Source organism: Bacillus sp. NPDC093026, from assembly GCF_044754665.1.
In the GTDB taxonomy this organism is placed as follows: Bacteria; Bacillota; Bacilli; order Bacillales; family Bacillaceae; genus Bacillus; species Bacillus maqinnsis.
On record NZ_JBIVPN010000003.1, the window covers coordinates 1 to 57,671 of the forward strand.

Below are 57,671 nucleotides of genomic sequence, written 5' to 3' on the forward strand. Positions count from 1 at the left end.
TACTCTTTGACCTTTTCAAGCTCCATATTTAGTTGAATGGTGTCAATCACGTCTTCACTTTCTGATTTTAAAATGTCAATCAATGAAATTTCGTTTCCTTCCTTATCTTGACCGATGGGGTCGTGAAGTGAAACATCTTTTTTTGTTTTTTTGAGCGCACGCAAATGCATGAGAATCTCATTCTCTATACATCTTGCAGCATAGGTTGCAAGTTTTGTCCCTTTACCCGATGAATAGCTTTCGATAGCTTTTATCAGCCCGATTGTTCCGATGGAGATGAGATCTTCTGCGTCTTCCCCAGTATTTTCGAATTTCTTCACGATATGGGCGACAAGCCGAAGGTTATGTTCAATGAGCATGTTTCTTGCATGTTCATCCCCCTGTGCCATGAGGGCTAAGTATTTTTTTTCATCATCTCCTGAAAGGGGTTGTGGAAAGGCATTGTTTTTGACATAGGACACTAAAAACACCAATTCTTTGACCATCAATCCCATCGCTGTAAATACTCCTGCCACGATTTTCACCTCCACCATGTTTAGGCCTTTGCCTATATCCTCAAATGTATGTGAGGGAGGGGATGTCTGTGTCTGTACGATGAAAAAATCATCTTTTTCAAAAGAAACGTTTATTCGTTTGCCTGTTTTCGTCACTTCTTAACATGTTTGCGGTGAAGAAGCGTGCTAAAAGATGTAATGATTAGACCGAAAAGGGAAGGGGTTTTTTCGGAACATGGGGAAAATTCTTTCTGTAGAGGTACTTCCAACGCTACCGCACACATTATATACGCTTGCGAAACTTCTCTTTAGACAAAATAAACAGGAGCATGCACTGAGCATATTAGAAGCTGGGAAATTAGCCGCCAAAAAGCGTGAGGATCAAGCTCTTCTGTCCTATGTTTCAATATCTGGATGCTTTATATGTTGAGGGGATAAATGAAGGGCAACTACAAAAAACCAATGATTATTTGGAAAAAATTAGCCTATACTCTTCTATAGAAGTTATTATGGGCTCAAAATCAAATCCAAGAAGGAGAGTGTCTTGGATTCTAAGCAACGTTCGACAGTTGAAGAGAGAAACCAAACGTGAAACAAAAAGCGGTCCACTGTATGTTCGGTTTTTTAATTGAACAAAGAAGAAGCCAGAAAGAAGCAGACCAAGTCCTGCATGAATTCATCACAAAGGGGCATTTTAATTCTTAATGATGTTCTCTGGGAGGCGGTCTGATGAAAGGTTTGCATATCCTTGTGTGTATACTGTTACTATGCGCTTTTGTACCCAATGAGACAGAGGCAGGAACATTAAAAAGAGCGGATCTTGAAAAAAATGGGAGAGTCTTTTGGGACATGAGAGCAGAAAGGAAAAAGATTGCGTTGACCTTTGATGATGGACCGCATCCGGTATATACGAATCAAATATTGGATGTACTGAAGGAGCATCAAGTAAATGCTAGTTTTTTTGTAATCGGGAGCCGGATTCATGCATATCCAGAGATCGCACAGCGGATTGTCAAGGAAGGAAATGAACTTGGCAATCACACAATGAATCATACGTATTTTGATCTTCTTTCATCAAAGGAAATCAAGCAGGAATTAAAAGAATCTGCGGCCCACATTGCATCCCTTCAGCCGAGTGGCCCATTATTATTTAGACCGCCTGGTGGCAGACTCAATATGAAGTCATTTCGTATCCTCACAAAACAAGGATACGATGTGGTGATGTGGTCGTTTACACAAGACCCGAAAGACTGGTCAAGACCGGGGGCACATAAAATTGCAAGCCGTATTATTGAGCACATTCAAGGCGGCGATATCATCCTTTTGCATGATGGCGGAGGCAATCGCAAGCAAACAGTAGAAGCACTCAAACAGGTTGTCCCCGTGTTAAAGAAAGAGGGCTATCAATTTGTGAAAGTAAGCGAACTGCTACATCATGACCGAGCCCTTCAGCCCATCCTTCTTCAATAGAACGCTTCCGTTACAAATAGTCATTCATTGAAACCAAAAGTCTTGTCGTTTACTATATGAAGAGGGCTTTTGGAGGTGAATGTTTTGAAGAAATGCATTTTACTTTTCATGCTAATATGTGTTGTCAATGGATGTTCAAAGCCAGTTCACGAAAGTATCATTGCATTTGGCGACAGCAACACAAGGGGCTCCAATTGGGATTTTCGTGATTACCCAACATCTGAGAAGTGGGTGAATCTCATCAAGAATGGCGAGCGCGGCGAAATTCAAGTAATGAATGCAGGAATCGGCGGCCAGACAACTGAAGATGCGAAGCTTCGTTTTGAACAGGATATTTTGAATCAAAAACCAACGTACGTCTTCATCATGTTCGGTACAAATGATGCGGCGATATTAGACGGGAAACATCCCCGTGTGACAAAAAAGCGTTTTAAAGAAAATTTATCGTATTTCATTTCTGAAAGTAGAAAAGAGGGCATTATCCCGATTTTGATGACATGTGTACCTATTGTAGAAGGAGGGAAAAAGGGCTTATATTATTACTCGCGATATAAGCCGTCTTATTTTACAAAAAGAGGCGGAGCGAGAGCATGGCAAAACTCTTATAATGACATCACGAGAGAAGTAGCTAAGGAACAGAATGTACCACTCGTGGATAATTGGAAAGCATTCATTCAAAAAGCTGGTGAAAATAGTGACAGAGCCCTCATTCAGTCGGGTCTCATTGACCCCTCCGGCAATCATATGACACCTAAAGGAGCTAGGATTATTTATAACGAAATCAAAGAGCGTGATGTCATGAAACATTTTTAAAAAGTGGCTATTTGCCTAAACAAGACAATAAATTTAGCATAGGCTAACAGTGTATCTTCTTATAAGGAGGCAACTGATATGTGGGGATGTCCTTATCCTTACCCAGCGTGTTCGTGTTACCCAGCTCAAGGGACTGGAATAGGCTACGCTTTTCTTGTCGTCTTCCTTGTCGTCATTCTTGTTGTAGGCGGAGGATTATGGTTTTGGAATGAACAGTCTTGCAAATAAGACACCTCTTCTTTCATAAGAAGGGGTGTTTTTTACGGAAAATAGTAGTAAGCCCATAGCGCAAATGATATAATATCAGTCACCTGAGTTTAAAAAAGGAAGTGCTCGGGAGGCATGGTTCCTGGTGATAAGGAATTAAGAGGAAACAGAGAGCATATGCCCGAGCGAACGTCTCTTCATTTCTGTCTCAATTAATTCAATGAAGTCGCGATTTAAATTCATTTCATTTGCTTTATAATATGATTCTATAAGTAAATCATCTGACAGCTTTTTCATACTAGAAACCCATATGATGGGAAAAACACCTCCCCTGAAAAAGTTGGCATAAAACTTGAGAAAAAGACATATCATCATAGGTTGATCGAATGTCTTTGAAGTACCTTTAATCTACCATGAATGGGAAACAAGAACAATCGTTCTGTTATCCACATGGTTAAGTGGATAACTTGTGGGTAGAGTGTTTATAATTGAATGAAAGCGTGATGAAATATAGGTGGATAATGTGTGTAAAATTATCCACACCTGTTGAAGGTCCTCGTCATATGTCGAAAACTTTTTCGTTGTATTCGATAGACAGACAAATTGTGATTTGATTCGACACAAGTCTTTGAAAACCAATGAAAGAAAGGGTGCAAATTGTGCTAAAGAAGTATTTCTTACCGGATGAATTTGTGAAAAGTATTTTCCACATTTCGCCGCAAAAGCTAAAAGAACGAAATGTAAAAGGAATTATTACCGACTTAGATAACACACTAGTAGAGTGGGATCGTCCAAGTGCGACGCCACGTCTAATTGAATGGTTTCAAGAAATGAAAGATCACGGGATACAAGTAACGATCGTATCGAACAATAATGAAAAGAGAGTGAAGCTTTTTTCTGAGCCGGTCCATATCCCGTTTATTTATAAAGCGAGAAAGCCAATGGGCAGAGCATTTAATAAAGCAGTGGCTGATATGCAATTAAAAAAAGAAGATGTGGTTGTCATTGGTGACCAGCTTATGACAGATGTTTTGGGCGGAAATAGACATGGCTTCCATACCATTTTAGTCGTTCCTGTTGCTGCATCGGACGGATTTTTCACGAAGTTTAACAGACAGATTGAACGCAGAATATTAGATGCCTTAAAACGTAAGGGTCACATTCAGTGGGAGGAAGAGTAATAATGGAAAAGGTTGTTTGTATTGGCTGCGGTGTAGCCATTCAGACGGAAAATAAAGATCAATTAGGATATGCGCCGGCAGCATCTCTAATGAAAGAAGATGTGATTTGCCAGCGCTGTTTTAGGTTAAAGAACTACAATGAAATGCAGGATGTTTCTTTAACAGAAGACGATTTTTTAAATATATTACACAGTATTGGCGAAACAGATTCTCTCATTGTAAAGGTCGTTGATATTTTTGATTTTAACGGCAGTTGGATCAATGGACTAAGCCGTATTGTTGGTGGTAATCCGATTTTACTTGTCGGCAACAAAGTAGATATTTTACCGAAATCGGTGAAACGAGATCGTCTTGTTCAATGGATGAAGCGTGAAGCAAAAGAAAACGGACTGAACCCCATTGATGTCTTCCTGATCAGTGCAAGCAGAGGACAAGGAGTGCCTGAGGTCATGGGAGCGATTGACCATTATCGTGCGGGTAGAGATGTATATGTGGTCGGCTGTACGAATGTAGGGAAATCGACGTTTATCAATCGAATCATCAAAGAAGTTTCTGGGGAAGAGAATGTGATTACCACGTCGCATTACCCTGGAACAACACTTGATGCGATTGAGATTCCGCTTGATGATGGCTCTGCTCTATACGATACTCCAGGAATCATCAACCGTCATCAAATGGCGCATTATGTGAGCAAAAAAGACTTGAAGATCTTAACACCTAAAAAAGAATTAAAACCGAGAACGTTTCAGTTAAATGAAGCTCAAACACTTTATTTTGGCGGGCTCGCAAGATTTGATTATGTCAAAGGCGGCAGAACTTCATTTGTCTGCTATATGCCAAATGAATTAAACATTCATCGGACAAAGTTAGAAAATGCAAATGAATTATATGAAAAACATGCAGGCGAGCTACTTTCACCGCCGACAAAAGAGGGAATGGCAGATTTTCCTCCGCTCGTTCCCCATACATTTACAATTAATCAGCCAAAAATGGATATCGTATTTTCAGGATTAGGCTGGGTGACGGCAAATGAAGCAGATAAACAAATAAAAGTCTATGCGCCAAAAGGTGTTCACGTCTTTGTTAGACGTTCGTTAATTTAAAAGTTCAAAGGGGGAGAGACCTTGAAACCTTTATACGGATTAATCGCAAACCCTGTTGGTCATTCTATGTCTCCAGATATTCATAACGCTGCATTAAAGGATGCTGGGATCGATGGGCATTATCATGGCTTTCAAGTAGAAAAAAACCAGCTTGAATATGCAATTAAAGGAATGAAAGCCTTAGGGATTAGCGGCTTCAACGTCACTGTCCCGCATAAAGTTGAGATTATGCAATATCTTGACAAAATAGATGTAACAGCCGAACGTTTAAAAGCAGTGAATACTGTTCGACTCGAAGATGGTCATTTTGTTGGATACAATACAGACGGAGAGGGCTTTCTTCATTCATTGCTCGATGCTTTAGATCAACCGTTATCACAGTTGTCTTTTCTGATGATCGGTGCAGGCGGAGCGGCAAGTGCCATTTATACAACAATTGCAGAGTATGCACCAAAACGATTTGATATCACCAATCGTACGATAGAAAAAGCAGAAGCCTTAATCGAAAATGCAGATGGAAAAATCACATCAAGTGCATTTGCATTAAAAACAGCGGAAGAACGTCTTTGGGATTATGATGTGATTATTCATACTACCTCTATTGGCATGTATCCGAACGTAAATGAAACCCCGCTTTCTTTAGCAAACGCAAAAAAGACAGCGGTCATTTGTGATATTGTGTATAATCCACTAGAAACAAAGCTGTTAAGTGAAGCAAAACAATTAGGGTTAAAAACAGTGGATGGCGTCGGGATGTTTGTTGGTCAAGCGGCAAGAGCGTTTGAGCTATGGACAGGCATCACCCCTGATGTGAAAAAAATGAAGTCAATTGTCATAGAGAAATTAGGAGGAACACCATGTTAACAGGTAAGCAAAAACGTTTTTTACGTGCACAAGCACATCATTTATCACCTATTTTTCAAGTCGGAAAAGGCGGGGTAAATGACAATATGGTCAAGCAAATGTCCGAAGCGCTTGAAGTAAGAGAACTTTTAAAGGTCAGCGTATTGCAAAATTGCGATGAAGATAAAAGTGAGGTCGCTAAAGCTCTTGTAAAGGGTACAAAGGCAGAGCTCGTTCAAACGATCGGAAATGTGATTGTCCTTTATAGAGAGTCTAAGGAAAAGAAACAAATTAAGCTGCCGTAAAGGTGGATATCATATGAAAAAAATAGGATTGTTCGGCGGTACATTTGATCCTCCGCATAATGGGCATTTGCTGATGGCCAATGAGGTGCGTTTTCAGGTGGGGCTTGATGAAATTTGGTTTATCCCAAATCACAAGCCTCCTCATAAAACGGGGCGAAAACGAGCAGACAGTCATCACCGGGTGAAAATGGTGGAAACGGCAATTCAGTCCAATCCGTATTTTCATCTGGAACTCATTGAAATGGAGCGAGAGGGTCCTTCTTATACAGTAGATACGGTGGAAATATTAAAAAAGCGTCATCCTGAAGATGAGTTCTTTTTTATGGTTGGAGCGGACATGGTTGATTATTTGCCTAAATGGCATCGAATTGATGATTTGCTTCAAATGATTACCTTTATCGGTATGAAAAGATCTGGTTTTCAAGGGGAAACGACCTATCCTCTTTTATTTGCGAATGTCCCTGTTTTTGATGTATCATCGACATTGATTAGGCAGCGAATGCAATTAGGAGAACCAGTTGATTATTTGATTCCGAAAGCTGTCGAGCGTTATATAAAGGAGCATCATCTATATGAATCGTGAAAAGGCATTGAACTGTGTCAAAGAACAGTTAACAGAGCATAGATATACACATACAATTGGGGTCATGAAGACAGCCATTTCATTAGCGGAACGGTTTGGTGCAGATGTAAAAAAAGCAGAGATCGCAGCGATTTTTCATGACTATGCCAAATTTAGACCAAAGGAAGAAATGAAGGGAATCATACAAAATGAAGGAATGAACCCTCTGTTGCTTAACTATTCCCCTGAGCTCTGGCATGCTCCGGTTGGTGCATACTTAGTCAAAAAAGAAGCTGGTATAGAGGATCAAGAGGTTTTATCGGCGATTGAATTCCATACGTCTGGCAGACCAGGAATGACATTACTGGAAAAAGTGATATATGTGGCTGACTATATTGAACCAGGACGTCATTTTCCTGGCGTAGAAGAAGTGAGGGAGCTTGCAGAGAGTGATTTGGACAGTGCGCTTATTCAATCATTAAAAAACACAATCAATTTTTTAATGAAAAAGAATCAGCCGGTGTTTCCCGATACACTTGCAACCTACAACTCGCTTGTGCAAAAGAATAAATAAGGAGGAATAATTGAATGGATGCATCTACAATTTTAAACATCGCAGCAGGAGCGTGTGATGATAAGCGGGCTGAGGATATTATTGCCCTGAATATGCAAGGCATTTCACTTGTTGCAGACTACTTTCTCATTTGTCATGGGAACTCTGATAAACAAGTGCAGGCCATTGCAAGAGAAGTGAAAGATCTTGCTGAAGAAAACGGAATTGAAGTCAAGAAGATGGAGGGCTTTGATGAGGCAAGATGGGTATTGATTGATCTAGGAGATATCATTGCTCATGTGTTCCATAGAGAAGAAAGAGGCTATTATAACTTAGAAAAGCTATGGGGAGATGCGCCGAGAGAAACGCTTTCACTTGGCATTAACTCATGATTTATCAAGGGTTTGCAGGTGTTTATGATGAGCTTATGACACATGCACCTTATGATAAATGGGTTCATTGGATACAGCAGCATGTCGAGCGGAATGCGAAAATTATTGATGTAGGCTGTGGTACGGGAGAGATTGCCCTTCGTTTAGCAAAAAATGGTCACACTGTGACTGGTGTTGATTTGAGTGAAGAAATGCTTGCATGTGCACAGCAAAAAGCACAGGCTCACAAACAGTCGATTCAATTCCTGCATCAAGATATGAGAGAGCTTACAGGATTTGATCAAGCGTTCAAAGTAGCTGTTATTTGCTGTGATTCCCTGAACTACTTAAAAAACGAAAATGACGTCAAAAAAACCTTTAAAAACATGTTTCAGCTTTTAGAAGAAGATGGGGTTTTACTCTTTGACGTTCATACTCCTTATAAAATGGAAAAGGTATTCCCTGGTTCAACTTATGCAGATCAAGATGAAGAAATCAGCTATATTTGGCAGAGCCACCAAGGGGATGAACTGTATTCGGTCATTCATGAGTTAAGCTTTTTCGTAAAGGACGGAGATGTGTATCAACGCTATGATGAAACACATGAACAGCGCACTTTTACATGTGAGGCATATGTAGCATACCTTGAGTCTACTGGCTTTGAATGTATAGAGGTGACGGCTGATTTTACGAATGAAGCGCCTCAGGAAAGTGCCGAAAGATATTTTATATCAGCAAAGAAACCAAAAACCATCGTTTAATGGAACGATGGTTTTTTAAAACCCTTTTTTCGCTTGTTGCACATGTCATTAATTTCTGCGATCATCAGTAAACACACTTGGTGCATATTGATGACCAACTGCTTCTAGGTCTTCGTCGAATTTCTCATGTGTGTTCTGAAAAAGGCGGTGAAACATATCTTGAACACCTGCTTCAAGCGCTTTAATGCCTTCCCCAGTGACGCCACCTTTCACACACACTTTGTCTTGCAGGGTAGGAAGGGTATAGACTTTTTTTTCAATCAAGCGGCCAAGTCCTACAAGCATATTTTCTGATAAGATGGTTGCTTCTTCAACTGTAATGTCCGTTTCTTGAGCGGATGCTTCAATCATTTTCTGGACAAGAAAGCTGATAAAGGCAGGTCCGCAACTGACAATATCAGAGGCAGCTCTTGTGATAGAATGGTGGATTTCGATTGGAGTCGAAATGTGAGAAGCCAGCTGTCTTAATGTTGTTTTTGTCGCCGTACTGCAAGATGAACCGAAAGTTAAGAGTGAAGCACCGGATAAGGCGCGGTTTGTGATGCTTGGAATAAGCCTTGCTGTTTGGCAGGGAACGATGTCTTGTATCTGTTCAGGGTGAACTGGACTTGTGATGATGACAATGGTTTGTCGCTCTGTCAGCATGTGGCTCATCTCTTTCAAGAGTGGATAAATATCAAGTGGTTTGACACAAACAAAGATAAAATCTTTATCTGTCACAACCTCTGCCAGTTGTTTTGTTACTTCAAGCTCTGGATAGTTCTTTTTTATATTGAACGCTTTTTCAATGGTCCGGTTTGTAATTGTGAAGGATGAGGGATTGACAGCCTTTGATTCAATAAATGCCTCAATGAGTATAGTACCCATGTTTCCTGTACCGATCAAACCTATATTCAAACGTTCTCCCCTCCTTAGACGCATAGGATCTGTTATCTTCTAAACAGTATGATATGTAGTGGCAAAATATGATTGAAAGAAGCGTGAGAAAGTGATGCGACTCATTCAGTTTAAAAAGTATAGTCTTTATATCATTGCATGTTTCATCATCACGATATGCATTGGTTTATTTTTATTACTTAGACAGGGGGAAAACAAGACCGAACCTAGTATAGTGAAGGAAAATAAAGAATTACAAGTACAAGCAGAAACGAAACAGGAAGAAACAGTAAATGAATCAACAACAATAGTGGTAGAGGTCAAGGGAGCCGTTCAAAAACCTGGAGTATATACTTTTCAATCTGAGGATCGTATTGAGGAAGCCATAAGGAGAGCAGGTGGTTTTACCCGCAAAGCAGACACGATTGAGATCAACCAAGCAGCAAAATTAGAAGACAGTATGATGATCTATGTTCCTAAGCAAGGGGAGTCAGTCGGGCAGCCACCTGTGGCAACTGCTGTCACCCCATCAGGTGATCAAAAGAGTCAAAGTGTAAATGTGAATCAAGCGGATGCAACTGAACTGCAGACAGTAAACGGAATAGGACCGGCCAAAGCTGAAGCAATCATCGCCTATAGAGAAGAACATGGGGAGTTTCAGCAAATTGACGACTTGCGAAAAATTTCAGGGTTTGGAGAGAAGACAGTTGAACGGCTAAAAGATCAGTTAACTGTAAAGTGAAATTGACGGTATAGAAAGAAGGCATGTACACTTAGTAACATACATCACTATGGAGGGATCAGCTCGTGGAAAGAATTTCATGGAATCAATATTTTATGGCACAAAGCCATTTGCTTGCTTTACGAAGTACCTGTGAGCGTTTAGCGGTTGGGGCAACCATCGTACGAGACAAGCGAATTATCGCAGGGGGATACAATGGTTCAATTGCCGGTGACGTACACTGTGCAGATGTAGGATGCTATGTCATTGATCACCATTGTGTACGCACAATCCATGCGGAAATGAACGCAATTTTGCAATGTGCAAAGTTTGGTGCACCAACAGCTGATGCGGAGATTTATGTGACACATTTCCCGTGTTTACAGTGCTGTAAGGCCATCATTCAAGCTGGGATTCGAACAGTTTATTATGCGAAGGACTATAAAAACCATCCTTACGCTGTCGATTTATTTCAGCAGGCCGGTGTTCTAACAGAGCAGGTTGAGCTGGATGAAATGATCATTGATTTAAAAAATCAAGAAAAGTTGGCCTTTGTTGCAGATTTAATTGGGAAGCTGAGCGAATCTGGATTTAGCGAAACAGATATTCGACAAATGCATGAAAAGGCGAACCAATTATTTACTTCTTATGTTTAAATATTTGCCGTTTGGGGCGATTTCAGCAGCTGTCGGAATTGCCCTGACCGCATATGGACTTCATATTTATTTTCTACTCTTTCTTCTGATTTTCTTAATTCTCAGTCTATTGAAACAAATGCCTCAACTTTTCCTGACGGTCAGTCTATGTGGAACTGTCTATATACTCATTTATCTGTTTCATCAGTCACTCGAACCGGATTACACCGCACAGGAAACATTGTTTTCTGGTTCAGTGGTAATTGAAAGCATTCCGAAAATAGATGGCAATCGTTTTACAGCGGTTGTTTCAGCAGAGCCGCATGATCAGCTAATGACCTTCTATACCATTCAAACCGAACATGAAAAAGAGGTGCTGAACAGTGTGGAGCCAGGCATGCATTGTCAAATGACAGGAGATATTCGCTTGCCAAAACGATCAACAATTCCTAATGGATTTGCATACGATCAATTTTTAAAAACAAAAGGGATTGCTGCTATTTTTCTGCCTCAGTCTATTAAAAATTGTTTAAAGGAAGACAATCATTCGTACATCCTCTCAGCTATAAGACAAAAGGGGCTTCGTTTTTTAGAAGAACATATTCCAAACAACTCTGTCGGGATTGTTCAGGCATTGATTTTTGGAGAGCGTGAGTTGATTGATCCGGACACATTAAGAGATTATCAGACACTAGGCATTATTCATTTACTAGCGATTTCAGGGCTTCATGTTCAAACTCTACTAGCTTGTCTATTTTGGTGTATGCTCCGCATTGGAATGACAAGAGAGACAGCGCGCATTCTTTTACTATTTTTTCTTCCGATTTATGCTTGTTTAACAGGTGCAGCACCATCCGTTTTACGTGCTTGTCTTATGGCTGGGCTATATTTAATCATCACCAGCCTCCCAAAGGAAATGAAGCAGCCTTCTGTGTTTGTTTTAAGTGTGACGTTTTTACTGTTGTTAGCGATTCATCCGACTTATTTATTTGATATTGGCTTTCAGCTTTCCTACATTGTCACTTGTTTCATTTTGTTATCCGTGCGTATCTTATCAAAAGCGAAAAGTACCATAATGCAGTTATTTCTCGTCTCCTTTATTGCGCAGCTTGCCTCACTGCCTGTTCTTTTATACCACTTCCAACAGTTTTCTTTGCTGAGCATCCCTCTCAATATGATATTTGTACCTTTTTATACAGTGATCGTGATGCCTGCGTCCTTATTCTTTTTTGTTATTTCTTTTATTTATCTTCCGCTCGGTCAAGGGTTGTTTCAGCTTCTTGATTGGGTCATCCAATTAAGTCATCAATTGTCAGCTCATATGGCGGTTTATGATGCATTCAACCTTATATTGATGAAATCCACATGGTGGCATATCTTGTTTGAAGTCGTAGCCATTGTATTCCTGTTAGTTGTGTTAGAGTGCAAAAATTCTTTGAAGTCTTATGTTTTGCCTATTCTTTGTTTGATATTTGTCATCTGTGTACACTATTTCTCCCCGAACTGGAACAATAAAGCGGAGGTCACGATGCTGGATGTAGGACAAGGAGATAGTTTGTTTATCCAGCTACCCTATCGAAAGGGTCATATATTAGTGGATACCGGAGGAAGACTATCCTTTGAGCAAGAACCTTGGAAACAAAGGCGAAAAGTGTCTACAATCGGTGATCAAACGCTCATTCCATTTCTTACTGCTAAAGGAATAGCAAAACTTGATTTGTTATTCCTGACACATGCTGATCAAGACCATATGGGAGAAGCGGTACGCTTAATTAAACGAAACAAGGTGAAGCGGGTGGCGGTGCCAAAAGGCTTTGTGAGAAGTCCGGAGGATGGGCAAGTTCTAAAAGAAGCAGCTACAAGAGGGATACGTATTGATGAATTGGAAAGAGGAGATAAGCTTAACATTGGCGGATTGGCATTTGATGTCCTTCATCCGAAATCAGGGCGGTCCACGAGTAAAAACAATGATTCACTTGTTCTTGCTTTTACAATTGGCGGAAAGCGTTTTATCTTAACAGGAGATCTTGAAAAAGAAGGGGAACGAGATATTATTGAGGCATATCCTCATTTGCGTGCAGATGTGTTGAAGGTTGGGCATCATGGAAGCAGGGGATCTACGAGTGATGAATGGCTTCGTCATATCATGCCGTCCTATGCGCTGATTTCGGCAGGCGAAGGAAATCGCTATCAACATCCTCATCGAGAAGTAATGAAAAAATTAACTGAGAATCAAATTCGAATTTTTCGAACAGATGTAGATGGAAGTGTGACGTATGAATTTATCCAACAGAAAGGAACGTTTTATCGCCATCCTCCATATGATATCCTACAAAATCATTAAAAAAACTGCCAAAACGGCAGTCATAAGAGTTCACGAAATGTTAAGATCCTACTAGGTGTATGATTGTTGCCAAAATAAACATTGAGGCGAAAAATCCGAATGAGACGATAAAACCAACTGCTGAGTCGACTGCATCATTTCGTTTACTTTGAACATTTTTTTCAAATTCATTCATTTTCATCCCTCCTGGCTAATTTTAGTATACTTGAACTCGTTTGGAATTGCTAGAAGGTAAAGTCACCGTTTTCCATTTTCTTTATCATTTGATGAATATCGTCTGACTGCAAGCTGACCCGGGAGCTTGCGTTGGACGTTTACTATAAATGAGGAGGCGGCACTTTCAGCTTCCTCTTTACTAATTTCTCGACACACTTTAGGATAGAGGAGGAAGTGAAAGAGAGGGATTACTGATGGTGTTTGATATATGGAACAATTTGAAAAAAGGGGATATTCATCCCGTTTATTGCTTATATGGAAAAGAAACTTACTTGCTTCAAGAGACAGCGGTTAAACTGAGACAAGCTGTTGTCGACGAGGAAACGAAGGATTTCAATTATTCCGTTTTTGATATGGAGGAAGTCTCTCTTGAACAAGCAGTAACTGATGCGGAAACATTTCCATTTATGGGAGAACGACGCCTAGTCGTGATAAAGAATCCTTATTTCTTAACAGCCGAAAAGAAAAAAGAGAAGATAGAGCATCCACTATCTGTTTTAGAATCCTATTTAGAGGAGCCTGCGCCCTATACAATTCTTGTATTATTAGCACCCTATGAAAAGCTGGATGAACGAAAGAAGATCACCAAACTGTTAAAAAAGAAAGCCATTATTGTGGAGGCGAAAGAGCTCAATCCTAAAGAAACGACCGATTTTACGATCACACTGGCAAAGACAGAAGGAAAGATGATTACTAGTGAAGCGGCTGAACAGCTTGTTATATTATGTGGCGGTCGTCTGTCATCAATCTTTCAAGAAGTTCGGAAGCTCAGTACATATATCGGTGAACGAGAGGAAATTGAGCTCTCTGATGTAAATCAGCTCGTCGCTCGGAGTTTAGAACAGAACATCTTTGAACTCATTAACCAAATTGTGAACCGTCACCGTACTCAGGCGATGCAAATGTTTTATGACCTGTTAAAACAAAACGAGGAACCAATCAAAATATTGGCGCTCATTTCAAACCAATTTCGCTTAATCCTGCAGACAAAATATTTCGCGCAACAAGGCTATGGACAAAAACAAATTGCATCTAATCTCAAGGTTCATCCATTTCGCGTAAAATTGGCATTGGACCAAGCAAGACTGTTTTCCGAAGAAGAACTAAAACAGATTGTTATAGAGCTCTCGACCATTGATTATGAAATGAAAACAGGTAAAAAGGACAAACAGTTGCTATTAGAGCTGTTCCTTCTCCGGTTATTAGGGGCATAAACATAAAAAACGACCTTCTGTAAAGAGGGTCGCTTTGTTTACATGTATCATTGCCAGTCTGTCCTCGGATGAGCCGGTCAGGACGGACGTACAGTTAAACAGGTGCCTCATAGCTGAGGCGTTGCAATCATTATGCAGAAAGTCCATTCACTTTTTTAGCAAGTCTTGATTTGTAACGCGCAGCAGCGTTTTTGTGTACAAGACCAGTTTTAACGGCTTTGTCAATGCGTTTTGCAGCAGAAGAAAGAGCAGCTTTTGCTTGCTCAGCATCGTTGTTAGCTACAGAAACTTCAACTTGTTTAATCGCAGTACGCATAGCAGACTTAATTGTTGCATTGTGTGCACGGCGTTCGTTATTCGTTTTTGTACGTTTGATCGCTGATTTAATATTTGGCATGTGTTTCACCTCCTAAGATACAACCTAAACACAATTGTCTTAAGGTTAAATCTTCACAATAGAACAAATTGTATTCTATCAAACACACCTTTAGAATGCAATATAAATGTAAAGTATTTTTCATTGATGAAGGGCTCGAATGTTTCTGTTATGAGATGGAAAGACTACTGTTAATTACGTTGTGGAAGGAGCCTTTTCATGAAGAAACAGGAACTCGATTTAAGTGTGTATCAAATCCGAACAGACTTGGCCGTTGAAACAAAAGAGATACTAGAACAGGAGAACGACCCCAATGTTGTGAAAAAGGGCGGTATTCAAGGGATTATCGAAAAGGATCAAGAAGAGTATGGCATTTGCATACGCACAGTGGAGATAACAAAAGAAGGGGAAGAGCTGACAGGAAAGAAAGAAGGTACATATCTTACACTTGAAGCGCAAGGAATTCGAGAGAAAGATTCCGAGATGCAAGAAAAAGTCGTTGAAGTATTTGCGCATACATTTGCTCAGTTTATAAAAGACCGTGGGATTTCTGAGGATGCCAGTTGTCTCGTTGTTGGTCTTGGAAACTGGAATGTGACGCCAGATGCCTTAGGTCCTCTCACAGTCGAAAGCCTGCTTGTCACGCGTCATTTATTCGAGTTGCAGCCAGAAAACGTGCAGGAAGGTTATCGTCCAGTTTCTTCTCTATCACCTGGTGTGATGGGTCTTACGGGCATTGAAACAAGTGACATTATACAAGGTGTGATTGAACGGTCTAAACCCGATTTTGTCATTGCGATAGATGCACTTGCCGCCCGTGCGGTTGAGCGAGTGAATACAACGATTCAAATCTCTGATACGGGTATCCACCCTGGATCGGGCGTAGGGAATAAGCGTAAAGAATTAAGCAAAGAAACATTGGGCATTCCAGTGATTGCAATTGGTGTACCGACCGTTGTTGATGCAGTAACGATTGCAAGTGACACGATTGATTATGTGTTAAAGCATTTTGGCAGAGAGCTGAAAGACGACCGTCCGTCACGATCTCTTGTTCCAGCTGGGATGTCGTTTGGAAAGAAAAAGGTGTTAAAAGATGAGGATTTGCCAGATGAAAAGACACGTCAATCTTTTCTAGGGATTGTAGGAACGCTTCCTGAAGAAGAAAAAAGACAGTTGATACATGAAGTACTTGCGCCGCTAGGGCAAAACTTAATGGTCACACCTAAGGAAGTGGACACTTTTATAGATGATATGGCCAACGTATTAGCCAATGGGTTAAATACAGCACTTCATCAAAAAATCTCACAGGATAACATGGGCTCCTATAATCATTAATCTGTTCTACTTTCTCTAGCTCGCTCATAGTGTAATTACTAGAAAGCGCGCTGGAGGGAGTAAATGATGAAAAAAAGACCCCGTCGTCCTCGTCAGTTGGTCGTTGCGATTAATGGGACCAAAGTAGTGAAAAGTATTTTCTTATTTATTGCCGCTCTTGTTGTTGTGTTTGTCATGACAGGGGCTTTGACATCTTTAAAGCCTGAACTGAGGCCTCAGGCATCACTATATGGTGTAGCAGATGAGCTGTCAGGTGCTTTTTTTGCAACACTTATGGGAATGGAAAATCAATATTTCGCCTCAACGGTACCTAAAGATCAGAAGAGGATGAATTTTTCTGGGCTGTCACTTAAACTTGCAACGAGTATCAATTTAGAGGACCCGCGTAGTTTTCTTGGCAGAGAGCTGCCGGGCTTTGAACATTTTGATACGAAAATCATATTAGCCGGTGAAGGGACAGACTATACCAACATGCCAATGGAATCACCTCCGCCGAGTGAAGTCATCAAAGACGAAAGAGAAGCCAATCTAGCAGAACTGGACAAGCTCAATGAGGACGAGCCGAAGAAACCTGCTAAAGAGCCTGATCGATCAACAGGAAAACGGAAAGCTGTTTACATTTATCACACACATAACACGGAATCCTATTTGCCATTTTTAAAAGGTGAAACAAATCCAAACAATGCGCGGCACTCAAAAGTGAACGTGACGCTTGTTGGTGAAATGTTTGGGAAGGCGCTTGATCAGCAAGGGATCGGTAATACAGTAGACAAAACAGAAATTGAAAAAAGACTCCTGCAAAAAGGATTAAAATACCCGCAGTCTTATAACGAATCAAGATTAGTCGTGAAAGAAGCGATCGCTAAAAATGATGATCTCGATTACTTAATTGACATTCATCGAGATTCAAGAAGGAAAAAACATACAACAGTTGACATTAACGGGAAGAAATATGCGAGAATTGCATTTGTTGTTGGGAAAAAGAATCAAAGCTATGAGAAAAATTTAAAACTGGCGACTGAATTTCATCATTTAATGGAGAAAAAATATAAAGGTCTCAGTGTTGGGGTATTTGCTAAAGGGGAAATTGGCGATAATGGGATTTATAATCAAGATTTATCTGACAAAGCCCTTCTCTTAGAATTTGGCGGTGTAGATAACAATATGGAAGAATTGAAAAACGCATCCAATGCAGCAGCGGATGTGTTCAGTGAATTATTCTGGGATGCAGAAAAAGTAAACGGCGGAGCAAAGGGTGAGAAAAAACGTTCTTGAGGTGGTGACGGGCATGGGCTCATTTATCGGGAAAAGCTTTATTTTAGGAATCGTCTTACTATTTGGCGTGTTTTTAGGGATGCAGCAAGCCAATAATGGAATGCTTCAAATGAAAGGCTATCACGATCCTGAGTTAAAAGGTGCTTTCTCCATTCAAGTAAATGACAATCAAGAGAAAGAAGCGTCGATCTTAGGAACAAACGTCTCAGAAAAGGACTTAGCGGAAAAGCAAAAGCAACTAGAAGAGATGGAAAGCTTTAATGCATTCTCCAAGGCGGGGAAAGCACTGTCTGATGGCATCACTAATGCAGCCCGCTCCCTTTATGATTGGGTGAAAGGAAATTAAACCTAACTGATGGACAATTCTCATTCATTTCATCACAGCATTTTCGATGAGACATCTCCCATATGATGAAAGCCGCTGATCAAGGAGCGGCTTTTCTTGATTTCAATTGAATCTTTACAGCCCTATTGATATAATCTAACCTAGCGCAACCCGCGTTTTATAGTAGGAGTGATAGATTGTGACAGATAAAGAAAAACGATTAGAACGGCAATCAAGGATTCGAAATTTCTCCATTATCGCCCATATTGACCATGGGAAATCTACATTAGCGGACCGTATTTTAGAAAAGACAGCGGCGATTACACAACGAGAAATGAAAGAACAATTGCTTGATTCCATGGACTTAGAGCGTGAACGCGGTATCACGATTAAATTAAACTCTGTCCAGTTGAAATATAAGGCGAAGGATGGAGAAGAATATATTATGCACCTGATTGATACACCAGGGCATGTCGACTTCACCTATGAAGTATCTCGAAGCCTTGCTGCTTGTGAAGGTGCGATTTTAGTAGTAGATGCAGCACAAGGAATTGAAGCGCAGACACTTGCAAACGTATATTTAGCTCTTGATAACAACTTAGAAATTCTTCCGGTTATTAATAAAATCGATCTGCCGAGTGCAGAGCCTGAGCGTGTAAGAAAAGAAATTGAAGATGTCATTGGTTTGGATGCGTCTGAAGCTGTTCTGACCTCTGCTAAGGCGGGGATTGGAATCGAGGATATCTTAGAACAAATCGTTGAAAAAATTCCAGCACCTGCTGGAGATCCTGATGCACCGCTTCAAGCTCTCATATTCGATTCCCTATATGATGCATATCGTGGCGTCATTGCATACATACGTATTGTAGAAGGAACTGTGAAGCCAGGGCAGAAAATCAAAATGATGGCAACAGGCAAAGAATTCGAAGTGCTTGAAGTCGGCGTGTTCACACCAAAAGCAAAGCCGACAGATGAACTGACAGTTGGGGATGTCGGCTATTTAACAGCTGCAATTAAAAATGTCGGTGATACACGTGTAGGCGATACCATTACAAGTGCTGTCAACCCTGCTAAAGAAGCTTTGCCAGGTTACAGAAAGCTGAACCCTATGGTTTACTGCGGACTTTATCCAATTGATACAGCGAGATATAACGATTTACGTGAGGCGTTAGAGAAGCTTGAATTAAATGACTCTTCCCTTCAATATGAAGCAGAGACATCCCAAGCACTTGGATTTGGTTTCAGATGTGGATTTTTAGGAATGCTTCACATGGAAATTATCCAAGAACGAATTGAACGTGAATTTAAAATTGATTTAATCACAACAGCACCAAGTGTTATTTACGAAGTGTATATGACAGACGGTGAAAAAGTCGTCGTAGATAACCCGTCCAATTTGCCAGACCCGCAAAAGATTGAGCGAATTGAAGAGCCTTATGTCAAAGCAACGATGATGGTACCGAATGACTATGTTGGTTCTGTCATGGAACTTTGCCAAGGAAAGCGCGGCCATTTCGTTGATATGCAATACCTTGATGCTAACCGAGTCAGCATTGTATACGAAATTCCTTTGGCGGAGATTGTCTATGAATTCTTTGACCAATTGAAATCCAACACAAAAGGATACGCCTCCTTTGATTACGAGCTAATTGGCTATCGCCCATCGACCCTTGTCAAAATGGACATCATGCTAAATGGGGAAAAAATTGACGCTCTTTCCTTTATTGTTCACCGTGATTATGCATATGAACGAGGAAAGGTTATCGTAGAAAAGCTAAAAGAACTGATTCCACGTCAGCACTTTGAAGTACCTGTCCAAGCAGCCATTGGTCAAAAAATCGTGGCTCGTTCCACCATTAAAGCGATGCGTAAAAACGTTCTTGCCAAATGTTATGGTGGAGACATTTCCCGGAAAAGAAAGCTTCTTGAGAAACAAAAAGAAGGAAAAAAGCGCATGAAGCAAGTAGGCTCCGTTGAAGTGCCGCAAGAAGCCTTCATGGCCGTTTTGAAAATGGACGACAGCTCTCCGAAGAAATAACTACCTCAAGGCAACCTGCTTTACAATGCATCCCTTGAAGTTTATAGTCAAAAACAAATGAAAGTGCCGCAGCGACAAACTGCGGCTCTTTACCTGTAAAGAAGGTGTCATCAAATGAAAGCAGCATATATTCACATCCCATTTTGTGAGCACATTTGCCACTATTGTGATTTTAATAAATTTTTGATCAAAACGCAGCCTGTTGATGAATACTTAGCCGCTCTGGAAAAAGAAATGCAGCATACGATCGAGCAAAAAGGCAAGCAAGAACTAAAGACGATTTTTATTGGCGGGGGAACCCCGACATCACTGACAGTCAGTCAGCTAGATCAACTGATGGACAGTATTCATCGTGTATTAAAACCGACAAGTCGCTTGGTGGAATTTGCAGTTGAAGCGAACCCAGACGAACTATCGCTTGATAAACTGCATCTCCTCAAATCTGCTGGAGTGAACCGGCTAAGCTTTGGCGTACAAACATTTGAAGATGACTTGCTTAAAAAAATTGGTCGCGTTCATCAAAAGAAAGATGTCCTCACATCTTTCGAACGAGCAAGAGCGGTTGGGTTTGACAACATTAGTCTTGATCTCATGTTTGGATTGCCTCATCAAGAAACGCATCATGTGATGAATTCTCTTGAGACGGCTTTCTCTTTAGGCGCAGAACATTACTCTGTCTATTCGCTCATTGTCGAGCCAAAAACCGTGTTTTACAACTTGATGCAAAAAGGGAAGCTTCATCTGCCTCCGCAAGAACGTGAGGCTGAAATGTATGAGCTTGTCATGGATGAAATGGAGCGTCATGGTTTAAAGCAGTATGAAATTAGCAATTATGCCAAACCTGGTTTTGAAAGCAAACATAACCTCACGTATTGGAGCAATGAAGATTACTTCGGCTTTGGTGCGGGAGCGCATGGTTACGTAGATGGCGTCCGAAATGTCAATGCAGGGCCTGTGAAACACTATTTGGAGCTGATGGAACAAACGGGATTTCCTTATAAGGAAACACATCAAGTCACAAAGACAGAACAGATTGAAGAAGAAATGTTTTTAGGTCTTCGAAAAATTGAAGGCATCAACAAAGCCCATTTCCAAAACAAATATGGGACCACACCAGAAGCCCTTTTTCCCTTTATTATTGAAGAATTAGAAAAAAAAGGTCTCGTGATACAAGATGAAATGGGGATTCGTTTAACAAGAAAAGGAAAATTATTAGGAAATGAAGTATTTCAAGCGTTTCTCGGTGAGTTATAATTGACATTTTAATTTTAGTTTGGTAATTTTGTTTATACAATTAGCACTCGTTTAAAGAGAGTGCTAACAGGGGTGATGATGATGTTAACAAATCGTCAGCTTTTGATTCTGCAAGTCATCATTAATGACTTTATTCGCTCAGCGCAGCCAGTTGGATCAAGGACTCTTTCTAAGAAAGAAGACATTACGTTCAGCTCGGCAACGATTAGAAATGAAATGGCTGATTTGGAGGAACTCGGTTTTATTGAGAAAACCCATTCTTCATCAGGAAGAATTCCTTCAGAAAAAGGATATCGTTATTATGTAGATCATTTGCTCTCTCCACGAAAACTGTCGTCAAAAGAGCTTTTGCTCATCCAGTCAGCTTTTCAGGAGAAGATATTTGAGCTGGAAAAAACAGTTCAAAAATCGGCGGAAATTTTATCAGATCTCACAAACTATACTTCGATTGTGCTTGGTCCAAAGCTCAGTGAAAATCGGCTAAAACAAATTCAGCTTGTACCTGTACAACCTAACAAAGCAGTGGCCATCATGATTACAGACAGTGGTCATGTTGAAAACAAAACCATTACTTTCTCTGAGCATCTGGATGTCTCTGATATTGAGAAGCTGATGAATATTTTAAACAGCCGTCTCGTTGGGGTACCAATGGACCAGTTGAAGGATCGGATGTACAAAGAAGTCGTGAAGCTGCTTCGAGCGCATTTAAAAAATTACGATCATATTTTAGAGGCACTCGGCAACACATTTACATCGACTCATAATGAATCAAAACTTTTCTTTGGCGGGAAAATGAATATGTTGAATCAGCCAGAATTTCATGACATTGATCGCATTCGTTCATTGATGATGCTAATAGAACAAAAGAATGACGTCATGCAGCTGTTTCATCCAAATCAGAAAGGAATCACGATTAAAATCGGCTCAGAAAACAACTTGGAAGCAATGGAGAATTGTAGCTTAATTACGGCCACTTACTCGATAGATCAAAAATCTCTCGGTTCCATTGCAGTCATAGGTCCAACCCGCATGGATTATGAGCGAGTGGTCAGTCTTTTACATCATGTATCAAAAGACTTGTCAAACGCACTTTCCAATTTGTATGATGAGTAGGGTGATCATGATTGGGGGCGCTGCCCCTTCGGATGCTTGAATCTATTAAGGGAGGTGAACACAATGTCAGAAGAAAAACAGACACATGAGCAAGAAGCAGAGGTTGAAGCACAAGAAGAAGCAATTCAAGCAGAAGCAGAAACTGAGGAAGAAAAGCAAGATGAACAGCTTGCCTTCCAAGAGAAAATTGATGAATTGCAGCAACTTCTAGATGAAAAGGAAGATAAAATTCTGCGTGTTCAAGCAGATTTTGAAAACTATAAACGTCGTGCTCGAACTGAAGTGGAAACAGCACAAAAATATCGTTCTCAACATGTTGTTAGCGATCTTCTCCCAGCTCTTGATAATTTCGAAAGAGCGCTTGGAATTGATCCAGACAACGAGCAGACGAAAAGTTTATTAGAAGGAATGCAAATGGTTTACCGCCAGTTGTTAGAAGCGTTGAAAAAAGAAGGCGTTGAACCAATTGAAGCTGTCGGCAAAGAGTTCGATCCGAACCTTCATCAAGCCGTGATGCAAGTTGAAGATGAAAACTATGGTGCAAATATCGTTGTAGAAGAATTGCAAAAGGGCTACAAACTTAAAGACCGAGTCATTCGTCCATCAATGGTAAAAGTAAATCAATAACTACATAATGGGAGGTCATCGAATATGAGTAAAATCATTGGTATTGACTTAGGAACAACAAACTCATGTGTTGCAGTACTTGAAGGCGGAGAGCCGAAGGTCATTGCGAACGCTGAAGGAGCACGTACAACACCATCTGTTGTTGCTTTCAAAAATGGAGAGCGCCAAGTAGGTGAAGTAGCAAAACGTCAATCTATTACCAACCCAAACACAATCATGTCTATCAAAAGACATATGGGTACAGATTATAAAGTAGAGGTTGAAGGAAAGAAATATACACCGCAGGAAATCTCTGCGATCATTCTTCAACACCTCAAATCTTACGCTGAAAGCTATCTTGGCGAAGAAGTCACAAAAGCAGTCATCACAGTTCCTGCATACTTCAACGATGCAGAACGCCAAGCAACGAAAGATGCTGGTAAAATCGCTGGTCTTGAAGTAGAGCGCATCATCAACGAACCAACAGCAGCCGCACTTGCTTATGGTCTGGATAAAACAGAAGAAGATCAAACGATTCTAGTATATGACCTTGGCGGCGGTACATTTGACGTCTCAATCCTTGAACTTGGAGATGGCGTCTTTGAAGTACGCTCAACTGCTGGGGACAACCGTCTAGGTGGAGATGATTTTGACCAAGTCATTATTGACTATCTAGTAGCTGAATTCAAAAAAGAGAATGGTATCGACCTTTCTAAAGATAAAATGGCACTTCAACGTTTAAAAGATGCTGCTGAAAAAGCGAAAAAAGATCTTTCAGGTGTATCATCTACACAAATTTCGCTTCCATTTATCACAGCTGGAGAAGCAGGTCCTCTTCACCTTGAGTTAACACTTACTCGTGCTAAGTTTGAAGAGCTTTCTTCTAAGCTTGTTGAACGTACGATGACACCTGTACGTCAAGCATTGAAAGATGCTGGTCTGTCTGCTAGCGATATTGATAAAGTAATCCTTGTTGGTGGATCAACTCGTATTCCTGCAGTTCAAGAAGCTATTAAAAAAGAAACAGGGAAAGAGCCTCATAAAGGTGTAAACCCTGATGAAGTGGTTGCATTAGGTGCTGCCATCCAAGGTGGAGTCATCACAGGAGATGTCAAAGACGTTGTCCTTCTTGATGTGACACCACTTTCTTTAGGAATTGAAACAATGGGCGGCGTATTCACGAAGCTGATTGAACGTAATACAACAATTCCAACAAGTAAATCTCAAATATTCTCTACTGCTGCTGACAACCAAACAGCTGTAGATATCCATGTATTACAAGGTGAGCGTCCAATGGCGGCGGATAACAAAACATTAGGCCGTTTCCAATTGACTGATATCCCGCCAGCACCGCGCGGCGTGCCTCAAATCGAAGTTTCGTTTGACATCGATAAAAACGGTATTGTAAACGTTCGTGCGAAAGATATGGGTACTGGCAAAGAACAAAACATTACCATCAAATCTTCTTCTGGTCTTTCTGAAGAAGAGATCGAAAAAATGGTGAAAGAAGCGGAAGAAAACGCTGAAGCAGATGCGAAGAAAAAAGAAGAAATCGAAGTGCGCAACGAAGCCGATCAATTAGTGTTCACAACAGAAAAAACACTAAAAGATTTAGAAGGCAAAATCGATGAAGAGCAAGTGAAAAAAGCAAATGATGCGAAAGATGCATTAAAAGCTGCGATTGAAAAAGGCGAATTCGAAGATATCAAAGCGAAGAAAGATGAGCTTCAAACAATCGTTCAAGAATTAACAACAAAGCTCTATGAAGAAGCTGCAAAACAAGCACAAGCTCAGCAAGAAGGTGCTCAAAAAGCAGATGACAACGTAGTGGATGCAGAATATGAAGAAGTAAATGACGATCAAGAGAAAAAATAATCACCTTTACTTTTGAAAAAGACTGCTGAAACGTACTCGTCAGAAAGTCAAAGTCAGGATCTCTTGGCTTTGACTTTTTTCTTTTCGACGGTGAAAAGCAATTGAAAAAAGTTAAATCAAAATGATACAATCGTATTTATGTGAGAAAATCGGGAGTGTGAAGAGATGAGTAAGCGTGATTACTATGAAGTGCTTGGCGTTGGTAAGAGCGCCTCAAAGGACGAAATCAAAAAGGCATACCGCAAGCTTTCAAAAAAGTATCACCCTGATATTAATAAAGAAGCTGGCTCAGATGAGAAATTTAAAGAAATAAAAGAAGCGTATGAAACCCTTTCTGACGATCAAAAACGTGCCCAATATGATCAATTTGGTCATACCGATCCAAATCAAGGTTTCGGTGGTGGTGGCGGCTTTAGCGGCGGAGATTTTGGTGGCTTTGGCGGCTTTGATGATATTTTCTCAAGTATTTTTGGCGGTGGTACTAGAAGGAGAGATCCAAATGCACCGCGTCAAGGAGCAGACCTTCAATATACAATGACGCTCTCTTTTGAAGAAGCGGCATTTGGAAAAGAAACCACAATTGAAATTCCTCGTGAAGAAACATGTGAGACGTGTAAAGGCTCCGGTGCAAAACCTGGCACGCAAGCAAAGACGTGTTCACATTGCGGCGGATCTGGTCAATTAAGCGTTGAACAATCAACACCGTTTGGAAAAGTTGTGAACCGCAGAGTATGTAACTACTGCAGTGGAACTGGAAAACAAATTGATCATAAATGCTCAACATGTGGTGGCTCTGGCAAAGTGAGAAAGCGTAAAAAAATCAACGTCACCATTCCAGCAGGAGTAGATGACGGTCAGCAGCTGAGAGTATCTGGCCAAGGTGAGCCGGGTGTAAATGGGGGACCTCCAGGTGATTTATTCGTCGTATTCCATGTGCGTGAGCATGAATTTTTCGAACGTGATGGAGATGACATTTACTGCGAAATGCCGCTAACCTTTGCACAAGCCGCATTAGGGGATGAAATCGAAGTACCAACATTACACGGCAAAGTGAAATTAAAAATTCCAGCAGGCACTCAGACAGGAACAAAATTTAGATTAAAAGGCAAGGGTGTAAAAAATGTGCGCGGTTATGGTCAGGGCGATCAGCATATCGTCGTGCGTGTTGTCACACCGACTAATTTAACAGAAGATCAAAAGGAGATTTTAAGAAAATTCGCTGAAGTGAGCGGAAATAAACCGGACGAACAAGAAATGAGCTTTTTCGATAAGGTAAAGCGCGCATTTAAAGGTGAATAAGAACGGATAAGGAGTTGGTAGTATTGAAGTGGTCAGAGATTAGCGTTCATACAACAAATGAAGCGGTGGAGCCGATCACCAATATTTTGCATGAAGCAGGTGCAAGTGGCGTCGTGATCGAGGACCCGCTTGATTTAATCAAGGAACGTGAAAATGTATACGGTGAGATCTACCAGCTCGATCCGAATGATTATCCGGATGAAGGCGTCATTGTGAAAGCCTATCTCCCTGTGAATAGCTTTTTAATGGAAACGGTAGATGAGATCAAAGAAGCCATCAACAATCTTCTTTTATATGATATTGACCTTGGGAATAACACTTTGTCCCTTTGTGAAGTGAATGAAGAAGAATGGGCAACTGCATGGAAAAAATATTATCATCCTGTGAAAATCTCTGAAAAATTCACCATCGTTCCGACTTGGGAAGAATACACACCTGTACAGTCTGATGAACTCATCATTGAAATGGACCCTGGGATGGCATTTGGAACAGGTACGCATCCAACAACGGTACTATGTATTCAAGCACTTGAACGATACGTCAAGGAAAACGATACAGTCATTGATGTTGGTACAGGTTCTGGAATTTTAAGTGTTGCGGCAGCAATGCTTGGTGCAAGAGAAATTCATGCCTTTGATCTCGACACTGTTGCAGTTGAAAGTGCGAAACAAAACATTGAATTAAATGGTGTTAGTGATTTAGTGACTGTGAAACAAAATAATTTACTTGACGGCATGACAGGAGAACATGATGTGATCGTTGCCAACATTCTAGCCGAGGTTATTCTGCGATTTACAGATCAGGCGTATGACCTATTGAAGAAGGGTGGCTACTTTATTACATCAGGAATCATCGGACAAAAGAAATGGCAAGTCAAAACCGCTTTAGAAGAAGCTGGCTTTGAAATTGTGGAAGTGCTGTCAATGGAAGATTGGGTCAGCATGATAGCAAAAAAATAAAGCAAGTAGGTGTCAGAACACGTATGCAACGATATTTTATCGACCTCACAAAAGAAGAAGTCAAAGCAAGGGGAACCATCGTCATCACTGGTGAGGATGTGCATCATCTTTCGAACGTGATGCGAATGAAATCAGGGCAGGAGATTCTTTGCTTAACAACAGACGGTTTTGAAGCAATCAGTACAATTGATACAATCACAAAGGAAGAAGTCATTTGTCTCCTTCATGGTTGGACGAACCAAAATAGAGAACTCCCGATTCAAGTCACTGTTGCAAGTGGTTTACCGAAAGGAGATAAGCTAGAGCTGATCATCCAAAAAGGCACTGAGCTTGGCGCAAATTCATTTGTTCCATTTCAAGCGGCTCGATCAATTACAAAGCTTGATCAAAAGAAATTACAAAAAAAACGAGCGCGTTGGGAGAAAATTGCGAAAGAAGCAGCGGAACAATCATATCGCAATGTCGTTCCGGTTGTTCATCCTGTGTTCACTTTTAAAGAGCTGATTCAAATGGTCGGTGAATTCGATAAATGTGTCGTTGCATACGAAGAATCATCGAAAGAAGGAGAGCAAAGCCGATTTAGTTCTTTGCTTCAAGAGATGAAAAGCGGACAAACCCTATTATTGATTTTTGGCCCGGAAGGCGGATTGGCGGAAAAGGAGATTGAAGAACTTGAAACAATTGGAGCTGTTATTTGCGGACTCGGACCACGCATTTTAAGAACAGAAACAGCTCCACTTTACGCCCTTTCTGCTATTTCTTATCAAACAGAGTTATTAAGAGGTGAAATATTATGGGAACAGTAGCGTTCCATACACTTGGCTGTAAGGTCAATCACTATGAAACAGAAGCCATCTGGCAGTTATTTAAAGAAGCTGGCTATGAAAGAAGAGATTATGATTCAAAAGCAGACGTCTATGTCATTAACACATGCACGGTTACCAATACAGGTGATAAAAAAAGTCGTCAAGTCATTAGAAGAGCCATTCGTCATAATCCAGACGGCGTCATTTGTGTCACAGGCTGTTATGCACAAACGTCTCCTGCAGAAATCATGGCGATTCCTGGAGTAGATATTGTTGTTGGAACACAAGACAGACATAAATTACTTGGTTACATTGAAGAATATCGTAGAGAAAGACAGCCGATTAATGGTGTTGGCAACATCATGAAAGCACGGGTGTTTGAAGAACTTGACGTTCCTGCCTTTACAGACCGCACACGCGCTTCATTAAAAATCCAAGAAGGCTGTAACAACTTCTGTACGTTTTGCATCATTCCATGGGCACGTGGACTTCTGCGCTCTCGTGACCCTGAAGAGGTCATCAATCAAGCACAACAGCTTGTTGATGCCGGCTATAAAGAAATTGTGTTAACAGGCATTCACACAGGCGGATACGGAGAAGACTTAAAGGATTATCATTTTGCTAAGCTTCTGAAAGAATTAGATGAACGTGTCATCGGTTTAAAACGAATTCGCATCTCTTCAATTGAAGCTAGTCAAATAACAGATGAAGTGATTGAAGTGCTGGATCAGTCTGATAAAATCGTTAGACATCTGCACATTCCGCTGCAATCTGGCTCTAATACCGTTCTCAAAAGAATGCGCCGCAAATATACGATGGAATTCTTTGCAGAGCGTTTAACAAAGCTGAAAAAGGCTCTTCCAGGTCTTGCTGTGACATCTGATGTGATTGTTGGATTCCCTGGAGAAACAGAAGATGAGTTTATGGAAACCTACAATTTTGTCAAAGATCATCAATTCTCTGAACTCCACGTATTCCCTTACAGCAAACGTACGGGCACTCCAGCTGCAAGAATGGAAGACCAAGTAGACGAAAATGTCAAAAATGAACGCGTGCACCGCCTGATCGCTCTTTCTGACCAGCTTGCGAAAGAATATGCATCAGCATATGAAGGAGATGTACTAGAGATTATCCCTGAGGAATCCTTCAAAGAAAAAGACGGAGAGCACAATCTTTATGTTGGCTATACAGATAACTACATGAAGGTCGTATTTGAAGGCAGTGAAGACATGATCGGTCAATTGGTCAAAGTCAAAATTACGAAAGCAGGCTATCCTTATAACGAAGGGCAGTTTGTACGTATAAGCGATGACATGCAAACAAATAAAGTAAGAATGACGTCATAATACGCGAAAGCCGGCTGCCAAAGGCAAGCCGGTTTTTATTTCGTCTGATTCGGTAAAAGAAATAAAATCAATGAATAAAAGGGGCGAATGAATGGGAAGAACAATAACGAACTGACGACATTAAATAGCAAGCTGAAATGGGCAATTTGTTGTGCAGGAGAACTTGCTAGAAGTTCAACGAATTCAGTGATCATGGTGAGAAATGGGAGGCATAATAGCACCCCGATTACATTAAACACCACATGCGCATATGCGGTTTGCCGAGCAGCGTAGCCTCCAGATATCGAAGCCATGACTGCCGTAATGCATGTACCAATATTGGAGCCTAATACAAAGCTGATCCCTTCCTGTAGAGCCACAGTTCCTTCATTCATAAATCCCATCAATATGCCGATACAAACAGAGCTAGAATGAACAATAGCGGTAAAAATCGTTCCTAATAGAAGAGCTGTCCAATTTGAGTGCTGCATCATTTCAAGGAACTTCATCATTTCTGGTTGACTTGTCATCATACCTGCAATCTTTGAAAATCCTTGAATGCAAAAAAAGATCATTCCAAGACCAAATATACTTTTCCCTGCATGCTTGAATGGTCTTTGACCGAAAATGATCAGTAGAAGACCAGTTGCGATCAGCACCCACATGAATACGTCCATTTCTATCGCAATAAACTCTGTTGTAAAAGTGGAGCCGATATTCGTCCCAAGTATCATTGGAATCGACTTCTTAAATGTCAGGATCCCTGTACTCACAAAGCCAATGACAATGACCATAAACGCCGAACTGCTTTGGAGAACGCCCGTAAACACGATACTGACCAAAAAGGCTTTAAGCGGATGATCAGTAAAGAGAAGAAGCGACTTCTCAATATGAGACGATGTAAGGGCAATTAACCCTCTCCTCAGCAAGCCCATTGACCATAAAAAAATGAAAATAAGTGCACAAAAATAAATGAGCGCAATCATAGAAAAGTCCTCCTCTTACCACTGAATATATGGACTTGTCTACCTGCTCATGACGAAAATATATTTCCAAATCACTTAGTTGACCTCACAGTAGGCTTATATTATAATATCTAGGTACATGTTTGCATGTATATCTTTTTTTTAATGCAGTCGATTGGTGTATTCGGAGGGAGGGAAAGAGAATGTCAAAAACGGTCGTTAGAAAAAACGAATCGCTTGAAGATGCTCTTCGTCGCTTTAAACGCAGTGTATCCAAAACTGGAACATTGCAAGAAGCAAGAAAGCGTGAATTTTATGAAAAACCTAGCGTAAAGCGCAAGAAAAAGTCCGAAGCTGCAAGAAAACGCAAATTTTAAAAGAGGGTGGATTTATGAGTCTTCTTGAGCAATTAAATTCTGACATGAAGCTTTTTATGAAAAACCGTGAGAAAGACAAGCTTGTTGTCATTCGTATGGTGAAGGCTTCGCTCCAAAATGAAGCAATAAAGCTTAAGAAAGACAGTTTGACCAGCGATGAGGAACTAACCGTCCTTTCCCGCGAGATTAAGCAACGTAAAGACTCCCTCCATGAATTTTCGAAAGCTAATCGTTTAGATTTAGTAGATAAAGTTCAAAAAGAGATTGACATTTTAGACGTGTATTTACCTGAACAATTGTCTGAGGAAGAACTGCAAACCATCGTTAAAGAAACGATTGTTGAAACAGGCGCTTCATCAAAGGCTGATATGGGTAAAGTCATGAGCGCTATTATGCCAAAAGTAAAAGGTAAAGCTGATGGTGCTGTCGTTAACAGACTTGTCAGCGAGCAGCTGTCTAAATAAAAAAGTATCCTTCTAAAGTTAGAAGGATACTTTTTTTATGCCTTTCACAAACCTGTCATATAAAAATGAAACCTATGATACATTTGTAACGTATGTAAAGGAACGATAAAATAAGAAGAAAGAAGGGAGGGATTACCAAAGAGTGAAAAAAATAAATGTTTCTATTGCTCTCTTCACCTGTTTTATCATATGCTTAATATTAGGGGTTCAATTGACCGCAAAATCAGCAAACCAGAAAGTTCACATCATACCAATTCAAGACACAGTAGAAAAAGGACTTTCTAAATTCATTGAACGATCATTTGAGCAAGCAAAGTCAGAGCGAGCGAAACATATTATTCTCGACATCAACACGCCCGGTGGTGCAGTAGATGCGGCTCTTGAAATAGCAGATACGATTCGAGCGTCCGATATCCCAGTAACAGCTTATGTGAATCATAGAGCGCTTTCAGCTGGAGCCTTCCTTGCATTAAATGCTGATCAAATTTATATGACCCCAAATGGAAAGATGGGGGCTGCTGCGATCATCGATGGTGAAGGCAATGCGGCTGATCAAAAATCTGAATCACTATGGCTTGCTGAAATGAGTAACGCTGCCGAAAAACAGGGGCGTAATCCAAAGTACGCTCTTGCGATGGCTGATGTAGATATAGACGCTAAAGAAGCCGGTGCACCAAAAGGAGAATTGCTCACCTTCAATACAGATCGAGCGCTGCAATTTGGATATGCAGAAGGCGAAGCGAGGAATATAGATGACCTGCTACATAAGCTCAATCTAGAGAATACGTCTGTTCAATACAATGAAGTTAGCTTTGCTGAAAAGGTTGCGCGTTTTCTCACGCATCCAATTGTTATTCCAATCCTTTTATCCATTGCGAGCTTAGGCTTAATTGTTGAACTGTATTCTCCCGGCTTTGGTGTACCTGGAACCATGGGAGTAACAGCACTTCTTCTATTCTTTTATGGTCATCTCGTGGCAGGTTTTGCAGGCTATGAGACATTATTTCTGTTTTTAGCAGGGATTGCGCTCATGGTTCTGGAATTGTTTTTGCCAGGAGGAATCATAGGTATCATTGGGCTTATCTGTGTGGTTGTCAGCTTATTTTTAGCAGCTGGAAGCTTTACAGAAATGGCGATTTCCATCTTGATTGCCACTGTTGTTTCAATCATAGCAGTTATTTTACTGACAAAGGTGTTGGGGAAACGTATGAAATTCTTTAAAAAGTTCATTTTAACTGATTCGACCAATAAGGAAAGTGGTTATGTCTCTAATGAAACAAGAGAGGATCTTGTTGGACAGATTGCTGTAACATTAACAGCACTTCGTCCGTCTGGCACGATTGTACTCGGAGACGAACGCATTGATGTTGTATCCGAAGGTGCATTTATTGACAAGGATGAACAAGTTAAAATTGTAAAAGCGGAAGGCTCACGCATTGTCGTGAGGAAAGTATAGATACTGATTTTATAGGAGGAATAAAATGGATCCATCTACTTTATTATTGTTTGTGATTATTGCAGCAGGTTTGATCGTTCTGTCGATCTTCTTCACCTTTGTACCGGTGATGCTATGGATTTCTGCCCTAGCGGCTGGCGTAAAGGTGAGCATTTTTACACTCGTGGGAATGAGGCTTCGTCGCGTTATTCCAAACCGAGTGGTCAACCCGCTTATCAAGGCGCATAAAGCAGGTCTTGATGTGACAATTAACCAGTTAGAAAGCCACTATCTTGCAGGTGGTAACGTTGACCGCGTTGTAAATGCTTTAATTGCGGCGCAACGTGCGAATATTGAATTGAACTTTGCTCGCTGTGCGGCAATTGACTTAGCAGGTCGTGACGTACTTGAAGCAGTACAAATGAGTGTAAACCCTAAAGTCATTGAAACACCGTTTATCTCAGGTGTAGCAATGGATGGGATTGAAGTGAAAGCAAAAGCACGTATTACCGTTCGTGCAAACATTGACCGACTTGTCGGTGGGGCAGGGGAAGAAACGATCATTGCACGTGTAGGTGAAGGGATTGTTTCTACAATTGGTTCATCTGATAATCATAAAAAGGTTCTTGAAAATCCTGATATGATTTCTCAAACTGTGCTTGGCAAAGGATTAGATTCAGGAACTGCGTTTGAAATTCTCTCGATCGATATTGCAGATGTAGATATTGGCAAGAACATTGGTGCCATTCTGCAAACAGACCAAGCGGAAGCAGACAAAAACATCGCACAGGCAAAAGCAGAAGAACGTCGCGCGATGGCTGTTGCCCAAGAACAAGAAATGCGTGCGAGAGTTGAAGAAATGCGCGCGAAAGTAGTAGAAGCTGAAGCAGAAGTGCCGCTTGCAATGGCTGAAGCACTTCGAGAAGGTAACATTGGTGTCATGGACTACATGAATATCAAAAACATTAATGCTGATACGGATATGAGAGACTCATTTGGTAAAATGACAAAAGGTCCGTCTGATAATGAAAACAAATAAGCATCCTCTCACGCCTTAAGGAGGGAGCCCATGGACATTCTATTTGAAAATCCGTTAATAATTGCAATTATCATTGGCATCATCTCTGCTGTATTTGGGAAAATCGGCAAGCAAGAGGAAAAGGAACAAAAAAATCAGCATAACAAGCCAGCTTCTCAACGTAAGCCGATGCCTCAGCAGCATACGACCTCAAAAAGTCCAAATCCAGCCGTGACGGATCAGCTTGACGATTTTGGCGATGTACATGATCATGGTGAAATGAAAAAAGCGTCTGAATCATTACAAGATCGCTATACCGCCACATTAGCCGAAATGAAAGAGCGAAAGAGTGAGCGAAATAAAGAACTTCGATCACTTGAAAGGCAGCTCACTAGACCAAAAGCATCTGCGACTGAGGTGCAGCCGAAAATCATTGAAAAGCTGAATCGAGACACTGTTGTTCAAGGGATGATCCTTGGTGAAGTGTTTGGAGAACCGCGCGCTAAAAACCCGCACCGAACAATGAAACGGCCATATAAAAGATAAAGAAGAAAGCCCCCTTTTAGCCAAGGGGGGCTTTTTTGTGCTCTTTTTAAGACGCTTCACGTCATCTGTTATCCAACAAGAGCTTAACTTGTTCATCAACAAAATAGTCGACTTATGATGAACTAGCCATTTTGCGGGATTCATTAGCATGATATGAACGACGGAGGAATAGGATGATATAGAGGCTTTCTCATCAGTCTCTCCATCTTTCAGTTTGATCTCATACACATGAGGTGGGAAGGGGTTCTTATTGAATGGGAAAAAGGAAAAATCGACTCAAAGCATGGCTGACAAGAACACTTGAAATCCCCCCAGACGTGATGATGGATCTTCCCCGTATTACGATGGTTGGCAGACTCCACATTTACATAGAGAACCATAAAGGGCTTTTACTTTTCAGTGACCAAGAGGTAAGACTTATGCTCAAACAAGGACAGTGTATCATTTCGGGTAAAGACTTTGTGATTAAAACGATTTTGCCGGAAGAGATCTTATTAGAAGGGAAAATCGATGAGGTCCGTTATATTGATTCTTAACTGACGGAGGGGAGAAGTGTGAAGAATAGATGGTTTGCCTATTTTATTGGCAGAGTGGAAGTGGAGATGAAAGGCAGCGGGATCGAGCGATTAATCAATGAGTGCACGAGAGAGGGGATCACGATTTTTCAAGTGAGCCGCCGTCAAGACAGCGTGCGCTTATTTATTCGCCTTTCAGATGTACATGCCTTCAGGAAAGTTCGCAGGAAGCATGAGGTGACATGTTCATTTCAGCAGAAGAAAGGGTTTCCGTTTCTTCTCTTATGGTCAAGAAAGAATATCGGATTTACTCTTGGTATCGTCTTTTTCCTTATGACGATATTTGCTCTGTCAAATATGGTATGGAAAATTGAGATCACAGGAGCCAAACCAGAAACGGAACATCAAATGAGAAAGCATTTAGATGAAATTGGTGTCCGAAAAGGTCGTTTTCAGTTCTTGATGGGAACACCAGAAAAAATTCAAAAATCTCTTACCACCAATACTAAAAGCATTACATGGGTTGGAGTCGAATTAAATGGAACCGCTTTTCAAATGAAGGTCGTTGAAAAAAATGAACCTAAAAAGGAAAAATATACAAGTCCGCAACACATCGTCGCAAAGAAAAAAGCCGTGATCACTAGAATGTATGTAGAAAAAGGGGAACCGCTTGCCGGGGTTGATGAACATGTGGAAAAAGGTCAAATGCTTGTGTCGGGACTGATTGGAAGCGAAGATCATCAAAAAATAGTAGGGGCAAAAGCGAAAATTTATGGAGAGACGTGGTATCGTTCTGAAGTTTCTGTTCCTCTAAGAACATCTTTTGACGTCTATACGGGTAAAATGAAGATAAAGCACAAGCTTTCCCTGTTTGGAGGCTCACTGCCATTTTGGGGATTTGATCTTAAAAAAGATCATTTTCAACATCCAAAAACTGAAACTGAAGTTCATCCACTTCATTTTTTAAAGTTTCAGCTTCCTTTTTCCTATAAAAAGGAAATCACACGTGAAAGTCAAAAAATAAACCGGGAGTACACAAATAAAGAAGCAGTACAAGCAGGGATTAAAATGGGTAAAAAAGAATTAGAAGAGAAGCTAGGTCAATCAGGTGAGGTGAAAAGTGAAAAAGTTTTGCACGAGACAACAGGGAATGGTAAAGTTAAGTTGATCATACTTTACCAAGTTATAGAAGATATTGTTCAAACAACACCTATAGTTCAGGGAGACTAGAGAATGACAGAACACTTACTTGAGATTCAACAAAAATTGGATAGCCCGAATGAAGCCATCGCTTTGTTTGGTAATCAGGATGCTTATCTGAAACTCATGGAAAACGAACTGAATGTATCCATCATTACACGTGGAGAAAAAGTGTATGTTTCTGGACAGGAAGCATCAAGAGAGACAGCGAGCCATTTGATCACATCTCTCTTACATCTCATTCGAAAAGGGATCGACATTTCTGAACGGGATGTCGTCTATGCGATTAAAATGGCCCAAAAGAATAAGCTGGCGCATTTTGAAAATATGTATGAAGATGAAATGACGAAAAATGCTAAAGGTAAGTCTATTAGAGTAAAAACGATTGGACAGCGTGAATACGTTGCTGCTATGAAAAAAGATGATTTGGTCTTCGGGATTGGTCCTGCTGGTACAGGTAAAACATATTTAGCAGTTGTCCAGGCTGTACATGCTCTGAAAAACGGATATGTAAAACGCATTATCCTCACAAGACCGGCTGTTGAAGCAGGAGAGAGCCTTGGTTTTCTGCCAGGAGATTTAAAGGAAAAGGTAGATCCTTATTTAAGACCACTATATGATGCCTTGCACGATTTGCTTGGCAGTGATCACACGGAACGTTTAATCGAACGCGGTGTGATAGAAATTGCGCCTCTTGCTTACATGAGAGGACGAACGCTCGATGATGCATTTGTTATTTTAGATGAAGCGCAGAATACAACGCCAGCCCAAATGAAAATGTTTTTGACTAGACTTGGGTTTGGCTCTAAAATGGTCATTACAGGAGATATTACACAGATTGATTTGCCGAAAGGTGTAGAATCGGGACTTTCTACTGCAAAGGACATGCTTGCAGAGATCAAGGGCATTTCATTCATTGAATTAGATCAGACAGATGTGGTCAGACACCCGCTTGTGGCGAAGATCATTGGAGCATACGAAAAGCAAAAATGAACGGAGTGACCCGATCGTCTTCATCGGGTCATTTTGTTTAGATCGTGGTTTAAAGTAAAAAAGGAGGTACTTTCCTTGAGAAAGAATCAGAAAGGCAGTAAGCGCAAAAGGCTGCTGTCTAAAAAAGAACCTCAGAAAATGGAGCACACGCGCTATATAAACGTTTTGCTATATGTCGCCTTAGCGGCCATTATGTTTGTGGTGCTCTTCTTCCATGTGAAGCCTGAATCGCTCGATCTGGATTTGTTTTCTGTGAGCGAACAGACCATCTATTCACCGTCTACAGTCGATGACCAAGAAGCGACAGAAGAGAAGAAACAAGAAGCAATTGATCAGGTGGAAGATCAATATACGCTGAAAAAAGCGTATTCTGATAATCGTGTTGACCTCATCTCATCTCTCTTTGAAGCCATTAAAGAGGAGAAGAATGCAGCTGTGAACAAAGAAAATCCGCCAACAGATCAAGAAATGGTCAAAAATGTAAAAGAAAAACTGACAACAGACATGAGTGAAGCCGTATCTGATCAATCCATCAAAGCACTGCTTCAAGCAAGTAATGAAAATCTTTCTTTTATAAAAGATTCTATCATCACGGTGGTTAACTCACTCATGAGCAAAGAAATCACAGCAGCTAAATTACAAGATGAAAAAAAACAAGTAAAAAAAGAGCTTGAAAACAATTCAATTCCTTCAAAATATTTAAATGCAGCCAAAGAAATTGGCGAATTTGCAATAATTCCAAACTATGTGTTTGACCCAGTAGCAACGGAAAAGAAAAGGCAAGAAGCATCTGATAGTATACAGCCTGTTCAAATTAAACAAGGTCAAATTCTAGTTGAAGAAGGCGAATTAATCGACCGTGAAGTATACCGTAAATTAGAGCTGACCGGTCTTTTAAATAGCTCAAATTTATTTAAGCCTGTAAGCGGTCTAATCATCTTGATCGGTCTTTTTTTAGCAGCTATTGTTCACTCATTTGAGAGAAAGAGTCAATCACTTGCACAAAAGAATAAATCATTGCTGCTTTATTCGCTCATTTTCACCATTATTTTGATCATCATGGAAGTATTCAGTCTCTTCCAAGAAACGAAATACACCACAATAGGATATGTGGTGCCAGTTGCACTCGGAACCATGCTAATTAAACTGCTCATAAATGAGCGGTTAGCGATCTTTTCCGGTCTTGTGTTTGCCCTTTGCGGCAGTATGATGTTTAATCAAGGAGTGACGGGTGTTTTTAATTATGTCATCTGCGCTTACTATCTTGTAAGCGGAATGGCGGGGATTTTGTTTCTTAGAAAACATAATGCAAGATCGAAAATTTTGCAGGCTGGACTTTTGGTTGCTGTGGTGAATGTACTTGTGTATCTTTCCATTACATTAATCCAAAATTCTTCTCCAACAGGACTTGAACTTGGCGTGAATCTCATGATGGCCGTCGTGTCGGGGGTTGCATCAGCTATTTTGGTCATTGGGTTAATGCCAGTATTTGAAAGCATGTTTGGTATTCTCACTACTATGAAGCTGATTGAATTATCTAACCCGAATCATCCGCTGCTCAAAAAGATTTTAACAGAGACACCAGGTACATATCATCATAGTGTCATGGTGGCAAACTTAGCGGATGCTGCATGTGAAGCGGTAGGAGCCAATGGGCTTTTAGCAAGAGTAGGTGCTTATTATCATGACATTGGGAAAACCAAAAGACCACATTATTTTATCGAAAACCAAATGAATATTGATAATCCGCATGACAAACTTTCTCCGCAGCTTAGTAAAAATATCATTGTTGCCCATACGACGGATGGTGCTGAAATGCTGAGAGAAAAGAAATTCCCTGAAGAGCTTGTTGATATTGCAGAACAGCATCATGGAAAGTCACTATTGAAGTTCTTCTACTATAAGGCAAAAGAACGTGATGATCAGGTAACAGAAGAAGAATTCCGTTATCCCGGTCCAAAACCACAATCAAAAGAGGCGGCGATTATATCTGTCGCTGACAGCGTTGAAGCTGCGGTCCGGTCGATGCATAACCCAAATCCAGAGCGGATCGAAAAACTCGTCAAAGGCATTATTTCTGATAAAATGCAGGACGGGCAATTTAGTGAATGTGATCTGACATTTAAAGAATTAAATATTATTAGCCAAACGATTTGTACCACATTAAAGGGGATTTTCCATTCGCGGATTGAATATCCAGATGCCCCTAAGCAGAAGGTGAAGTAAATGACATTGTTAATTGATTTAATAGATGAAACAGGGCAAGTATCAAAAGAGCAGCTTGAAGAAGTGGAAAAGCTTCTTCAATTTGCTGCGGACGCACTTGAAGTAAAAGATCAAGCTGAAGTATCCGTGTCAATCGTCTCAAATGAAGAAATTCATCAGATCAACAAAGAATATCGGGGAAAGGATGCGCCAACGGATGTCATTTCTTTTGCGTTAGAAGAAGAAGGAGAAGGGGAAATTGAAATTATTGGGGCTGACGATATTCCACCGGTCTTAGGAGACATTATTATTAGTGTGGATAAAACGAAAGAGCAAGCAGAGGAATATGGGCATTCCTTTATGAGAGAGCTTGGATTCTTGGCGATTCATGGTTTCTTGCATTTACTAGGCTATGACCACATGACAGAGGAAGAAGAAAAAGAGATGTTCGCCAAACAGACAAAGATATTGGATGATTATGGCCTTTCGAGATCATCGTAAGCAGCGGCGTCCGCTCGCCCGTTTTTTTCGGAGTTTCTTTTATGCATTTAGAGGGATATGGCGAACTTTCTTAAGTGAACGAAATTTTCGATTTCACACAGTCGCAGCCGTCATCGTGGTGTTTTGCAGCTTTTGGTTTCATATTCAACCAATCGAATGGGTGATCATTCTTTTATTATGTGGAGGAATATTTGCGCTTGAGCTTGTTAATACAGCCATTGAACATACAGTGGACCTTATGACAGAGGAGAAACATCCACTTGCGGAGAGAGCAAAAGACGCTGCGGCAGGCGCTGTTTGCGTTTACGCCGTGATTTCGGTTATGATTGGGTTGATTATTTTTTTACCGAAAATCATGCAATAGCACAATATTACTATTTATTAACATTTTTAGAAATGGGCGTGAAAATGTCACATAGATTATGTAAAATATAAATGTGACAGTGGTACCATTTCTTCTGAAAGTGGGAACTAGGAATGAACAAACAAGAGTTGATTTCAGAAGCGATCAAAGCAAGAGATTTTGCATATGTACCCTATTCAAAATTTAAAGTCGGTGCAGCATTATTGTCAAATGATGGAAAAGTGTATGGCGGCTGCAACATTGAAAATGCAGCATACGGCATGTGCAATTGTGCAGAAAGAACAGCACTTTTTAAAGCCTATTCAGAAGGCATCACATCTTTTCAAATGCTTGCAGTAGTCGCTGATACAGATCGACCTGTTTCACCATGTGGCGCATGCAGACAGGTCATTTCAGAGCTATGTGCACCTGATATGCCAGTGATTTTAACAAACTTAAAAGGACAAATATATGAAACAACAGTAAACGAACTATTGCCAGGCGCATTTTCACCGGAGGATTTAAATGACTAAGGAAAGCTTCAAATCAGGATTTGTATCAATTATTGGAAGACCAAATGTGGGGAAATCGACCTTTCTTAATCGAGTGATTGGGCAAAAAATTGCCATCATGAGTGATAAGCCCCAAACAACACGAAATAAAATTCAAGGCGTACTCACAACAAACACGTCACAGACGATTTTTATCGACACACCAGGGATTCATAAACCGAAGCATAAGCTTGGGGATTTTATGATGAAGGTGGCTCAAAATACACTGAAGGAAGTCGACCTGATCTTGTTTATGATCAATGCACAGGAAGGCTATGGTAAAGGTGATGAATTCATCATTGAACGACTAAAGCAAACATCAACACCGGTGTTCCTTGTCGTCAATAAGATTGATCAAATTCACCCAGATGAGCTGTTTCTTTTAATTGATGAATACCGCACGCGTTATCCTTTTAAAGAAATTGTGCCGATTTCAGCTCTTGAAGGCAACAACATTGATACACTTCTTCAGCAGATTGAAGGTTATCTTCCAGAGGGCCCACAATTTTATCCGGCAGATCAAGTAACAGATCACCCAGAGCGGTTTATTATTTCGGAATTGATTCGTGAGAAGGTACTACATTTAACAAGAGAAGAAATTCCTCACAGTATTGCTGTTGCAATAGAATCCATCAAGCCAGATGATCATGGAATAATTCATATTGCGGCTACCATTGTCGTTGAACGAGATTCGCAAAAAGGAATCGTTATTGGTAAACGAGGCAGTTTATTAAAAGAAGTGGGACAAAAAGCACGAAGAGATATTGAAGCACTTCTAGGATCAAAAGTTTATTTGGAGCTTTGGGTAAAAGTTCAAAAAGACTGGCGCAATAAATCTACTCACTTGCGTGATTTCGGATTTAGAGAAGACGAATATTAAGAAAACGCAGCATCTATTACAAAAACTGACATGTTGCGTCTCGATTAGTAAAAATTGTTTATCATGAAATGGAGGTAGCCTGGTCAAGATAAAATTAAATATGTTGGATGTAGCGTTGCTGCTTCTAATAAAGAAAGGTGGGGTTTTTATGTTGAATTTTACATGGAACGTATTTTCACAAACAGGAAGCGTTGACACGTACCTTCTTTTCAAAGAGTTAGAAAAGGAGAACCTGGAAAGACCCGATGTACTTGAAGAAGAAATGGCACGTCTTGATTTTCCAATTTTATAAGTCTTGATCCCCTCCAATGCTCGGAGTGTAGACAAATGCTCATTAAAAGTGAAGGAATTGTCCTTAGAACAACAGATTATGGCGAAACAAACAAAATTGTCACGCTGCTTACAAGAGAACATGGGAAAATTGGCGTAATGGCAAGAGGCGCTAAAAAAACAAACAGCCGCCTGTCCGCCATAAGCCAGCCGTTTTTATACGGAACCTTCCTTATCCAATCATCAACAGGACTTGGAACGCTCCAGCAAGGTGAAATGATTGAAAGCATGCGAGCCATTCGGGAAGATTTATTTCTAACCGCTTATGCCGCATATATGGCGGAGTTACTTGATAAAGGAACAGAAGAAAAACAGCCTTACCCTTATTTGTTTGAGCTACTTCTCCAATCTTTGCGCCATCTCAATGAAGGCACAGATGCTGATATTATTTTATTTATAGTAGAAGTCAAAATGTTGTCAGTGATGGGGATGAAACCTGAACTGGATCAGTGCGTGCACTGCGGTAATAAAGAAGGGCAGTTCCATTTTTCGATTAGAGAAAACGGATTTATTTGTCAAAACTGCTTTGCCAAAGATCCTTACAAACTGCCCCTGTCCCCAGCAACTGCAAGACTTCTCCGTTTGTTTCATTATTTTGATTTATCAAGGCTTGGTCATGTTGATGTCAAACCACAAACCAAGCAGGAAATTCGTCAAGTTCTTGACCATTATTATGATGAGTATTCCGGTCTTTATTTAAAATCGAAAAAGTTCATGAACCAGATGGAAAATATGAAAAAGCTAATGGGTGACGAAAACAAAAGTTGACATCTCCCATGACTTTTTGTAAGATCATCTAAGATCAATATGTTGCATTGACAGAAAGAAGTACTTACGTATAATCCATAAAAGCGACCTTAGGACGGTGCAAGCTAAGGATGGAGGCGTAACGAAAGGCATTCTTGAGCAACGTAAAACAAAGCGGCTGGATGCTACGATTCCAGCAAATAGGGTGGAACCGCGGGAAAAACTCTCGTCCCTATGTTTGCAAGGAGCCTTGCGAGCATAGAGACGGGAGTTTTTATGTTCAAACTGAGGTTCTAGTACGCATTCACCATACATAGCGGTGGTTGCGAAAAAGATGGAGGTGCGATCATTGAATATTCAAGACATGATTCTGACTTTGCAAAAGCATTGGTCAAATGAAGGCTGCGTATTAATGCAGGCCTATGACACAGAAAAAGGTGCAGGTACGATGAGTCCATACACGTTCCTTCGAAGCATCGGACCAGAGCCGTGGAAGGTTGCTTATGTGGAGCCTTCAAGACGCCCTGCTGATGGCAGATATGGAGAGAACCCAAACAGGTTGTATCAGCATCACCAATTTCAAGTGATTATTAAGCCGTCACCAGATAACATTCAAGAGCTGTATCTTGAATCATTAAAGGCGCTTGGTATTGAACCACTGAAACATGATATTCGATTTGTTGAAGACAACTGGGAAAATCCATCTCTTGGATGTGCAGGACTTGGCTGGGAAGTATGGCTTGATGGAATGGAAATTACGCAATTTACATATTTCCAGCAAGTGGGCGGTTTAGAGTGCAAGCCTGTTTCTGTAGAAATCACTTACGGTATTGAACGCCTTGCTTCTTATATTCAAGACAAAGAAAATGTCTTTGATTTGGAATGGACAGACGGCTTTACTGTCAGAGACTTATTCTTAATGGCTGAATACGAGCATTCTGTTTATACATTTGAAACATCTAATACAGAGATGTTGTTTGATTTATTTACAACGTATGAAAAAGAAGCACATAGCCAAATGGACAAAGGTCTTGTCCACCCAGCATACGATTATGTTTTAAAATGCTCACATACATTTAACCTGCTTGATGCAAAGGGGGCCATCTCTGTAACAGAACGAACAGGGTATATTGGTAGAGTGCGCCAGTTAGCAAGAAAAGTAGCCAAAACGTATTACGAAGAAAGAGAAAAACTTGGATTCCCTATGTTAAAAGAGGAGGCGGCTTCTCATGAATAAACAAGATGTATTACTCGAAATTGGCTTAGAAGAGATGCCTGCTCGTTTCATTCCAGAGAGCACAAAGCAGCTCGGAGAGAAAGTAAAAGCTTGGTTTGTGACGCAAAATATTTCTTTTCAGGATATTGTGTTATTCAATTCACCGAGACGCCTTGCTGTGTTAGTCAAAGGCGTAGCAGAAAAACAAGAAGACATGAAAGAAGAAGCAAAAGGACCAGCTAAAAAGATTGCTCAAGACGCTGAAGGCAACTGGACAAAAGCTGCGGAAGGTTTTGCACGCGGTCAAGGAGCGTCAACTGATGATCTCTATTTTAAAGAGATCAAAGGTGTTGATTACGTCCATGTGCAAAAGTTCCAAGAAGGCCAGCAAGTAAAAACACTTCTTCCAGCCTTGGGTGATATCGCCGCTTCTTTAAGCTTTCCGAAGAACATGAGATGGGGAAGTGAAGATTTACGCTATATCCGTCCGATTAAGTGGATTGTTTGCTTATTTGGACAAGAGGTCATTCCTGTTGAAATTGCAGGTGTGAAAAGCGGCAGGGAGACAAGAGGACATCGCTTCCTTGGTACGACTGCTGTTATTGATTCACCTGCTTCTTATGAACAAACATTACGAGACCAATTTGTCATTGCAGATTCGGAGAAAAGAAAACAATTAATTACAGAGCAGCTTCAAGTTCTTTCAAAAGAAAAGGGCTGGGTGATCCCAGTTGACCCTGAGCTTTTAGAAGAAGTAAATGACCTTGTGGAATACCCAACGGTGTTATTCGGTTCCTTTGAGGAAGAGTTTCTTGCATTGCCAGAAGAAGTATTGGTAACGACAATGAAAGAGCACCAGCGCTATTTCCCTGTAAAAAATGAGCAAGGTCAATTACTGCCGCACTTTATTACAGTAAGAAACGGAAACAGTGAGGCATTAGAAAATGTCGCAAGAGGAAATGAGAAAGTACTTCGTGCACGTCTATCAGATGCGGCGTTCTTCTATAAAGAAGACGAAAAACTTGTCATTGAAGAAAATATTCAAAAGCTGGATAAGGTTGTATTTCACGAGAAGCTTGGAACCATTGGTGACAAGCTGAAGCGAGTAACAGATATTGCTACTCGCCTTGCGGCACATGTGGGTGCAGACGACGAAACAATCGCGCGCGTTGAAAGAGCAGCAAGTATTTCTAAGTTTGATCTTGTCACTCAAATGGTCTATGAGTTCCCTGAATTACAAGGAATCATGGGTGAGAAATATGCAAAAGCACTTGGCGAACATGAAGAAGTCGCAAAAAGTATGAACGAACACTATATGCCGCGTTTTGCCGGTGACAAAGCACCGTCTACTTTCATTGGAGCCATCGTTGCAATTGCGGATAAACTAGATTCTATTTGTTCATTCTTCTCAATTGGTGTGGTGCCAACAGGTTCTCAAGATCCGTATGGTTTAAGAAGGCAAGCGAGCGGTATTGTTCACATCCTGCTCGATCGTCATTGGAATATCTCATTTAAAGAGCTTTTAGCGTTTGCCCAAGTAGAGACAGAACATGAAGCAGAGCTTATTGAATTTCTGACGCAACGCTTAAAATATGTGCTTCAAGCAGAACATATCCGTCACGATATCATAGATGCAGTGCTAGATGTTGAAGATATAGAACCTTATGCAGCAGTGAAGAAGGCAGCTGTTCTTGAAGAGAGCGTGAAACAAGCGAGCTTTAAAGAAACGGCTGAAGCGCTAGGGCGCGTCATTTCAATTAGTCAAAAGGGTGAGGACGTTGAGATTCAGCCTGCACTATTTGAAAATGAGCAAGAGCAAGAGCTTTTTGAAGCCTATCAACAATTAGAGACAGCTATGAAAGGGCATATTGCAGCAGGAGATTACCAATCAGCACTTGATGCGTTAAAAACTCTGAAATCGCCGATTGTAAACTATTTTGATCACACAATGGTTCATGCAGATGATGAAAAGCTGAAGAAAAACCGCTTGGCACAGATGGTCAAACTAGCAAAAGTTATTCAATCATTTGCGAACATGAACAATTTAATTGTAAAATAAATTTCCGAAGAACGGTTGCCTTATCACCGAGGGCAATCGTTTTTTACTCATTTAATTAAAGGTTTTTGAGCGTATTTTTGTCTCAATCGGACAAAGATGCGCTATAATATGATGAGTTATGAAAATGATATACATAAAGTAAGGATCCGCTCTCTCTAATTAAAGGTGGTGAGTACAATCGAGTTAAATAAACGGCAAGAGCAGATTTTACAGATTGTCAAAGAGAATGGTCCGATCACTGGAGAGCATATCGCCGATCGGCTGAACTTAACAAGAGCTACCCTCAGACCGGATTTAGCCATTTTAACGATGTCTGGCTTTTTAGAAGCAAGACCAAGAGTCGGTTATTTTTTCACAGGAAAAACAGGCACGCAGCTTCTGGCAGATAAGCTGAAAAAACTTCAAGTGAAAGACTTTCAATCCATTCCAGTGGTGATACATGAGAATGTTTCAGTTTATGATGCGATTTGTACGATGTTTTTAGAGGATGTGGGCACATTATTCGTTGTGGACGATCACTCTATTTTAACAGGCGTTTTATCACGAAAAGACCTCCTTCGAGCAAGTATTGGTAAACAAGAGCTTCCATCTATTCCTGTTCATATTATTATGACTAGGATGCCAAACATCACCGTTTGTCGCAAGGACGATTTCATTATGGATGTGGCCAAGTACTTGATTGAGAAGCAGATAGACGCACTGCCTGTCATTAAAGACAGCGATAAAGGCTTTGAAGTCATCGGCAGAATTACAAAAACAAACATGACGAAAATACTTGTTAGCTTGTCGGAGAATGAAATTATCTAATTACAGAAGACTGCGAGGGGATGTTATGAGTAATCGCGTAATTTTTGTTGTATCAGATTCTGTAGGAGAAACAGCCGAGCTCGTGGTCAAAGCGGCACTTAGCCAATTTGATGGCGTCTCATCAGACCACTCAAATATTAGAAGAATTCCATATGTAGAGGATGTTGGTACGATTAAAGAAGTGATATCGCTGGCAAAAGCGGATAACGGTATCGTCTGTTTTACACTGGTTGTCCCAGAAATGCGTCAATTCTTAATAGAAGAAGCGGAAGCGAACGGAGTCGTCTACTATGACATTATCGGTCCGCTCATTGATAAAATGGAGACTGCATATGGAAATAAAGCGAAACATGAGCCCGGTCGTGTACGTCAATTAGATGAGGACTATTTTAAGAAGGTGGAAGCCATTGAGTTCGCTGTGAAATATGATGATGGAAGAGATCCAAGAGGGATCTTAAAGGCTGACATTGTTTTAATTGGTGTATCACGCACGTCAAAAACACCGCTATCTCAATACTTGGCGCATAAGCGGCTGAAGGTAGCAAACGTTCCGATTGTTCCTGAAGTTGATCCTCCAGAAGAATTATTTTCTGTTGATCCAAAGAAATGCATTGGCCTAAAAATTAGTCCAGACAAACTGAATCACATTCGCAAGGAACGCTTAAAATCTTTAGGTCTAAATGATCGAGCAATTTATGCGAACATTGAGCGGATTAAAGAGGAGCTGGAGTATTTTGAAAAAGTGGTTGATCGTATTAACTGTCAAGTCGTTGATGTATCGAACAAAGCAGTTGAAGAAACTGCAAATGTCATTCATCAAATGCTGACTAAAAGAGGTTCCGAATAAACTCAGGATGCTCCTCCTGGGTTTTTCCTATGGAGGGAAACGGGTAAACAAAAACAATAGCATATTTGTTGAATTTGTATTATAATAAAAAATTGTGATAAAATGATTGATTTTAGGTTTAAGTTAAGTCAAGAACGAATAAACTAATATTGGCAGAAGTCAAGTGATTCTGAACATAACTTTTCGACAAAATGAGCTTTACTGCTGAACGCTTTATAGGGGAAAAGTATGATCTTATTGCCTCTGTAAAGCAGGAATAAGGTGGAGGGATGGAGAATTAGTCACCTGAATGAACGTAAAAAAGGCAGGACGATTTATGTCGACGCAGATGCATGTCCTGTAAAAGACGAAATTCTTTCTGTCGCTTCACAATTTCAAGTACCTGTTACATTCATTGCTTCGTATGAGCATTTTCAAACGAAGAGATCGGAACTTGAAGATTGGCGGTTTGTGGATACACACAAAGAAGCAGCGGATTTAGTTATTGCGAACGCAGTTGTCGCACATGATATTGTTGTGACACAAGATATTGGTCTTGCCTCCTTATTGCTTCCAAGAGATGTCATGGTTCTGTCGGAAAGAGGACGAATGTACACAAACGAAACAATTGATTTTGATTTGGAACGCAGGCATTTTTCTAGCAAACAGCGAAGAAAAGGTGTATACGGAAAAGGTCCCAAAAAGCTTTCAGATGACGATAAAAAGCGATTTATTGCGCTACTACAAAAAATCCTGTCGAATCATGAAGGATTTTTGAATTAAAAGGCGAATAATGTACGACGGAGTGTTATTAGGATGAGCAAACGTATACCAGATGAACTTTTGGAGCAGATCCAAAAAAACGCAGACATTGTCGAAGTGATTGGAGAATACGTACAGCTTAGAAAGCAAGGTCGAAATTACTTTGGTCTTTGTCCATTCCATGGTGAAAATACTCCTTCATTCTCTGTTTCAGCAGATAAGCAAATCTTCCATTGTTTCGGCTGTGGTGCAGGAGGTAATGTATTTTCTTTCCTCAGACAAATGGAAGGCTATTCATTCATTGAAGCCGTTTCACACGTTGCTGATAAGTACCATATTGATTTGCCTGATCATGTGGCGAATGCGCAGATCAGTTCGTCTCAGTATGAAGGTGCAGCAGATCATAAAATGATTGAGGCCCATGAGCTACTTAAGAAATTTTACCACCATTTGCTGGTAAATACAAAGGAAGGTCAAAAAGCGCTCGACTATTTACGATCACGAGGCTTTACAGAAGAAACGATTGCAAAGTTTGAGATTGGATATGCGCTAGACTCCTGGGATTTCATGAGCAAATTTTTAGAAAAACGAGGGTTTGATCCGGTTGTTATGGAAAAGGCGGGTCTCTTGATCCAACGTGAGAATGGCACAGGCTTTTTTGACCGCTTTAGAGATCGTGTCATGTTTCCGATTCATGATCATCATGGTACGGTAGTGGCTTTTTCCGGCAGATCGCTTGGTGATCAACAGCCAAAGTATATGAATAGTCCTGAAACACCACTTTTTCATAAAAGTAAGCTGCTTTATCACTTTCATGACGCACGTATGCACATTAGAAAACGTGAGCGGGCTGTCCTTTTCGAAGGATTCGCAGACGTCATCTCTGCTGTCACATCCGGTGTGAGCGAAAGTGTAGCAACTATGGGAACTTCTTTAACAGAAGAGCATGTGAAGCTTCTCAGACGGAATGTGGAAGAGATCATTCTATGTTATGACTCTGATGCTGCCGGGTATGAAGCGACAATGAAAGCGTCAGGTTTGCTTGAAAAAAGAGGGTGTAAAGTCCGCGTTGCCATGGTTCCGGATGGACTTGATCCAGATGATTACATTCGTAAATATGGCGGCGAGAAATTTAGGAATGACATCATAGATAGAAGTGTGACATTAATGACTTTTAAGATGAATTATTTCCGAAGAGGAAAAAATTTATCAGACGAAGGAGACCGTCTTACTTATATGAAGCAAGCTCTCCAAGAAATAAGCCGGCTAAACGGCTCCTTGGAACAAGAGGTTTACATGAAACAGCTTGCTGGAGAGTTCTCTATCTCGCTTGACTCATTAAAGGAACAACTTGAACTGTTTAAAAAACAACAGCGACAAGAGGTCAAAAACTCGCAAGTACAAAATGGTCTTGAAAAACGACGTGCACATCTGTCAACTCAAGTAAGAAGGAAACGTCTGAAGCCGGCATATGAAAATGCAGAACGAATGCTTCTTGCTCACATGTTAAAAAGCGATGATGTGATCCGCAAAGTGCTTGACAGAGTTGGGATTGAATTTAATATAGATTCGCACAGGGCGCTTGCGACGTACATTTATGCTTTGTATGAGGAAGGCAAAGAGCCGACTCCACAGCACCTAATGAACCGGTTTGAAGATGATTTGATGAATCAGCTTCTGACGGATATATTAATGATTCAAGTTGGAGACGAACTAAGTGAAGCTGAATTAAGTGATTATGTAAAAAAAGTGTTGAATTATCGGAAATTGTCAATGATAAAGGAAAAAGAACTAGAACGTGTAGAGGCGGAGAGACAAAAAGATTTCTTCAAAGCAGCAACACTTGCAAAAGAAATTATTCAGTTGAACCGTTCGCTTAAGTAATACGTCTAATATTATGATAAGACTTACGGCTGGCAATGAATCCTTTAGGGGAGGAGCATAAGACCGCAAGCAACTTGCTTTCATCATTATTTATTTTATTCCTATTTGCTCATACTGTTCGAAAGAGAGAGAAGAACTGGTCAGAAGCAAATCGTAAGTGACTTTAGAATTCGTTGCAAGCTTTGGAAGGAGGGATCCATAATGGCTGATAAACAAGCCCACGAAACCGAAACTGAATTGACCTTTGAACAAGTGAGAGATAAACTCACTGAAACCGGTAAAAAACGGGGCGTTTTAACATACGAAGAAATTGCAGAGCGTATGGCTAGCTTTGAAATTGAATCAGACCAAATGGATGAATACTATGAATACTTAGGCGAACAGGGTGTTGAGCTCATTAGTGAAAACGAGGAGACAGATGACCCGAATATTCAGCAACTGGCTAAAGCAGAAGAAGAATTTGACCTGAATGATTTAAGCGTACCACCAGGTGTCAAAATTAATGACCCTGTCCGTATGTATTTAAAAGAAATCGGTCGCGTCAATTTGTTATCTGCAAAAGAAGAAATTGCGTATGCACAAAAAATCGAGGAAGGCGATGAAGAATCAAAAAGAAGATTAGCGGAAGCGAACCTTCGTCTTGTTGTGAGCATTGCCAAACGCTATGTCGGTCGTGGCATGTTGTTCCTTGATTTAATTCAAGAAGGAAATATGGGGCTCATGAAAGCGGTTGAGAAGTTTGATTACCGCAAAGGATACAAATTCTCAACATATGCGACTTGGTGGATTAGACAGGCGATTACACGTGCAATTGCCGATCAGGCAAGAACGATCCGTATCCCTGTGCATATGGTTGAAACCATTAATAAATTAATCCGTGTGCAAAGACAGCTTCTGCAAGATCTTGGCCGAGAACCAACGCCAGAAGAAATTGCGGAAGACATGGACTTAACTCCAGAAAAGGTAAGAGAAATTCTTAAAATTGCGCAAGAGCCTGTCTCTTTAGAAACACCAATCGGTGAAGAAGATGACTCGCATCTTGGTGATTTTATTGAAGATCAAGAGGCGACTTCTCCATCTGACCATGCTGCATATGAATTGTTAAAAGAGCAGCTTGAAGATGTATTAGACACGCTAACGGACCGTGAAGAAAATGTGCTAAGACTGCGTTTCGGACTAGATGACGGAAGAACACGCACGTTAGAAGAGGTTGGAAAGGTGTTTGGCGTGACGAGAGAACGGATTCGCCAAATTGAAGCAAAGGCTCTTCGTAAATTAAGACACCCTAGCAGAAGTAAACGACTAAAAGACTTCTTAGAATAAAAACCCGAGCGGATCTTGAAAAAGATCCGTTCTTTCTTCATTGAAATGAAAACGCTTTTTTTAATCTGATTATATTTTACTGAATAACAAATGAATTTGCAACGTTCTTGAAGAAAAGATGTATAAAAAATACATCAAAATGTGCTGGCGGCATCCTATCTCATCTAGATCATTTTTGTCTAATCTGTGAACTTGACCAAAGTTTTGTATCATAATTCATTTACTTTTTGTAAAATTAAAGTAGAATTAGAATTGTTTGCATAGTCTCAAAGGGGTTTTCACAAAGGGGAGGATGAAAGAAATGAAACGGAATCCACTTATACCATTCTTATTGATTGCCATTTTAGGAATTGGTCTCACTTTTTTCTTATCAATGAAAGGGCTTAAAGATGAACAGAAGATTGCCTCTGGGGGCGAAGAGCAAAAGCAAGAAGAGACAGCAAATGCGACGCCGGAAGAATTGTATAAGCAGAACTGCATAAGCTGCCATGGGGAAAATTATGAGGGCGGGGCAGGTCCTGCATTAAAAGGTGTTGGTGACAAGCTTGAAGTAGCGGATATCAAGAAAAAAATTCAAGAAGGTGGAAATGGAATGCCTAGTGGTCTGATTCCGAATGAAAAACTAGATGAGATGGCAGAATGGGTATCCAAAATTAAATAATCTTACACAAAAAGCTCTTTTGGATTAGAAGAGCTTTTTTCATTTGAAAACGACTTTTAAAAAGTTCATAATTTATATAAGATAGACAAGTATGCATATTAAAGAAAAGTAGTGATAGTATGAATGAAATAAATTTGTCAAAACGATTAAAACGAGTAGCAGACTTTTTACCAAAGGACGCTGTCTTTGCTGATATAGGCTCAGATCATGCCTATTTGCCATGCTATGCGATTTTACACGATAAAGCAGTGAGAGCTATCGCTGGGGAAATTACAGATGGACCACTTCAATCAGCGAAGCAGCAAGTACATAGGCTTAAATTAGATGCATTGGTCTCGGTGAGAAAAGGAAATGGCCTTGAAGTGATTGAACGAGGCGAGGTCAATGCAGTGACCATTGCGGGTATGGGCGGTGCACTGATCGCAAGCATACTCAATGAAGGAAAGCACAAGCTTTCAGGAAATGAACGTCTGATTCTTCAACCGAATATCCATGCTCACCACATCCGTTTATGGTTATATCAAGAGGGGTATGAGCTGTTAGATGAAGTCATTTTAGAAGAGGACGGCAAGGTATATGAAATTATCATCGCTGAAAAAGGCGATCAAGATAAAGCCTATCAAGGGATGTCAATTGAGGCGGGGATGCTTGTTGGTCCGTTTCTTGCAAAAGAGCAAAGTGACGTCTTCCGAAGAAAGTGGATGCAAGAGCTCCAGCATCTTGAGAAAATTGTCCGTCAAATTCAAAAGGTAGCTCCTACACAAGAAAACAAGGAGCGCCAAAAAGAGCTGAAAGCGAAAATAACGATTCTAAAGGAGGTTTTGACTGTTGGCTAAAACAGTAAACGGGCATGAAATCATCCAGCTATTTGAACAATTTTCACCAAAGGCATATGCAATAGAAGGTGATAAAATTGGGCTGCAGATTGGGACATTAAATAAACGAGTGACCAATGTCATGATTACTTTGGATGTATTAGAGAATGTGGTGGATGAAGCGATCGAACGGAAAGTGGACTTAATCATCGCACATCACCCTCCAATCTTTCGTCCATTAAAACATGTGATGACTGACGAGCCATCTGGACGTATTATTGAAAAATGCATGAAACATGATATTGCGGTGTATGTGGCCCATACGAATTTAGACGTAGCTGATGGGGGAGTCAATGACTTACTTGCAGAAGCATTGGAGCTTCAAGAAACGAAGGTGCTAGTCCCAACATTCGAAGATCAAATAAAGCAACTTGCCCTGTATGTACCAGAGGAATTTGAAGAAGCCCTTAGAACAGCTTTAGGAAATGCAGGTGCTGGTCATATTGGAAATTATAGTCATTGCGCTTTTTCAAATGAAGGGACAGGCAGTTTTCTGCCGTCAAATGATGCAACGCCATTTATCGGTGAAACGGGTAAGCTGGAATTTGTAAAAGAAGTGCGAATTGAAACCATTTTTCCAGCAAGCATTGAAAAACAAGTGATTCGAGAGATGATCAAAGCACATCCTTATGAAGAAGTGGCTTACAGCGTGCATACAACCGATCTTGCCCCAGTTCAAAAAGGCCTCGGCCGCATTGGAGTATTAAAAGAGCCAATGACACTTGGAGACTTTACACAATTTGTAAAAACAAAGCTTGATGTGAATGGGGTTCGTTTTGTTGGTGACAAGGAAGCTGTCGTCGAAAAAGTAGCTGTACTTGGCGGAGATGGGAACAAATACATTCATCAGGCCAAAAGAATGGGTGCTGACGTGTATGTAACAGGAGACCTTTATTTCCATGTGGCACATGATGCCATGATGCTTGGGCTGCATGTAGTCGATCCAGGTCATTATGCTGAAAAGATCATGAAAGAAGGAGTGAAAGCGAAGCTTCAATCGCTATGTGCAGATAAGAAATACGATGTGCAGCTCTTTGTTTCAGAATCAAATACAAACCCATTTCAATTTATGTAAACAAAAAGCGTCAGAGCCACTTGCTCTGACGTTTTCTTATTTCTTTGTTTTCACGCGAGGTAATATTTTCGAAAGAGGAACAGTATGTTCGATTTTCCAAGTTGATTCATCGTCGGGGTCATAATTTTCTAGGAAACGAATGACTTCTTTTGTAATAGGTGTTGGTGTGGAAGCACCTGCAGTAACTGCAACAGTCTTCACGCCTTCCAGCCATTCTAACTTGAGCTCACTGAGGTCACCGATTCGATAAGCTTTTGTACCTGCAATCTCCATTGATACTTGTGCCAATCGGTTTGAGTTGTTACTTTTTGGATCTCCGACAACAATGGTTAAGTCAGCTTGACCTGCTTGCTGTGAAACAGCCTCTTGCCGTACCTGCGTGGCAAGACATATTTCTTGATGGTATTCCACATGAGGATATTTCTCTTTAATAAGTTCCATCAAGTCATGGACATCCCACTGTGACATTGTCGTCTGGTTTGTAATGAGTAGCTTATCTGATGTTAAATCCAGTGCTTCAATATCGGCCTCTGTTTCAACAAGGTGTACTCTGTCAGGTGCTACCCCGACGGCTCCTTCCGGCTCAGGATGACCTTTTTTCCCTATATAAATAATATCATAGCCGTCCGCTGTTTTTTCTGAGATGAGTTTATGGGTTTTGGTCACATCTGGACAAGTCGCATCAATGGTCACAAGTCCTTTTTCTTCCGCAATTTGACGGACCTCAGGGGAAACGCCATGAGCGGTGAAAATAACAGTTCCACTTTCGACCTGCTTTAAAATTTCTAAACGGTTTGGACCGTCCAGTGTATAGATACCATCTTCCTCAAAGGCATCTGTCACATGTTTGTTGTGCACAATCATACCTAATATATAAATCGGGCGCGGCAAATTTTTATCAAGTGCGGCATTTTTAGCAATGACCATTGCATCTACGACGCCATAACAATAGCCACGCGGTGATATTTTAATAACCTTCATTTATTCATCCTCCTGTAGGGAAGTACTGCAAAAGAGAAGAACAATAGAAAAAGCCGTAAAAAACGGCTTCTCTTTCATTCTCTTCATTCCATTATAGCCAAAGTAAGCGCATATATCAAAGATTGTTCAACGCTCTGAATACTTATTCCTTAAAAGATCACTATACATATAGTTTTGGAACAGAACTTCCGGATCTTTTTTTCGGTTTGGCTTTAGGAGCGGAAGGTTTGGATGATGTGTGAGTCTCTGTTTTTGTATTTTTCACAATGATGCTCTCTGACTCTTCTTTTTCTTTTGGATCATCAAGTGAGATTGCTTCTTCTGCGTCTTCCATATCTGTTTCCTCATCCAGCACTTTTGGTTCTGTCGTCTTTTCCTCAGTATTTGTTTCTTCATCAGCACTTCCAAGTTGGCTGTATAACTTAATCATTGCAGGCAGATTTTTGACTAAAGGACCGTATTGCTGAATCATTGGCGTGAATTGCTGCGCCATTCCGAGCACTTTTTGGACATTTCCTAACATGCTAGAGATGGTGGCAGGATTTGTGAAGCTCTGGAGTCCTTGTAATCCCGCACCTCCTCCAGAGACCCCTGCACCCCCAGCACCAGGAAGAAATTTGGCGAGCATCCCTTTGATCCCAGCTCCGCCGCCAAGTGCACGGCTCTCGCCTGCCGGAACGCCGCCCATTCCTTGCAAACCTCCGCCTTGTACGGACGGAGAGCGGGGCATCATTTGCTGAAATTGGTTCCCTTGGCCCTGAAAAGGTTGTTGTTCTATAGGAGGTGGTTGCCTTCTTTGAAAAATACTGGGCTGTCCACCATTTCCAAGTTGCCGGCGTGAGGGACGATGAGGTTGAAAATCGCCCATAGGCCTTTGCCCTAACATACTTGTACCTCCCTTACTGCATTCTCTTTCTCTTCATAGGTTATGCAAGGAAGCTTCAATTGGTTTCCTGTTTCCCTTTTAAGAAAAGCTGACATGGTTTTTTTGCTGAAAATCAGCTATAATGAGGAGATGAGCAAAAGGCAGTGCCTTAAGGAGTGAAAACATGAAAGAAACGAAATTTACGACATATGAATTAAAGCCTTTTATTATAGATGCTATTCATGAACTGGGCTTTTATGAGCCAACTGATATTCAAAAAAGAATCATCCCAGCTGTTTTAAAAGGAGAAAGCGTGATTGGTCAATCACAAACTGGTACAGGTAAAACCCATGCGTATTTATTGCCACTTATTCATTCGATTGATCCAAGCAAAAAGCAGGTGCAAGTGGTCATTACCGCACCTACACGGGAATTGGCCAATCAAATTTTCAAAGAAGCACAGACGATTATGAAAAAGGCATCTCCGGAAGAAGAGATGAAAGCGAAGCTCTACATTGGTGGAACCGACAAGCAAAAGTCGATCCAAAAGCTGAAAAATCAGCCGCATTTGGTTGTCGGGACTCCTGGACGTATCGCAGATTTAATTCATGAGCAAGCACTCAATGTCTATAAAGCAACATCACTTGTGATTGATGAAGCGGATTTAATGCTGGATATGGGTTTTTTAGAAGATGTAGACCGTATTGGTGCACAAATGCCTAAAAATTTGCAAATGCTTGTATTCTCAGCAACGATTCCCGAGAAATTAAAGCCTTTTCTCAAAAAATATATGGATAACCCGAAGTATGCACATGTTGAGCCTAGGCGTATTACCGCTGAAAACATTCAGCATATTTTAGTACCGTCTAAACATCGTGATAAATTAAAATTGTTGCATGAGATTGTCACGAACGTACAGCCTTATGTAGGCATTATATTTGCCAATACAAAAGCAACGGTCGATGAAATTGCTTCATTCCTGCAGGAAAAAGGAATGAAAATTGGTGTGCTTCATGGTGGACTTACGCCGCGCGAACGTAAGAGAGTCATGAAACAGATTGAAGACTTAGAGTTCTCCTATATTGTTGCATCTGACCTCGCAGCTCGTGGGATTGATATAAAGGGTGTTAGTCATGTGATCAATTATGAGCTTCCATCTGATCTTGATTTTTATGTTCATCGTGTTGGACGAACAGCTCGTGCAGGTTCTTCAGGAATTGCGATAACCATTTATGATCTGCAAGATGAGGATGCACTAGTTCAAATTGAAAAAATGGGCGTTGTGTTTGAAAACAAAACGATCGTTCACGGAGAATGGCGAGATGCGGATGACCGTCTAAAGCGTCAAAGACGTAAAAAAGCACCAAATGAAATTGAAGAAAAAGCGAAACGTCTTGTGAAAAAACCTAAGGCTGTCAAGCCAGGGTATAAAAAGAAAATGACGCGTGAGATAGACAAAATTAAAAGACAGGAACGAAGAAAGTCAAAGCGCAATGGAAAGTAGGGGAAAACATTGTTGAAGATTGGATCACATGTATCCATGAGCGGAAAACATATGCTTCTTGCAGCGAGCCAAGAAGCGGCTTCTTATGGTTCAAATACTTTTATGATTTATACAGGTGCACCGCAAAATACACGCCGTAAAAAAATTGAAGATCTTAATATTGAAGCTGGACAAGCGCATATGAAAGAGCATGGCATGACAGATATCGTCGTTCATGCACCGTATATTATCAATATTGGGAACACAGTCAATTCAGCGACATTCGAGCTTGGAGTGGACTTCCTTCGCTCAGAAATAGAGCGTACGGAAGCACTTGGCGCAAAACAAATTGTTCTCCATCCAGGTGCGCATGTCGGAGCAGGTGCTGAAGCAGGTATTCAAAAAATCATCGAAGGGTTAAATGAAGTCATTGTCAAAGGTCAAAAGGTTCAAATCGCACTTGAAACAATGGCAGGCAAAGGCTCAGAGTGCGGGAGAAGCTTTGAAGAGCTTGCCCAAATCATCGACG

General features: G+C 40.6%; 63 protein-coding genes and 1 other annotated feature (1 of these 64 running past the window's edge). Of the genes, 55 read left to right on the forward strand and 8 right to left on the reverse strand.

Annotation, left to right across the window (positions count from 1 at the left end; translation table 11 throughout):
- Positions 1-515 (reverse strand): RNA polymerase sporulation sigma factor SigK (gene sigK / locus ACIQCE_RS08920; RefSeq protein ID WP_400494506.1); only part of this gene is annotated, 515 nt, incomplete at its 3' end.
- Positions 516-729: 214 nt separating this feature from the next.
- Here sigK and ACIQCE_RS08925 point away from each other — a divergent pair.
- The 4 genes from ACIQCE_RS08925 (at position 730) to ACIQCE_RS08940 (ending at position 3,005) form a co-directional block, all read left to right on the forward strand.
- Positions 730-924, forward strand: coding sequence for a hypothetical protein (locus tag ACIQCE_RS08925; RefSeq protein ID WP_400494507.1), 195 nt, complete (start codon positions 730-732; stop codon positions 922-924).
- 299 nt (positions 925-1,223) lie between these two features.
- Positions 1,224-1,964 (forward strand): polysaccharide deacetylase family protein, encoded by a 741-nt coding sequence (locus ACIQCE_RS08930; protein WP_400494508.1) that lies wholly within the window; start codon positions 1,224-1,226, stop codon positions 1,962-1,964.
- 84 nt (positions 1,965-2,048) lie between these two features.
- A complete protein-coding gene (locus tag ACIQCE_RS08935) occupies positions 2,049-2,777 on the forward strand; it encodes an SGNH/GDSL hydrolase family protein (RefSeq protein WP_400494509.1) in 729 nt (242 codons plus the stop codon).
- A gap of 78 nt (positions 2,778-2,855) precedes the next feature.
- On the forward strand, positions 2,856-3,005 hold the full coding sequence (locus ACIQCE_RS08940; protein WP_400494510.1) for a hypothetical protein: 150 nt from the start codon (positions 2,856-2,858) through the stop codon (positions 3,003-3,005).
- 135 nt (positions 3,006-3,140) lie between these two features.
- Here the strand turns inward: ACIQCE_RS08940 and ACIQCE_RS08945 are convergent, their stop codons facing one another.
- Complete coding sequence (locus ACIQCE_RS08945) at positions 3,141-3,281, reverse strand: sporulation histidine kinase inhibitor Sda (RefSeq protein ID WP_003217327.1); 141 nt, start codon at positions 3,279-3,281, stop codon at positions 3,141-3,143.
- A 362-nt stretch (positions 3,282-3,643) separates the two neighbouring features.
- Here ACIQCE_RS08945 and ACIQCE_RS08950 point away from each other — a divergent pair, with 362 nt between their 5' ends.
- The 8 genes from ACIQCE_RS08950 to ACIQCE_RS08985 are packed head-to-tail and all read left to right on the forward strand — an operon-like array spanning position 3,644 to position 8,663.
- Positions 3,644-4,165, forward strand: coding sequence for a YqeG family HAD IIIA-type phosphatase (locus ACIQCE_RS08950; RefSeq protein ID WP_353856499.1), 522 nt, complete (start codon positions 3,644-3,646; stop codon positions 4,163-4,165).
- A gap of 2 nt (positions 4,166-4,167) precedes the next feature.
- On the forward strand, positions 4,168-5,268 hold the full coding sequence (gene yqeH, locus ACIQCE_RS08955; RefSeq protein WP_400494511.1) for a ribosome biogenesis GTPase YqeH: 1,101 nt from the start codon (positions 4,168-4,170) through the stop codon (positions 5,266-5,268).
- 21 nt (positions 5,269-5,289) lie between these two features.
- Positions 5,290-6,132, forward strand: coding sequence for a shikimate dehydrogenase (gene aroE, locus ACIQCE_RS08960; protein WP_400494512.1), 843 nt, complete (start codon positions 5,290-5,292; stop codon positions 6,130-6,132).
- Positions 6,126-6,416: a ribosome assembly RNA-binding protein YhbY gene (gene yhbY, locus ACIQCE_RS08965; protein WP_400494513.1), complete on the forward strand. Its 291-nt coding sequence runs from the start codon at positions 6,126-6,128 to the stop codon at positions 6,414-6,416. Before aroE ends, yhbY begins: the two co-directional genes overlap by 7 nt.
- A 13-nt stretch (positions 6,417-6,429) precedes the next feature.
- The gene (locus tag ACIQCE_RS08970; protein ID WP_400494514.1) at positions 6,430-6,999 is read left to right on the forward strand and encodes a nicotinate-nucleotide adenylyltransferase; all 570 of its coding nucleotides are present in this window, start codon (positions 6,430-6,432) and stop codon (positions 6,997-6,999) included.
- Positions 6,989-7,552, forward strand: coding sequence for a bis(5'-nucleosyl)-tetraphosphatase (symmetrical) YqeK (yqeK, locus tag ACIQCE_RS08975; protein WP_353855170.1), 564 nt, complete (start codon positions 6,989-6,991; stop codon positions 7,550-7,552). Before ACIQCE_RS08970 ends, yqeK begins: the two co-directional genes overlap by 11 nt.
- 14 nt (positions 7,553-7,566) lie before the next feature.
- Positions 7,567-7,923 carry a ribosome silencing factor gene (gene rsfS, locus ACIQCE_RS08980; RefSeq protein ID WP_400494515.1) on the forward strand — a complete coding sequence of 119 codons (357 nt, stop codon included), beginning with the start codon at positions 7,567-7,569 and terminating at the stop codon, positions 7,921-7,923.
- Entirely contained in the window at positions 7,920-8,663 is a 744-nt protein-coding gene (locus tag ACIQCE_RS08985) for a class I SAM-dependent DNA methyltransferase (RefSeq protein WP_400494516.1), read from the forward strand. Before rsfS ends, ACIQCE_RS08985 begins: the two co-directional genes overlap by 4 nt.
- A 48-nt stretch (positions 8,664-8,711) precedes the next feature.
- Here the strand turns inward: ACIQCE_RS08985 and comER are convergent, their stop codons facing one another.
- Positions 8,712-9,560, reverse strand: coding sequence for a late competence protein ComER (comER, locus tag ACIQCE_RS08990; protein ID WP_400494517.1), 849 nt, complete (start codon positions 9,558-9,560; stop codon positions 8,712-8,714).
- A 94-nt stretch (positions 9,561-9,654) separates the two neighbouring features.
- Here comER and ACIQCE_RS08995 point away from each other — a divergent pair, with 94 nt between their 5' ends.
- From ACIQCE_RS08995 to ACIQCE_RS09005, 3 genes are all read left to right on the forward strand, one after another.
- The gene (locus ACIQCE_RS08995; protein WP_400494967.1) at positions 9,655-10,281 is read left to right on the forward strand and encodes a helix-hairpin-helix domain-containing protein; all 627 of its coding nucleotides are present in this window, start codon (positions 9,655-9,657) and stop codon (positions 10,279-10,281) included.
- Between the two features lie 65 nt (positions 10,282-10,346).
- Positions 10,347-10,916 (forward strand): ComE operon protein 2, encoded by a 570-nt coding sequence (locus tag ACIQCE_RS09000; protein WP_353855175.1) that lies wholly within the window; start codon positions 10,347-10,349, stop codon positions 10,914-10,916.
- Positions 10,909-13,239, forward strand: a complete 2,331-nt coding sequence (locus tag ACIQCE_RS09005) for a DNA internalization-related competence protein ComEC/Rec2 (RefSeq protein WP_400494969.1) — start codon at positions 10,909-10,911, stop codon at positions 13,237-13,239. Before ACIQCE_RS09000 ends, ACIQCE_RS09005 begins: the two co-directional genes overlap by 8 nt.
- A gap of 40 nt (positions 13,240-13,279) precedes the next feature.
- On the opposite strand, the gene ACIQCE_RS09010 is transcribed toward ACIQCE_RS09005, so the two are convergent.
- Positions 13,280-13,414, reverse strand: a complete 135-nt coding sequence (locus tag ACIQCE_RS09010) for a YqzM family protein (RefSeq protein ID WP_353855177.1) — start codon at positions 13,412-13,414, stop codon at positions 13,280-13,282.
- A 235-nt stretch (positions 13,415-13,649) separates the two neighbouring features.
- Here ACIQCE_RS09010 and holA point away from each other — a divergent pair, with 235 nt between their 5' ends.
- Entirely contained in the window at positions 13,650-14,669 is a 1,020-nt protein-coding gene (holA, locus tag ACIQCE_RS09015; RefSeq protein WP_400494518.1) for a DNA polymerase III subunit delta, read from the forward strand.
- 130 nt (positions 14,670-14,799) lie between these two features.
- On the opposite strand, the gene rpsT is transcribed toward holA, so the two are convergent.
- Positions 14,800-15,066 carry a 30S ribosomal protein S20 gene (gene rpsT / locus ACIQCE_RS09020; protein WP_353855179.1) on the reverse strand — a complete coding sequence of 89 codons (267 nt, stop codon included), beginning with the start codon at positions 15,064-15,066 and terminating at the stop codon, positions 14,800-14,802.
- A gap of 198 nt (positions 15,067-15,264) precedes the next feature.
- On the opposite strand from rpsT, the gene gpr reads away from it, so the two are divergent.
- The 12 genes from gpr to mtaB all read left to right on the forward strand — a co-directional run bounded on the left by gpr (position 15,265) and on the right by mtaB (position 29,276).
- A complete protein-coding gene (gpr, locus tag ACIQCE_RS09025) occupies positions 15,265-16,380 on the forward strand; it encodes a GPR endopeptidase (RefSeq protein ID WP_400494519.1) in 1,116 nt (371 codons plus the stop codon).
- A 66-nt stretch (positions 16,381-16,446) separates the two neighbouring features.
- The gene (locus ACIQCE_RS09030; protein ID WP_400494971.1) at positions 16,447-17,655 is read left to right on the forward strand and encodes a stage II sporulation protein P; all 1,209 of its coding nucleotides are present in this window, start codon (positions 16,447-16,449) and stop codon (positions 17,653-17,655) included.
- Between the two features lie 13 nt (positions 17,656-17,668).
- Positions 17,669-18,001 (forward strand): YqxA family protein, encoded by a 333-nt coding sequence (locus tag ACIQCE_RS09035; protein ID WP_400494520.1) that lies wholly within the window; start codon positions 17,669-17,671, stop codon positions 17,999-18,001.
- A 178-nt stretch (positions 18,002-18,179) separates the two neighbouring features.
- Positions 18,180-20,018 (forward strand): translation elongation factor 4, encoded by a 1,839-nt coding sequence (lepA, locus tag ACIQCE_RS09040; protein WP_400494521.1) that lies wholly within the window; start codon positions 18,180-18,182, stop codon positions 20,016-20,018.
- 114 nt (positions 20,019-20,132) lie between these two features.
- Positions 20,133-21,272 carry a radical SAM family heme chaperone HemW gene (gene hemW, locus ACIQCE_RS09045; protein ID WP_400494522.1) on the forward strand — a complete coding sequence of 380 codons (1,140 nt, stop codon included), beginning with the start codon at positions 20,133-20,135 and terminating at the stop codon, positions 21,270-21,272.
- Between the two features lie 81 nt (positions 21,273-21,353).
- Positions 21,354-22,385, forward strand: coding sequence for a heat-inducible transcriptional repressor HrcA (hrcA, locus tag ACIQCE_RS09050; protein WP_400494523.1), 1,032 nt, complete (start codon positions 21,354-21,356; stop codon positions 22,383-22,385).
- A gap of 63 nt (positions 22,386-22,448) precedes the next feature.
- Positions 22,449-23,012: a nucleotide exchange factor GrpE gene (gene grpE / locus ACIQCE_RS09055; RefSeq protein ID WP_400494524.1), complete on the forward strand. Its 564-nt coding sequence runs from the start codon at positions 22,449-22,451 to the stop codon at positions 23,010-23,012.
- A 24-nt stretch (positions 23,013-23,036) separates the two neighbouring features.
- A complete protein-coding gene (gene dnaK, locus ACIQCE_RS09060) occupies positions 23,037-24,866 on the forward strand; it encodes a molecular chaperone DnaK (protein WP_353855185.1) in 1,830 nt (609 codons plus the stop codon).
- A gap of 165 nt (positions 24,867-25,031) precedes the next feature.
- Positions 25,032-26,165, forward strand: coding sequence for a molecular chaperone DnaJ (gene dnaJ / locus ACIQCE_RS09065; RefSeq protein WP_400494525.1), 1,134 nt, complete (start codon positions 25,032-25,034; stop codon positions 26,163-26,165).
- Positions 26,166-26,188: 23 nt separating this feature from the next.
- Entirely contained in the window at positions 26,189-27,124 is a 936-nt protein-coding gene (gene prmA / locus ACIQCE_RS09070; protein WP_400494526.1) for a 50S ribosomal protein L11 methyltransferase, read from the forward strand.
- Positions 27,125-27,147: 23 nt separating this feature from the next.
- Positions 27,148-27,930: a 16S rRNA (uracil(1498)-N(3))-methyltransferase gene (locus ACIQCE_RS09075; RefSeq protein ID WP_400494527.1), complete on the forward strand. Its 783-nt coding sequence runs from the start codon at positions 27,148-27,150 to the stop codon at positions 27,928-27,930.
- Positions 27,918-29,276, forward strand: a complete 1,359-nt coding sequence (gene mtaB / locus ACIQCE_RS09080) for a tRNA (N(6)-L-threonylcarbamoyladenosine(37)-C(2))-methylthiotransferase MtaB (RefSeq protein ID WP_400494528.1) — start codon at positions 27,918-27,920, stop codon at positions 29,274-29,276. The genes ACIQCE_RS09075 and mtaB overlap by 13 nt, the downstream gene beginning before the upstream one ends.
- A gap of 35 nt (positions 29,277-29,311) precedes the next feature.
- On the opposite strand, the gene ACIQCE_RS09085 is transcribed toward mtaB, so the two are convergent.
- Entirely contained in the window at positions 29,312-30,241 is a 930-nt protein-coding gene (locus ACIQCE_RS09085) for a Na/Pi symporter (protein WP_400494530.1), read from the reverse strand.
- A 182-nt stretch (positions 30,242-30,423) separates the two neighbouring features.
- Here ACIQCE_RS09085 and rpsU point away from each other — a divergent pair, with 182 nt between their 5' ends.
- From rpsU to ACIQCE_RS09210, 25 genes are all read left to right on the forward strand, one after another.
- Positions 30,424-30,597, forward strand: a complete 174-nt coding sequence (rpsU, locus tag ACIQCE_RS09090) for a 30S ribosomal protein S21 (protein ID WP_003152957.1) — start codon at positions 30,424-30,426, stop codon at positions 30,595-30,597.
- A gap of 14 nt (positions 30,598-30,611) precedes the next feature.
- Positions 30,612-31,061 carry a GatB/YqeY domain-containing protein gene (locus ACIQCE_RS09095; RefSeq protein WP_400494532.1) on the forward strand — a complete coding sequence of 150 codons (450 nt, stop codon included), beginning with the start codon at positions 30,612-30,614 and terminating at the stop codon, positions 31,059-31,061.
- 142 nt (positions 31,062-31,203) lie between these two features.
- Complete coding sequence (locus tag ACIQCE_RS09100; RefSeq protein ID WP_400494533.1) at positions 31,204-32,517, forward strand: NfeD family protein; 1,314 nt, start codon at positions 31,204-31,206, stop codon at positions 32,515-32,517.
- A 25-nt stretch (positions 32,518-32,542) separates the two neighbouring features.
- Positions 32,543-33,535 (forward strand): flotillin-like protein FloA, encoded by a 993-nt coding sequence (gene floA / locus ACIQCE_RS09105; RefSeq protein ID WP_353855193.1) that lies wholly within the window; start codon positions 32,543-32,545, stop codon positions 33,533-33,535.
- 30 nt (positions 33,536-33,565) lie between these two features.
- Complete coding sequence (locus ACIQCE_RS09110; protein WP_400494534.1) at positions 33,566-34,060, forward strand: hypothetical protein; 495 nt, start codon at positions 33,566-33,568, stop codon at positions 34,058-34,060.
- A 254-nt stretch (positions 34,061-34,314) separates the two neighbouring features.
- Complete coding sequence (yqfC, locus tag ACIQCE_RS09115; protein WP_012010618.1) at positions 34,315-34,596, forward strand: sporulation protein YqfC; 282 nt, start codon at positions 34,315-34,317, stop codon at positions 34,594-34,596.
- An 18-nt stretch (positions 34,597-34,614) separates the two neighbouring features.
- Complete coding sequence (yqfD, locus tag ACIQCE_RS09120) at positions 34,615-35,805, forward strand: sporulation protein YqfD (RefSeq protein WP_400494535.1); 1,191 nt, start codon at positions 34,615-34,617, stop codon at positions 35,803-35,805.
- A 3-nt stretch (positions 35,806-35,808) separates the two neighbouring features.
- Positions 35,809-36,768, forward strand: coding sequence for a PhoH family protein (locus ACIQCE_RS09125; RefSeq protein ID WP_400494536.1), 960 nt, complete (start codon positions 35,809-35,811; stop codon positions 36,766-36,768).
- 75 nt (positions 36,769-36,843) lie between these two features.
- Positions 36,844-38,994: an HD family phosphohydrolase gene (locus ACIQCE_RS09130; protein ID WP_400494537.1), complete on the forward strand. Its 2,151-nt coding sequence runs from the start codon at positions 36,844-36,846 to the stop codon at positions 38,992-38,994.
- Positions 38,995-39,474: an rRNA maturation RNase YbeY gene (ybeY, locus tag ACIQCE_RS09135; RefSeq protein WP_353855197.1), complete on the forward strand. Its 480-nt coding sequence runs from the start codon at positions 38,995-38,997 to the stop codon at positions 39,472-39,474.
- A complete protein-coding gene (locus ACIQCE_RS09140) occupies positions 39,452-39,838 on the forward strand; it encodes a diacylglycerol kinase family protein (protein WP_400494538.1) in 387 nt (128 codons plus the stop codon). The genes ybeY and ACIQCE_RS09140 overlap by 23 nt, the downstream gene beginning before the upstream one ends.
- Before the next feature lie 113 nt (positions 39,839-39,951).
- Positions 39,952-40,350 (forward strand): cytidine deaminase, encoded by a 399-nt coding sequence (locus tag ACIQCE_RS09145; protein ID WP_353855199.1) that lies wholly within the window; start codon positions 39,952-39,954, stop codon positions 40,348-40,350.
- Entirely contained in the window at positions 40,343-41,248 is a 906-nt protein-coding gene (era, locus tag ACIQCE_RS09150; protein WP_400494539.1) for a GTPase Era, read from the forward strand. The genes ACIQCE_RS09145 and era overlap by 8 nt, the downstream gene beginning before the upstream one ends.
- Positions 41,249-41,396: 148 nt before the next feature.
- Positions 41,397-41,540, forward strand: coding sequence for a YqzL family protein (locus ACIQCE_RS09155; protein WP_353855201.1), 144 nt, complete (start codon positions 41,397-41,399; stop codon positions 41,538-41,540).
- Between the two features lie 35 nt (positions 41,541-41,575).
- Positions 41,576-42,346, forward strand: coding sequence for a DNA repair protein RecO (gene recO, locus ACIQCE_RS09160; RefSeq protein ID WP_400494540.1), 771 nt, complete (start codon positions 41,576-41,578; stop codon positions 42,344-42,346).
- A gap of 38 nt (positions 42,347-42,384) precedes the next feature.
- Positions 42,385-42,562: a binding site (T-box leader), on the forward strand.
- A gap of 112 nt (positions 42,563-42,674) precedes the next feature.
- Positions 42,675-43,562: a glycine--tRNA ligase subunit alpha gene (gene glyQ, locus ACIQCE_RS09165; protein WP_353855203.1), complete on the forward strand. Its 888-nt coding sequence runs from the start codon at positions 42,675-42,677 to the stop codon at positions 43,560-43,562.
- Positions 43,555-45,600, forward strand: a complete 2,046-nt coding sequence (glyS, locus tag ACIQCE_RS09170; RefSeq protein ID WP_400494541.1) for a glycine--tRNA ligase subunit beta — start codon at positions 43,555-43,557, stop codon at positions 45,598-45,600. The genes glyQ and glyS overlap by 8 nt, the downstream gene beginning before the upstream one ends.
- 168 nt (positions 45,601-45,768) lie before the next feature.
- Positions 45,769-46,407: a transcriptional regulator CcpN gene (gene ccpN / locus ACIQCE_RS09175; RefSeq protein WP_353855205.1), complete on the forward strand. Its 639-nt coding sequence runs from the start codon at positions 45,769-45,771 to the stop codon at positions 46,405-46,407.
- 25 nt (positions 46,408-46,432) lie between these two features.
- The gene (locus ACIQCE_RS09180) at positions 46,433-47,254 is read left to right on the forward strand and encodes a pyruvate, water dikinase regulatory protein (protein ID WP_353855206.1); all 822 of its coding nucleotides are present in this window, start codon (positions 46,433-46,435) and stop codon (positions 47,252-47,254) included.
- Positions 47,255-47,515: 261 nt separating this feature from the next.
- On the forward strand, positions 47,516-48,016 hold the full coding sequence (locus tag ACIQCE_RS09185) for a YaiI/YqxD family protein (RefSeq protein WP_400494543.1): 501 nt from the start codon (positions 47,516-47,518) through the stop codon (positions 48,014-48,016).
- A 33-nt stretch (positions 48,017-48,049) separates the two neighbouring features.
- Positions 48,050-49,879 (forward strand): DNA primase, encoded by a 1,830-nt coding sequence (gene dnaG / locus ACIQCE_RS09190; RefSeq protein WP_400494545.1) that lies wholly within the window; start codon positions 48,050-48,052, stop codon positions 49,877-49,879.
- Positions 49,880-50,080: 201 nt separating this feature from the next.
- The gene (gene rpoD / locus ACIQCE_RS09195) at positions 50,081-51,202 is read left to right on the forward strand and encodes an RNA polymerase sigma factor RpoD (RefSeq protein ID WP_353855209.1); all 1,122 of its coding nucleotides are present in this window, start codon (positions 50,081-50,083) and stop codon (positions 51,200-51,202) included.
- Positions 51,203-51,503: 301 nt separating this feature from the next.
- On the forward strand, positions 51,504-51,863 hold the full coding sequence (gene cccA, locus ACIQCE_RS09200) for a cytochrome c550 (RefSeq protein ID WP_400494546.1): 360 nt from the start codon (positions 51,504-51,506) through the stop codon (positions 51,861-51,863).
- 119 nt (positions 51,864-51,982) lie between these two features.
- Positions 51,983-52,699 carry a tRNA (adenine(22)-N(1))-methyltransferase gene (locus ACIQCE_RS09205; protein ID WP_400494547.1) on the forward strand — a complete coding sequence of 239 codons (717 nt, stop codon included), beginning with the start codon at positions 51,983-51,985 and terminating at the stop codon, positions 52,697-52,699.
- The gene (locus tag ACIQCE_RS09210; protein ID WP_400494548.1) at positions 52,692-53,813 is read left to right on the forward strand and encodes a Nif3-like dinuclear metal center hexameric protein; all 1,122 of its coding nucleotides are present in this window, start codon (positions 52,692-52,694) and stop codon (positions 53,811-53,813) included. Before ACIQCE_RS09205 ends, ACIQCE_RS09210 begins: the two co-directional genes overlap by 8 nt.
- Before the next feature lie 36 nt (positions 53,814-53,849).
- Here the strand turns inward: ACIQCE_RS09210 and ACIQCE_RS09215 are convergent, their stop codons facing one another.
- The gene (locus ACIQCE_RS09215; protein ID WP_400494549.1) at positions 53,850-54,794 is read right to left on the reverse strand and encodes a 4-hydroxy-3-methylbut-2-enyl diphosphate reductase; all 945 of its coding nucleotides are present in this window, start codon (positions 54,792-54,794) and stop codon (positions 53,850-53,852) included.
- A 160-nt stretch (positions 54,795-54,954) separates the two neighbouring features.
- Positions 54,955-55,680, reverse strand: a complete 726-nt coding sequence (gene vrrA / locus ACIQCE_RS09220) for a VrrA/YqfQ family protein (RefSeq protein WP_400494550.1) — start codon at positions 55,678-55,680, stop codon at positions 54,955-54,957.
- Positions 55,681-55,843: 163 nt separating this feature from the next.
- On the opposite strand from vrrA, the gene ACIQCE_RS09225 reads away from it, so the two are divergent.
- Positions 55,844-57,163, forward strand: a complete 1,320-nt coding sequence (locus ACIQCE_RS09225) for a DEAD/DEAH box helicase (protein ID WP_400494551.1) — start codon at positions 55,844-55,846, stop codon at positions 57,161-57,163.
- Positions 57,164-57,172: 9 nt separating this feature from the next.
- On the forward strand, positions 57,173-57,671 hold the 5' portion of the coding sequence (locus ACIQCE_RS09230) for a deoxyribonuclease IV (protein WP_400494552.1). The gene runs 395 nt beyond the window's last position; 499 of the gene's 894 nt are visible here — the first part of the coding sequence; the start codon lies at positions 57,173-57,175; its stop codon lies beyond the right edge, outside the window.

Excerpts from the sequence above, each read along its gene's own strand:
- ACIQCE_RS08925 (WP_400494507.1), top strand. The coding sequence starts at position 730 with ATGGGGAAAATTCTTTCTGTAGAGGTACTTCCAACGCTACCGCACACA.
- ACIQCE_RS08930 (WP_400494508.1), top strand. The coding sequence starts at position 1,224 with ATGAAAGGTTTGCATATCCTTGTGTGTATACTGTTACTATGCGCTTTT.
- ACIQCE_RS08940 (WP_400494510.1), top strand. The coding sequence starts at position 2,856 with ATGTGGGGATGTCCTTATCCTTACCCAGCGTGTTCGTGTTACCCAGCT.
- ACIQCE_RS08945 (WP_003217327.1), bottom strand. The coding sequence starts at position 3,281 with ATGAAAAAGCTGTCAGATGATTTACTTATAGAATCATATTATAAAGCA.
- yqeH (WP_400494511.1), top strand. The coding sequence starts at position 4,168 with ATGGAAAAGGTTGTTTGTATTGGCTGCGGTGTAGCCATTCAGACGGAA.
- yhbY (WP_400494513.1), top strand. The coding sequence starts at position 6,126 with ATGTTAACAGGTAAGCAAAAACGTTTTTTACGTGCACAAGCACATCAT.
- ACIQCE_RS08970 (WP_400494514.1), top strand. The coding sequence starts at position 6,430 with ATGAAAAAAATAGGATTGTTCGGCGGTACATTTGATCCTCCGCATAAT.
- yqeK (WP_353855170.1), top strand. The coding sequence starts at position 6,989 with ATGAATCGTGAAAAGGCATTGAACTGTGTCAAAGAACAGTTAACAGAG.
- rsfS (WP_400494515.1), top strand. The coding sequence starts at position 7,567 with ATGGATGCATCTACAATTTTAAACATCGCAGCAGGAGCGTGTGATGAT.
- ACIQCE_RS08985 (WP_400494516.1), top strand. The coding sequence starts at position 7,920 with ATGATTTATCAAGGGTTTGCAGGTGTTTATGATGAGCTTATGACACAT.
- ACIQCE_RS08995 (WP_400494967.1), top strand. The coding sequence starts at position 9,655 with ATGCGACTCATTCAGTTTAAAAAGTATAGTCTTTATATCATTGCATGT.
- ACIQCE_RS09005 (WP_400494969.1), top strand. The coding sequence starts at position 10,909 with ATGTTTAAATATTTGCCGTTTGGGGCGATTTCAGCAGCTGTCGGAATT.
- ACIQCE_RS09010 (WP_353855177.1), bottom strand. The coding sequence starts at position 13,414 with ATGAATGAATTTGAAAAAAATGTTCAAAGTAAACGAAATGATGCAGTC.
- holA (WP_400494518.1), top strand. The coding sequence starts at position 13,650 with ATGGTGTTTGATATATGGAACAATTTGAAAAAAGGGGATATTCATCCC.
- rpsT (WP_353855179.1), bottom strand. The coding sequence starts at position 15,066 with ATGCCAAATATTAAATCAGCGATCAAACGTACAAAAACGAATAACGAA.
- gpr (WP_400494519.1), top strand. The coding sequence starts at position 15,265 with ATGAAGAAACAGGAACTCGATTTAAGTGTGTATCAAATCCGAACAGAC.
- ACIQCE_RS09030 (WP_400494971.1), top strand. The coding sequence starts at position 16,447 with ATGAAAAAAAGACCCCGTCGTCCTCGTCAGTTGGTCGTTGCGATTAAT.
- ACIQCE_RS09035 (WP_400494520.1), top strand. The coding sequence starts at position 17,669 with ATGGGCTCATTTATCGGGAAAAGCTTTATTTTAGGAATCGTCTTACTA.
- hemW (WP_400494522.1), top strand. The coding sequence starts at position 20,133 with ATGAAAGCAGCATATATTCACATCCCATTTTGTGAGCACATTTGCCAC.
- hrcA (WP_400494523.1), top strand. The coding sequence starts at position 21,354 with ATGTTAACAAATCGTCAGCTTTTGATTCTGCAAGTCATCATTAATGAC.
- grpE (WP_400494524.1), top strand. The coding sequence starts at position 22,449 with ATGTCAGAAGAAAAACAGACACATGAGCAAGAAGCAGAGGTTGAAGCA.
- dnaK (WP_353855185.1), top strand. The coding sequence starts at position 23,037 with ATGAGTAAAATCATTGGTATTGACTTAGGAACAACAAACTCATGTGTT.
- dnaJ (WP_400494525.1), top strand. The coding sequence starts at position 25,032 with ATGAGTAAGCGTGATTACTATGAAGTGCTTGGCGTTGGTAAGAGCGCC.
- ACIQCE_RS09075 (WP_400494527.1), top strand. The coding sequence starts at position 27,148 with ATGCAACGATATTTTATCGACCTCACAAAAGAAGAAGTCAAAGCAAGG.
- mtaB (WP_400494528.1), top strand. The coding sequence starts at position 27,918 with ATGGGAACAGTAGCGTTCCATACACTTGGCTGTAAGGTCAATCACTAT.
- ACIQCE_RS09085 (WP_400494530.1), bottom strand. The coding sequence starts at position 30,241 with ATGATTGCGCTCATTTATTTTTGTGCACTTATTTTCATTTTTTTATGG.
- rpsU (WP_003152957.1), top strand. The coding sequence starts at position 30,424 with ATGTCAAAAACGGTCGTTAGAAAAAACGAATCGCTTGAAGATGCTCTT.
- ACIQCE_RS09095 (WP_400494532.1), top strand. The coding sequence starts at position 30,612 with ATGAGTCTTCTTGAGCAATTAAATTCTGACATGAAGCTTTTTATGAAA.
- floA (WP_353855193.1), top strand. The coding sequence starts at position 32,543 with ATGGATCCATCTACTTTATTATTGTTTGTGATTATTGCAGCAGGTTTG.
- ACIQCE_RS09110 (WP_400494534.1), top strand. The coding sequence starts at position 33,566 with ATGGACATTCTATTTGAAAATCCGTTAATAATTGCAATTATCATTGGC.
- yqfC (WP_012010618.1), top strand. The coding sequence starts at position 34,315 with ATGGGAAAAAGGAAAAATCGACTCAAAGCATGGCTGACAAGAACACTT.
- ACIQCE_RS09125 (WP_400494536.1), top strand. The coding sequence starts at position 35,809 with ATGACAGAACACTTACTTGAGATTCAACAAAAATTGGATAGCCCGAAT.
- ybeY (WP_353855197.1), top strand. The coding sequence starts at position 38,995 with ATGACATTGTTAATTGATTTAATAGATGAAACAGGGCAAGTATCAAAA.
- ACIQCE_RS09140 (WP_400494538.1), top strand. The coding sequence starts at position 39,452 with ATGGCCTTTCGAGATCATCGTAAGCAGCGGCGTCCGCTCGCCCGTTTT.
- ACIQCE_RS09145 (WP_353855199.1), top strand. The coding sequence starts at position 39,952 with ATGAACAAACAAGAGTTGATTTCAGAAGCGATCAAAGCAAGAGATTTT.
- era (WP_400494539.1), top strand. The coding sequence starts at position 40,343 with ATGACTAAGGAAAGCTTCAAATCAGGATTTGTATCAATTATTGGAAGA.
- ACIQCE_RS09155 (WP_353855201.1), top strand. The coding sequence starts at position 41,397 with ATGTTGAATTTTACATGGAACGTATTTTCACAAACAGGAAGCGTTGAC.
- recO (WP_400494540.1), top strand. The coding sequence starts at position 41,576 with ATGCTCATTAAAAGTGAAGGAATTGTCCTTAGAACAACAGATTATGGC.
- glyS (WP_400494541.1), top strand. The coding sequence starts at position 43,555 with ATGAATAAACAAGATGTATTACTCGAAATTGGCTTAGAAGAGATGCCT.
- ACIQCE_RS09180 (WP_353855206.1), top strand. The coding sequence starts at position 46,433 with ATGAGTAATCGCGTAATTTTTGTTGTATCAGATTCTGTAGGAGAAACA.
- dnaG (WP_400494545.1), top strand. The coding sequence starts at position 48,050 with ATGAGCAAACGTATACCAGATGAACTTTTGGAGCAGATCCAAAAAAAC.
- rpoD (WP_353855209.1), top strand. The coding sequence starts at position 50,081 with ATGGCTGATAAACAAGCCCACGAAACCGAAACTGAATTGACCTTTGAA.
- cccA (WP_400494546.1), top strand. The coding sequence starts at position 51,504 with ATGAAACGGAATCCACTTATACCATTCTTATTGATTGCCATTTTAGGA.
- ACIQCE_RS09205 (WP_400494547.1), top strand. The coding sequence starts at position 51,983 with ATGAATGAAATAAATTTGTCAAAACGATTAAAACGAGTAGCAGACTTT.
- ACIQCE_RS09215 (WP_400494549.1), bottom strand. The coding sequence starts at position 54,794 with ATGAAGGTTATTAAAATATCACCGCGTGGCTATTGTTATGGCGTCGTA.
- vrrA (WP_400494550.1), bottom strand. The coding sequence starts at position 55,680 with ATGTTAGGGCAAAGGCCTATGGGCGATTTTCAACCTCATCGTCCCTCA.
- ACIQCE_RS09225 (WP_400494551.1), top strand. The coding sequence starts at position 55,844 with ATGAAAGAAACGAAATTTACGACATATGAATTAAAGCCTTTTATTATA.